The 47,529-nt window shown below is 73.2% G+C and carries 40 protein-coding genes and 2 pseudogenes (1 of these 42 cut by a window edge); 24 read left to right on the top strand and 18 right to left on the bottom strand.

The window, feature by feature from the left end; all coding sequences use genetic code 11:
• Positions 1-79: 79 nt before the first annotated feature.
• A complete protein-coding gene (locus ACFV3E_RS11890; protein ID WP_500534542.1) occupies positions 80-1,180 on the bottom strand; it encodes a PLP-dependent cysteine synthase family protein in 1,101 nt (366 codons plus the stop codon).
• Between the two features lie 519 nt (positions 1,181-1,699).
• Complete coding sequence (locus ACFV3E_RS11885) at positions 1,700-2,047, bottom strand: ArsR/SmtB family transcription factor (RefSeq protein WP_500534541.1); 348 nt, start codon at positions 2,045-2,047, stop codon at positions 1,700-1,702.
• A gap of 59 nt (positions 2,048-2,106) precedes the next feature.
• Here ACFV3E_RS11885 and ACFV3E_RS11880 point away from each other — a divergent pair.
• A pseudogene (locus tag ACFV3E_RS11880) lies at positions 2,107-2,364 on the top strand (cation transporter dimerization domain-containing protein); the annotation flags it as partial.
• A 275-nt stretch (positions 2,365-2,639) separates the two neighbouring features.
• Positions 2,640-3,374: a hypothetical protein gene (locus tag ACFV3E_RS11875; RefSeq protein WP_500534540.1), complete on the top strand. Its 735-nt coding sequence runs from the start codon at positions 2,640-2,642 to the stop codon at positions 3,372-3,374.
• Between the two features lie 19 nt (positions 3,375-3,393).
• On the opposite strand, the gene ACFV3E_RS11870 is transcribed toward ACFV3E_RS11875, so the two are convergent.
• Positions 3,394-4,335: an SDR family oxidoreductase gene (locus ACFV3E_RS11870; protein WP_500534539.1), complete on the bottom strand. Its 942-nt coding sequence runs from the start codon at positions 4,333-4,335 to the stop codon at positions 3,394-3,396.
• A gap of 194 nt (positions 4,336-4,529) precedes the next feature.
• Here ACFV3E_RS11870 and ACFV3E_RS11865 point away from each other — a divergent pair, with 194 nt between their 5' ends.
• Positions 4,530-5,201 (top strand): ribonuclease FAU-1 family protein, encoded by a 672-nt coding sequence (locus tag ACFV3E_RS11865; RefSeq protein WP_500534538.1) that lies wholly within the window; start codon positions 4,530-4,532, stop codon positions 5,199-5,201.
• A 21-nt stretch (positions 5,202-5,222) separates the two neighbouring features.
• On the opposite strand, the gene ACFV3E_RS11860 is transcribed toward ACFV3E_RS11865, so the two are convergent.
• Positions 5,223-6,167: a helix-turn-helix domain-containing protein gene (locus ACFV3E_RS11860; RefSeq protein ID WP_500534537.1), complete on the bottom strand. Its 945-nt coding sequence runs from the start codon at positions 6,165-6,167 to the stop codon at positions 5,223-5,225.
• Positions 6,168-6,399: 232 nt separating this feature from the next.
• On the opposite strand from ACFV3E_RS11860, the gene ACFV3E_RS11855 reads away from it, so the two are divergent.
• Positions 6,400-7,599 carry an MFS transporter gene (locus tag ACFV3E_RS11855; RefSeq protein ID WP_500534536.1) on the top strand — a complete coding sequence of 400 codons (1,200 nt, stop codon included), beginning with the start codon at positions 6,400-6,402 and terminating at the stop codon, positions 7,597-7,599.
• Positions 7,600-7,659: 60 nt separating this feature from the next.
• Here ACFV3E_RS11855 and ACFV3E_RS11850 read toward each other — a convergent pair whose 3' ends face one another.
• The gene (locus ACFV3E_RS11850) at positions 7,660-8,319 is read right to left on the bottom strand and encodes a hemerythrin domain-containing protein (RefSeq protein WP_500534535.1); all 660 of its coding nucleotides are present in this window, start codon (positions 8,317-8,319) and stop codon (positions 7,660-7,662) included.
• 463 nt (positions 8,320-8,782) lie between these two features.
• Here ACFV3E_RS11850 and ACFV3E_RS11845 point away from each other — a divergent pair, with 463 nt between their 5' ends.
• Positions 8,783-11,788 carry a helix-turn-helix transcriptional regulator gene (locus ACFV3E_RS11845; protein ID WP_500534534.1) on the top strand — a complete coding sequence of 1,002 codons (3,006 nt, stop codon included), beginning with the start codon at positions 8,783-8,785 and terminating at the stop codon, positions 11,786-11,788.
• Between the two features lie 107 nt (positions 11,789-11,895).
• Complete coding sequence (locus ACFV3E_RS11840; protein WP_500534533.1) at positions 11,896-12,471, top strand: TetR/AcrR family transcriptional regulator; 576 nt, start codon at positions 11,896-11,898, stop codon at positions 12,469-12,471.
• Between the two features lie 21 nt (positions 12,472-12,492).
• On the opposite strand, the gene ACFV3E_RS11835 is transcribed toward ACFV3E_RS11840, so the two are convergent.
• Together ACFV3E_RS11835 and ACFV3E_RS11830 are read right to left on the bottom strand one after the other, a co-directional pair.
• A complete protein-coding gene (locus ACFV3E_RS11835; protein WP_500534532.1) occupies positions 12,493-13,194 on the bottom strand; it encodes an alpha/beta hydrolase in 702 nt (233 codons plus the stop codon).
• A 49-nt stretch (positions 13,195-13,243) separates the two neighbouring features.
• Entirely contained in the window at positions 13,244-13,789 is a 546-nt protein-coding gene (locus tag ACFV3E_RS11830; RefSeq protein WP_500534531.1) for an MOSC domain-containing protein, read from the bottom strand.
• A gap of 164 nt (positions 13,790-13,953) precedes the next feature.
• Here ACFV3E_RS11830 and ACFV3E_RS11825 point away from each other — a divergent pair, with 164 nt between their 5' ends.
• Both ACFV3E_RS11825 and ACFV3E_RS11820 read left to right on the top strand, forming a co-directional pair.
• Positions 13,954-14,769 carry a class I SAM-dependent methyltransferase gene (locus tag ACFV3E_RS11825; protein WP_500534665.1) on the top strand — a complete coding sequence of 272 codons (816 nt, stop codon included), beginning with the start codon at positions 13,954-13,956 and terminating at the stop codon, positions 14,767-14,769.
• A 329-nt stretch (positions 14,770-15,098) separates the two neighbouring features.
• A complete protein-coding gene (locus tag ACFV3E_RS11820) occupies positions 15,099-16,355 on the top strand; it encodes an MFS transporter (protein WP_500534530.1) in 1,257 nt (418 codons plus the stop codon).
• A 28-nt stretch (positions 16,356-16,383) separates the two neighbouring features.
• Here the strand turns inward: ACFV3E_RS11820 and ACFV3E_RS11815 are convergent, their stop codons facing one another.
• Entirely contained in the window at positions 16,384-17,271 is an 888-nt protein-coding gene (locus ACFV3E_RS11815) for a LysR family transcriptional regulator (protein ID WP_500534529.1), read from the bottom strand.
• A gap of 274 nt (positions 17,272-17,545) precedes the next feature.
• Between ACFV3E_RS11815 and ACFV3E_RS11810 the strand changes: the two genes are divergently transcribed.
• From ACFV3E_RS11810 to ligA, 4 genes are all read left to right on the top strand, one after another.
• Positions 17,546-18,385 (top strand): alpha/beta fold hydrolase, encoded by an 840-nt coding sequence (locus tag ACFV3E_RS11810; protein WP_500534528.1) that lies wholly within the window; start codon positions 17,546-17,548, stop codon positions 18,383-18,385.
• 62 nt (positions 18,386-18,447) lie between these two features.
• Positions 18,448-19,452: an NAD(P)H-dependent flavin oxidoreductase gene (locus ACFV3E_RS11805; protein WP_500534527.1), complete on the top strand. Its 1,005-nt coding sequence runs from the start codon at positions 18,448-18,450 to the stop codon at positions 19,450-19,452.
• Positions 19,453-19,525: 73 nt separating this feature from the next.
• Positions 19,526-19,897, top strand: a complete 372-nt coding sequence (locus ACFV3E_RS11800) for a hypothetical protein (protein ID WP_500534526.1) — start codon at positions 19,526-19,528, stop codon at positions 19,895-19,897.
• Between the two features lie 66 nt (positions 19,898-19,963).
• On the top strand, positions 19,964-21,997 hold the full coding sequence (gene ligA / locus ACFV3E_RS11795; protein WP_500534525.1) for an NAD-dependent DNA ligase LigA: 2,034 nt from the start codon (positions 19,964-19,966) through the stop codon (positions 21,995-21,997).
• A gap of 43 nt (positions 21,998-22,040) precedes the next feature.
• Here the strand turns inward: ligA and ACFV3E_RS11790 are convergent, their stop codons facing one another.
• Positions 22,041-23,447 (bottom strand): D-alanyl-D-alanine carboxypeptidase family protein, encoded by a 1,407-nt coding sequence (locus tag ACFV3E_RS11790; RefSeq protein WP_500534524.1) that lies wholly within the window; start codon positions 23,445-23,447, stop codon positions 22,041-22,043.
• A 242-nt stretch (positions 23,448-23,689) separates the two neighbouring features.
• Here ACFV3E_RS11790 and ACFV3E_RS11785 point away from each other — a divergent pair, with 242 nt between their 5' ends.
• The 6 genes from ACFV3E_RS11785 to ACFV3E_RS11760 all read left to right on the top strand — a co-directional run bounded on the left by ACFV3E_RS11785 (position 23,690) and on the right by ACFV3E_RS11760 (position 28,676).
• Positions 23,690-24,409, top strand: a complete 720-nt coding sequence (locus ACFV3E_RS11785; protein ID WP_500534523.1) for an SDR family oxidoreductase — start codon at positions 23,690-23,692, stop codon at positions 24,407-24,409.
• 21 nt (positions 24,410-24,430) lie between these two features.
• Positions 24,431-25,183: an SDR family oxidoreductase gene (locus ACFV3E_RS11780; protein ID WP_500534522.1), complete on the top strand. Its 753-nt coding sequence runs from the start codon at positions 24,431-24,433 to the stop codon at positions 25,181-25,183.
• A gap of 19 nt (positions 25,184-25,202) precedes the next feature.
• Entirely contained in the window at positions 25,203-26,051 is an 849-nt protein-coding gene (locus ACFV3E_RS11775) for an oxidoreductase (protein ID WP_500534521.1), read from the top strand.
• Positions 26,052-26,126: 75 nt separating this feature from the next.
• Complete coding sequence (locus ACFV3E_RS11770) at positions 26,127-26,450, top strand: PadR family transcriptional regulator (protein ID WP_500534520.1); 324 nt, start codon at positions 26,127-26,129, stop codon at positions 26,448-26,450.
• On the top strand, positions 26,447-27,649 hold the full coding sequence (locus tag ACFV3E_RS11765) for a hypothetical protein (protein WP_500534519.1): 1,203 nt from the start codon (positions 26,447-26,449) through the stop codon (positions 27,647-27,649). Before ACFV3E_RS11770 ends, ACFV3E_RS11765 begins: the two co-directional genes overlap by 4 nt.
• 259 nt (positions 27,650-27,908) lie before the next feature.
• On the top strand, positions 27,909-28,676 hold the full coding sequence (locus ACFV3E_RS11760; RefSeq protein WP_500534518.1) for an alpha/beta fold hydrolase: 768 nt from the start codon (positions 27,909-27,911) through the stop codon (positions 28,674-28,676).
• Between the two features lie 8 nt (positions 28,677-28,684).
• Here the strand turns inward: ACFV3E_RS11760 and ACFV3E_RS11755 are convergent, their stop codons facing one another.
• From ACFV3E_RS11755 to ACFV3E_RS11740, 4 genes are all read right to left on the bottom strand, one after another.
• Positions 28,685-29,467 (bottom strand): phosphatase PAP2 family protein, encoded by a 783-nt coding sequence (locus ACFV3E_RS11755; protein WP_500534517.1) that lies wholly within the window; start codon positions 29,465-29,467, stop codon positions 28,685-28,687.
• Between the two features lie 28 nt (positions 29,468-29,495).
• The gene (locus ACFV3E_RS11750; protein WP_500534516.1) at positions 29,496-30,449 is read right to left on the bottom strand and encodes a YihY/virulence factor BrkB family protein; all 954 of its coding nucleotides are present in this window, start codon (positions 30,447-30,449) and stop codon (positions 29,496-29,498) included.
• A 42-nt stretch (positions 30,450-30,491) separates the two neighbouring features.
• Entirely contained in the window at positions 30,492-32,186 is a 1,695-nt protein-coding gene (locus ACFV3E_RS11745) for a bifunctional phosphatase PAP2/diacylglycerol kinase family protein (protein ID WP_500534515.1), read from the bottom strand.
• Between the two features lie 70 nt (positions 32,187-32,256).
• Entirely contained in the window at positions 32,257-32,832 is a 576-nt protein-coding gene (locus tag ACFV3E_RS11740) for a universal stress protein (RefSeq protein WP_500534514.1), read from the bottom strand.
• A gap of 325 nt (positions 32,833-33,157) precedes the next feature.
• Here ACFV3E_RS11740 and ACFV3E_RS11735 point away from each other — a divergent pair, with 325 nt between their 5' ends.
• Entirely contained in the window at positions 33,158-34,714 is a 1,557-nt protein-coding gene (locus ACFV3E_RS11735; protein WP_500534513.1) for an MFS transporter, read from the top strand.
• 199 nt (positions 34,715-34,913) lie between these two features.
• Complete coding sequence (locus tag ACFV3E_RS11730; protein ID WP_500534512.1) at positions 34,914-35,663, top strand: hypothetical protein; 750 nt, start codon at positions 34,914-34,916, stop codon at positions 35,661-35,663.
• 68 nt (positions 35,664-35,731) lie between these two features.
• Here ACFV3E_RS11730 and ACFV3E_RS11725 read toward each other — a convergent pair whose 3' ends face one another.
• Positions 35,732-36,583 (bottom strand): NmrA/HSCARG family protein, encoded by an 852-nt coding sequence (locus tag ACFV3E_RS11725; protein WP_500534511.1) that lies wholly within the window; start codon positions 36,581-36,583, stop codon positions 35,732-35,734.
• Between the two features lie 181 nt (positions 36,584-36,764).
• Positions 36,765-37,766, bottom strand: a complete 1,002-nt coding sequence (gene sigJ, locus ACFV3E_RS11720) for an RNA polymerase sigma factor SigJ (protein WP_500534510.1) — start codon at positions 37,764-37,766, stop codon at positions 36,765-36,767.
• 253 nt (positions 37,767-38,019) lie between these two features.
• On the opposite strand from sigJ (ACFV3E_RS11720), the gene qcrB reads away from it, so the two are divergent.
• Positions 38,020-39,636 (top strand): cytochrome bc1 complex cytochrome b subunit, encoded by a 1,617-nt coding sequence (gene qcrB / locus ACFV3E_RS11715; protein ID WP_500534509.1) that lies wholly within the window; start codon positions 38,020-38,022, stop codon positions 39,634-39,636.
• A gap of 224 nt (positions 39,637-39,860) precedes the next feature.
• Here the strand turns inward: qcrB and ACFV3E_RS11710 are convergent.
• From ACFV3E_RS11710 to ACFV3E_RS11700, 3 genes and pseudogenes are all read right to left on the bottom strand, one after another.
• Positions 39,861-40,400 (bottom strand): annotated as a pseudogene (locus ACFV3E_RS11710) (DUF6891 domain-containing protein); the annotation flags it as partial.
• Positions 40,401-40,478: 78 nt separating this feature from the next.
• A complete protein-coding gene (gene sigJ, locus ACFV3E_RS11705) occupies positions 40,479-41,408 on the bottom strand; it encodes an RNA polymerase sigma factor SigJ (protein WP_500534508.1) in 930 nt (309 codons plus the stop codon).
• Positions 41,409-41,526: 118 nt separating this feature from the next.
• Positions 41,527-41,793, bottom strand: coding sequence for a WhiB family transcriptional regulator (locus tag ACFV3E_RS11700; RefSeq protein ID WP_500534507.1), 267 nt, complete (start codon positions 41,791-41,793; stop codon positions 41,527-41,529).
• Between the two features lie 471 nt (positions 41,794-42,264).
• Here ACFV3E_RS11700 and ACFV3E_RS11695 point away from each other — a divergent pair, with 471 nt between their 5' ends.
• From ACFV3E_RS11695 to ACFV3E_RS11685, 3 genes are all read left to right on the top strand, one after another.
• Entirely contained in the window at positions 42,265-44,787 is a 2,523-nt protein-coding gene (locus ACFV3E_RS11695; protein ID WP_500534506.1) for an ATP-binding SpoIIE family protein phosphatase, read from the top strand.
• Positions 44,788-45,233: 446 nt separating this feature from the next.
• The gene (locus tag ACFV3E_RS11690) at positions 45,234-46,715 is read left to right on the top strand and encodes an aldehyde dehydrogenase family protein (RefSeq protein WP_500534505.1); all 1,482 of its coding nucleotides are present in this window, start codon (positions 45,234-45,236) and stop codon (positions 46,713-46,715) included.
• Positions 46,716-46,770: 55 nt separating this feature from the next.
• On the top strand, positions 46,771-47,529 hold the beginning of the coding sequence (locus tag ACFV3E_RS11685; RefSeq protein WP_500534504.1) for a GMC family oxidoreductase. It continues 759 nt past the right edge of the window; only the first 759 of its 1,518 coding nucleotides appear in the window; its start codon is at positions 46,771-46,773; its stop codon lies beyond the right edge, outside the window.

Below are 47,529 nucleotides of genomic sequence, written 5' to 3'. Positions count from 1 at the left end.
GCGGCTCGTTTGCGCCTGCGGCGGGCATGCGGGGGCCCGCCCCCCCCCCCCCCCGGCCCGCCCCTGCGGCGGCACCGTCTCACACGGACTCGGGCGCCTCCACGGGGTGCGCCGGCGGGGCGATGAGCGACGCCACCGGGTTCGTCACCGTGCGGCAGCGGGTCCAGCCCGCCGCCTCACCGTCGGTGGGTGAGGCGATCTCCGTGGGCTCCGTGGCGGGGACGGTGCCGAGCAGCCCGCGGTCCCGGCAGTAGTCGTCGTCGTAGATCGTGGAGAGGTAGCGGTGCGGCCCGTCGGGGAAGACGGCCACGATGCGTGCCTCGGCGGAGTAGGTACGGGCCGCCCATCCGGCGACGAGGGCGACGGCACCGACGCTCCAGCCGCCCGACGCGTAGTGGGAGCGGGCCAGGGCACGGCAGGTGTGCACGGCCTCGGCCGCGGCGACCCAGTGCACCTCGGTGAACTGCTCGTACGCCACGTTGCGCGAGTGGATGCTGCTGCCCAGGCCCCGGACGAGACGGGGCCTGACGGGCAGGCCGAAGGTGATCGAGCCGACGGTGTCCACCCCGATCACGTGCAGGTCCGGGTTGACGGCGCGCAGCGTGCGGCTGATGCCCGCCGAGTGGCCGCCGGTACCGACGCTGGTGACCAGGACGTCGACCCGGCCCAGTTGCTCGATCAGTTCCGCCGCCAGGGGCGTGTAGGCGTCGGCGTTGTCGGGGTTGTCGTACGGGTCGGCGCACCAGGCCCCCGGTTCTGCCGCCAGGAGTTCGGTCACGCGCCGGCGGCAGGCCTCCTGCCAGCCCTCGTAGGGGTGGGCGTCGCGGACGATGTCGAGGCGGGCACCGCGTGCGCGCAGCAGGCGCTTCATGTCCGGCTCCAGGTCCGGATCGGTCACGAGCGTGACGGGGTGGCCGAAGACCCGTCCGGCGAGCACCAGTCCGAGGCCGAAGGCGCCGCTGGTGGACGCCACGACGGTCGCGCCGGGAAGGAGATCGCCGCGCTCGCGTGCGCAGCCGACCATGTGGAGGGCGGAGCGGTCCTCGATGGCTCCGGGGTTGGCGCCTTCCAGCTTCGCCCAGAAGCCGCGTCCGGGAGAGGTGAGGGGGTGGGAGATCCACAGCAGGGGCGTGTCTCCGACCGCGGAGGCGAGGTCGCGGCCGGTGGTGGGCTCGTTCATGGTGTCCGCTTTCTGGAATCGGGAAGAGTGCCGTGCACGGCTCACCCACCACCGGTGCGCACACGGGCGGGGGTGAGGGACCGTCAACCGGTCCGGGGGGCGTCTTCTAGATGCGCCAGAGGCAGAGGACGGACGGCTCCGCGGTCGCTATGCGGGCGTCGGGGGCCGGGTCGCTTCCCGGTGTGTTGTGCGATGCGGGGACCTGCCCGGACGCCGCTTCGGTGGCGCCGGTCTGAGCGGGGCCGGTCCCGTGCTCGCGTGGTCCGGTGCGGGACCCCGGGAGCTCGGCGGAGCCCGGGGAGCAGTCCTCACCGGGGTGGTGGGGAGTGACGGGGTGCGGTCGCTCCTCCGCGTTCTTCAGATGAACGTGCGCGTGCGGGCAGCTGTGGGCGTGCGCGGGCGAGCCGGCCACGGTGAAGCAGAATGCGGCCAGCAGCGCAACGAGGAACGTCGGGCACGTTCCGCGGTGGCGGCCTCGCACAGGCCGCACATTACGCCATGAAACATCCCGGAACGCGCTCAGACGTGCGGCGGTTTGCCGCTCGGATGGTGATCCGCGAGGTTGAGCCCCTCGTCGACGAGCCAGCGCAGATGGCCGTCGGAGAGCGTGTAGATCACCCGGCGGCCCTCCTTGCGGGAGGAGACCAGGCCCGCGATCCGGAGTTTGGCCAGGTGCCGGCTGACGGCGGGACGGGCGGCGCCGACCCGCGCGGTCAGCGTGGAGACGTCCGCCTCGCCCGCGGTCAGCGAGTGCAGCAGGGCGAGGCAGGTGCGGTCCGCGAGGAGGCTCAGGATCTCGGCCCCGCGGACGTAGTGCCCGGTGCCCGGTGCTCGCGGGTGCACACCATGCGCAGGCAACAGGTGCATGCGTGCGTTTATATGCACATAATGGGGGGGGGAAGGCTCAGCCCGTGTCCACCCACGACTCCCTGCGCGAGGTGCCGGGGGTCCGGGAGGTGGGCGAGCTGCGCCTGCGCTGGATCGGGCACGGGCTGCGCGCCGAGGTCGCCGTGGTCGTCGACGGGAACCTCACCGTGCGTCAGGCCCACCACACGGCTGTCGCGGCCGAGCACGCGCTGCTGCACGCGGTCCCCCGCCTGACCGCCGCCCTGGTCCACGCGGACCCCGCACCCGTGCCGGGTGCGGCCGACCCGCACGCCGAACCGGCCCATCACACCGCCTGAGAGGCACTGCCCGGCCCGCGGGCACGCCCGGGCGACACGATCGCGCCGCCTCCCGGACGACGCGCACGGACCTACCCGATGCGGCGTCAGCCCGCAGGAACCGAGGTGCCGGACCCGTCCGGAAATGCCGCCTTCGCGCGCATCCGCCGTGACATTGCTGGGCATATCTTCCGATATGCATCAGATTCGACACCTTCGACTGGTTCCTCCACCCCGTGCGCATGAGTGCGGCGGCGGCTGTCACTGGGTGAGGTGGGCGCGTGGGCATAGTGGGGATGACCTTGACCGTCGTGATCCTCGTGCTCGCTGGAGCGGGGCGGCGGCTCCGCCGATACCCCGGCGGCTGGAGATTCGCGCTCTCCGGCCGTCATGAAGCCGACAGGGACGCCCTGGACCGCGCCCGGCGGGCCGTCCGCAAGCTGCGGCGCGGGGCGCGGCGCGAACTGGCAAGGGCGCAAGCGCAGGTGGCACGGGCCGATCGTGCCCATCGGCGTCGCATCGGCGACGCCGAGCGGCACCTCGCGCGGCTGCGCCGGCCCGGCAAGGGCGCCTTCGTCGCGGCGCTCGGGAAAGTGTCCCTGCACGCGCACGTGATGGTCATATCCGGGCGGGAGACGAAGGTCCTGCAGCTGGACGGCCTGCAGGTGCGGTTCGAACACAGCCCGACGGGCCATCACCTCTACCTCAGGCGGCCGGACGAGGTGCATCTGGAGTCCTACCCGCCCGGCGAGCACGGCGAGGACGGCGTGCGCCTCTTCAGCGTCCGCGTCGAGAACGCCGTCGCCAAGGAGAGCAGGTTCCGAGCGGAGCTCGCCACGTCCGTCAAGAAGGCGGAGGACGCCCTCAAGGCGGCGCACGCCGATACCGGCCCCGCTCAGGACGCCCGCAAGTGGCTGGGCATGCTGACCGCCCGCCAGAGCCGCGACCCGGCACTCGCCGATGCCCTCGCGGGCCTCGAGGCCGCCCGGGACCGGTGGCAGGGGCTCACGGGACGACGCCCTCCGCGGTAGGCGGGTGGAACGGATGCCCTCACCGCGGCGGGCGCTCCGGCCGCTGCGGCTCGACGGGCGACGTGAAGGCGTCCCAGTCGGCGCGGCCACCGGCCCCCATGACGGCGGTGGCGGAACCCAGCTCCGCACCTGAACGGGCACGCAGCTCGCGCCGGGCCATCCACGAGACCACCGGCGGGAACAGCGGCCGCAGCGGCTGGCACCAGCGCAGCCACGGTGGCGCGTACACATGGTGTGCGCGCCGGGCGATGCCCGTGGCGAGCCAGTCGGCGACCTGGGCGGGCGAGTGGACGCGGCGGGCGAACGACGGCTGGTTCTTCCGCAGGGCGCGCAGTACGGGGTGGTCGTCCAGATCGACGATCATGTCGGTGCCGGTCCAGTGGAGGTAGGCGATGCCGACGGTGACGCCGTCGGGCTCGACCTCGCCGCGCAGGGCCTGCGCGAAGGACTCGGCACCCGCCTTGGAGGCACAGTAGGCGCTCATCAGCGGGGCGGCGGAGAAGGCGGCGGTCGAGGCGATCTGCAGGAAGTAGCCGCGGGTCCGCGTGAGCTGGGGCAGGAAGGCCCTGGCCGTGTTCGCGGCCCCCACCAGGTTGACGTCGATGACCCGCTGCCAGAGTTCGGCTTCGGTGTGCGCGAACGGTCCGCCGGCGGCGATGCCGGCGTTGGCCACCACCACGCTGGCGGGGCCGAGTTCCTCGTCCACCCGCCGGGCCGCGTCTTCGAGTGCCGGGCGGTCGGTGACGTCCGCCTCGACGAAGATGTTCGGATGGGGCAGGGAAGCCGCCGCCTGACGCAGGGTCGCCTCCTCACGGCCCAGCAGCGCGACCCGCATGCCGGCTGACGACAGGTGCCGGGCGAGCGCCTCACCGACTCCCCGGGCCGCGCCGGTGACGACGGCCACGCGCCCTTCCAGCGGGGCCGTCGCCCTGCGGCTGCGTACGCTGGTACCGGTCGTCATCACGGGCACACCGTTCGATCCTGGTCCGGAAGCGGGGGGCACCACCGAGTGAAGCCGAGCTTCGAGCCCCGGGCCGCGTGCCGCGTCGGACGGCCCCGGGGCGGCCACTCGAACGGAGGCCTGGCCACGTGCGACGTGCGCACACGGCGCCGGGCACACGCTGTCCCCCGGCGGACGAATCGAGGGAGAAGGCGATGAGTACCCACCGGGCCGGCCGGACGGCCGTGCGCCGCGACGTGCACCGCAGCGGCCGTGTCCGGAGCGAGCACGCGCTCCGTGTCCTCGCCGACACCGGCACCGCCTTGGTGACCGCCTGTGCTCCCGGCGCGCAGACCCGCTGGCCCGTCGCCTACGCGCAGGCCCGCGCCACCGGCGACCGCACCGTGCGCACCGACGCGATCGACGGCCTCGCCACGGGACGGTGGGAGCTCACGCCCGGGCGGTGGCAGGAGACCGAGCTGCGGATGTGGCAGCCGCCCACCGCCTGGTTCAGCGTCAACGCCTTCTACACCGAGGCCGGGCTGCGGAACTGGTACGTGAACTTCGAGCGCCCCACGATCCGGACCGCCGACGGGTTCGACACCTTCGACCTCATCGTGGACCTGCTCGTCGCCCCCGACCTGAGCAGCTGGGAGTGGAAGGACGAGGACGAGTACGCCCACGTCCGCAGGCTCGGCGTCGTCACCGACACCGAACACCGGGCCGTCGACGCGGCCCGCGGACAAGCGCTGGCGATGCTCGAGGAACGTTCCGGACCGTTCGGCGAGGCCGCCGCGTGGGCGGCATGGCGGTGGGAACCGGCCTGGCCCACACCGCGCCTGCCGCTCGCCGTACCCCAACGCCGAGGCAAGGAAGGTGATTTGTAAGGAGCGCTCGCGGGGACGGGATCAACCCCGCGCGGCCGCCGACCAGTCCCGGGAGGCGTCGGCGCCCCAGCTCGCCAGCAGACGCAGCGCCTCCTCCGACGCCGAACCCGGCTCGGCGTGGTAGGTCGACAGTGACTGCTCCTCGTCGCCGGGGAGCGCGAGGGTCTCGTAGCGGAGGGTGAGCGCGCCCGCCAGCGGGTGCAGCAGCCGCATCCCGCCGTGCGACTTCCGCTTCACGTCGTGGGCCGCCCACAGCGACCGGAAGTCCGCACTCCTCATGGAGAGCTCCCCGACCAGCGCCGCGAGCATCGGATCGTCCACGTGCCGGCCCGCGTCCATCCGCAGCTGGCCCGCCACGTCGGCGGCCTTTGACTCCCAGTCGGCGAAGAGCCGCCGGGCCGCCGGGTCGAGGAAGGTGATCCTGGCCCAGTTCCGGTCCTCAGCGGCACGCTCCGCCCAGTCGCCGAAGAGCGCGGACGCCGTGCGGTTCCACGCCAGCACGTCGGTGCGGCGGCCCCACACGTACGCGGGAACACCCTCCAGAGCCGACAACAGCTCCTGGAGCTCCGGCCGCACCCGCCGGCGTTCGGACGCGGGCCGCCGCTTCCGCTGCTTCGGCTTCGCCAGGTGCAGCAGGTGGGCGTGCTCCGCCTCGGAGAGCCTGAGCGCCCGCGAGATCGCGCCCAGCACCTCCACGGAGACGTTGCGGCCGTTGCCCTGCTCCAGGCGCGTGTAGTAGGCCACGGACACCCCGGCGAGCTGTGCCAGCTCCTCCCGTCTCAGGCCCGGCACCCGGCGCCGCCCGTACTCGGCGAGCCCCACGTCGGCCGGCTTCAGCCGGGCCCTGCGGGTGCGCAGGAACTCGTTGAGCTCCGAGCGCGCGTCGAGGTGCCGCCCGGCGCCGGGTCCCGGACCGGGCTCCGACCCGTCTCCCGGGCCGGTGCGGAGGTCGGGGTGGGTGGCCATGCGCTCCAGTATCCCGCCGGATTCCGGGCGGAGCCTGTCCCTGCCGGTGGTAGTCACGCGGGACGTAGGCAGAGCGGGGCCCTGGGTGACGCCGTACGGCCGGAGCAGCCTGAACGAGCGCCCGGAGACGACCACCCGGGGTCACGCCATCCGTGCCCGCTTCGGATCGCGTGCCGTTCGACCCGTCCGCCCGTACGGCGCCGGGTCACACACAGCCCATGGACCACGAAGAATGACGGAAACGACCACCACAGGTCCGTCCACCCCAGCGCGCGGACGGGACCGCCTCCCCGGGAAGGCCCTCTTCGGCCTCTTCCTCAGCGGGTTCGTCGGCATCCTCACCGAATGCCTGCCCGCCGGCCTGCTGCCGGAGATCAGCGGCACGCTCCACACGAGCGTCTCGCTCACCGGCCAGACCGTGACCATCTACGCCCTCGCCACCGCGATCGGGGCGATCCCGCTGACCCGGGCGACGGCGAGGTGGCCCCGCAAGAACGTGCTGCAGCTCGCGCTCGGCACCGTTGCCGTCGCCAACGCGCTCACGGCGCTGTCCGACGACTACGCGCCGACCCTCGTGATCCGCTTCGTCGCCGGCCTCGGCACCGGGCTCGTCTGGCCCCTCCTCGGCGGTTACGCCGCCCGGCTCGCCCCCGAGGGACGCCAGGGCCGCGCCATCGCCATCGCCCTGGCCGGAACCCCGGTGTCGCTGGCGCTGGGCGTCCCACTGGGCACCTGGCTGGGCGCCCTCGGCGGGTGGCAGCTCGCCTTCCACGCGTCCGCCGCCCTGACGGCGCTGACCATGGTGTGGATCCTGGCGACGCTGCCGAACCTGCCCGGCCGGTCGGCCGGCGAACGCTTCACGGTCCCGCAGGTCCTGCGCCTGCCGGGGCTGCGCACCATCCTGTTCGCCCTCGCCACGTACATGGTCGCCCACAACATCCTCTACACCTACGTCACCGACCTCCTCGGGCACCTGGGCATGGGCGGCCAGGCGGGCTGGGTGCTGTTCGCCTTCGGCGTCACGTCCATCCTGAGCGTCCTCGTCGTCGGCACCCACATCGACCGGCACCTGCGCAGGCTCGTCGTGGGCAGCACCGCGCTGTTCGCGCTCACCGTGCTCGTGCTCGCCGTGTGCTCCGGCGTGCCCGCGCTGGTCTACGCCGCCGTCGCGGCGTGGGGCTTCGCCTTCGGCAGCTCCCCGAGCCTGTTCATCGGCGCCGCGATCAACGCGACGGGGGCGGCCGCCGACGTCGCGCAGTCGATCACGATCACGGTCTTCTCCTCGTCCATCGCCCTGGGCGGCCTCATCGGTGGCCTCCTGGTCGCGGACCTGGGGACCGCGTCGATCACCTGGGCGTCGCTGGCCCTCCTGGTCGCCGCGGCCGCGGCCGTGACCGGGGGCAGGAGGCACGCCTTCCCCGCGGGCGCCTGAGGCCGGGCGGTCGTCACCCGGCGGGGCGTACCGCGTACGCCCCGCCGGACGGTGACCGGGTCAGGCCCCGACGCGGGGCGGGGTCGGCGTCCCGTGCACGCGCTTGGCGTGCGAGGCGTACAGGCGCGGGGCCAGCACCGGCATGATCAGCCGGGGCACCAGCGGGGCGTGCGAGAGGACCGCCTTGATCACCTCGGGGTCGCCCTCGTACATCACCATGCCGAAGGCCAGCGGCAGGTCCTTCTTCGGGCTGTTGGCCATGCCGTGCTCACCGAGCTCCGCCCACTCCGTCGCGGTGATGTACTCCTCGGCCAGCGGGAGGATCTCCTTCTCCTCCAGGGCCATGGGCTCCAGGAGCCGGCTCAGCAGTTCTTCGAGAGCCGCGGCGAGGGCCTCGCCGTCCTGGGCGGTGGAGCGCCACCCCGCCAGCAGTGCGGCCACCTCGGTGAGGGCGGTGTCGATGCCGTGGTGCTGCTCCTCCATCGTGGGCACGATGGCCGCGGTCCGCTCACCGCCGCGCTCCAGGAGGCGCGGCCACACCACCTTGTCCTCGCCCTCGTGGTGCAGGTGCAGGATCAGGCACACCTTGTCGGCATGGTCCGCCACGATCCCGGCGCGCCGGGTGTCACCGGCCTCCACGTCCCGGACGAGTTGCGGGAGCAGGCGGAACTCCCGGCGCATCATCGTGTGCGCCATGAACATGTCGCGCACATCGGCCATGGTTTCGCTTGTTTCGCTGGCTGTCGGTACTGCTGCCACTGCTGAAGCCTCGATTGGTGGGGGAGATCGCGGAAGGGAGCTTCGGATGCTGTCAGCGGCGGCGGCCCGCGCGCATCGGGAGAATTCCCGATCCCGCGGTGGAGTCCGCGCCGCACGGCCGCCCGGCAGGCGCCGGAGGGCGGTCGGGAGTTCTCCCGATGCGCGGGAGAGCCCGGCTCCGCCAGCATCGGAAGGGCTCCACCCCGGCAGTCCGTCGGAGCCGCGGATTCGCGGGGACCCCCGCCCGCGAACGCGGCGCCCCGTGGTCGAGCCAGTCGGGGGGCTCGCCACGGGGGGTCGCTCCCGCCCCACGGGCCGGGAAGGACCCGCACGTTGCTACCCTTCGGCGAGAATTGCCCGCATGACCACGACGGGGGCACGCCGCCCCCGGTACCCGGTGGTCACCACCCACAGGTCCCCTCGGATGAGCGCCCCCCTCTCGGCACAGACCCGCGTCAGCCCCGTCTTCGTGGGCCGCGAGGGCGAGCTGGCCGAGCTCCTGCGGGCCGCCGGGGCCGCGGACGGCGGCGACCCCCAGGCCGTCCTCGTCCGGGGCGAGGCCGGGGTGGGCAAGACGAGGCTGGTCGGGGAGCTCCTGCGGTCGCTGGAGCCGGGGGCGGCCGTCGCGGCGGTCGGTGGCTGCGTCGAGCTCGGCGGCGACGGCCTGCCCTTCGCCGCGTTCTCCGAGGCCCTGCGCGTGCTGTGGCAGCGGCTGCCCGACGAGGTGCGCGCGGCGAGCGCGGGCCATGAGGACCTCCTCGCGCGGATCCTGCCCGACCCGGGCGGCGTGACGCCCGTCGACCACCGGGACGACGACGTGACGCGGCTGTTCGAGCTCACCACCCGCGTCCTGGAGCGCCTCGCCTCGGACCGCCTGGTCGTACTCGTCATCGAGGACCTGCACTGGGCCGACGCCTCCACCCGCAACCTGCTGGGCTACCTGTTCCGCACCAGGCGCCGCGGCAGGCTGCTGCTCGTGGGGACCTACCGGTCCGACGACGTCGGCCCCCGGCACCCGCTGCGCCCGCTGCTCGCGGAGCTGGGCCGGCTCAGGTCCGTACGCCGTGTGGCGCTCCCCCGGTTCACCCGGGGCGAGGTCGGCGGGCAGCTCACCGGAATCCTCGGGGCGCCACCGGACCCGGCCGTCCTCGACGAGGTCTTCGCCCGCTCGGACGGCAACGCCTTCTTCGTCGAGGAGCTCGCCGGCGCCGGCCGGGAGCACCCGGGCCCGGGGCTCCATGACCTCCACGACGTGCTGCTGACCCGGCTGGAAGCGTTGCCGGAGACCAGCCGGCGCATCCTGCGCACGGCCGCCGAGGGCGGGACGGTGACCGGGTACGCGCTGCTGCGGGAGGTGGCGGGGCTGCCCGAGGACGAGCTGATCGAGGGGCTGCGCGCGGCCGTCCTCGCCCACGTCCTCGTCCCCGAACCGGGCGGCTCGGACTACCGGTTCCGGCACTCGCTGGTGCGCGAGACCGTCAGCGAGACCCTGCTGCCGGGCGAACGCGCGCTGATCAACCGCCGGTACGCGCAGGCGCTGGAGGCCGACCCCGCGCTCGTGCCCGCCGTGGAACTGTCCTGCCGTCTGGCCCGGCACTGGCACGCCGCGCAGGACTCCGTGAAGGCCCTGCGAATGAGCGTCGCGGCGGCCGAGGAGGCACGGCACTGCTACGCCTACGCCGAGCAGCTGTGGCACCTGGAACGGGCGCTCCAGCTGTGGGACCGGGTCCCGGACGAGGCCCGCGCGGCCCTGCCCGCCCCGCGCTGCCCGCAGACGTACCCACGCGGTGGCGCCGGACATGCGGGGCCCGGGCTCGACGGGAACGGGCACGCCCGCCTGGAGCTGCTCGCGACCGCCACCGTCGCCGCGCTGCACAGCGGCAGCCTCGACGCGGCACTGCGTCTGGCCGACACCGCGCTGGAGGGCCTTCCGCCGGAGGACGAGCCGCACCGGCTGATCCAGGGACTGAACCGCGGCGACGGATGGCAGGACCTCGAGACGGCACGGAAACTGGTCGACGGCCTGGCCCCGTCGCCGGTGCACGCCGACGTCCTGGTCCACATCGCCAACTGGAGCGCCGTCCACCGCCCCGGTACGGACCACCGGGCCGCCACCGACGAGGCCGTGCGGTACGCGGCCGCCGTGGGCGCGGAGGCACTGGAACTGCACGCCCGCATGACCAGGTGCCTGCTGGACGCCGGTACCGACCGCGACGGCGCCGGCGTCGCCGAGCTGTACGAGGTCAGACGGCGGGCGGAGGAACTGGGCGAACTCGGCATCGCCGGGCGGGCGAACCAGAACCTGCCGTCGATCCTGGAGGGCATGGGCCGTTCCGAGGAGGCCGTCGCGGCCGCCGACCACGGCATCGCGCTGTGCCGGTCGCTCGGGCTGGCCGACCACGAGGCGTGGGTGCACTCCAACCGGGCGATCAGCCTCTTCTCCCTGGGCCGCTGGGCGGAGTCCGAGGCGGCCCTCGACGAGGCCGCCTCGGTCGCCCGGTCGCACCTGCCGCGCTGGACGTTCGCGGCCCGCCGCGCCTACCACCTGCTCCACCGCGGTGACGCGGACGGCGCCGCCCGGCAGTTGGCGCTCGCCGAGCGACTGCGCGGCACCGAGCGGCTGCGGGCCGAACTCCTCGTGGCCCTCAGCCACTGCACGATGGAGATCGCGGCCGCTCAGGGCCGTCTCGCGGACGCCCGGGCCGAGTTCCTGCGGGCCGAGGCCGCGGGCCTGACCACCGGACCCGTCCGCTGGTCGCTCCCGCTGCTGCGCACCGCGGCGGCGGTCGAGGCCGAGGCCCGCCGGTCCGCCTCCCTCGGCGGGGCCTCGCCCGAGGTCCTCGCCGCGATACGCCGCGCCGCCGGCCGGCTCGACGTCGTCTTCCCCGTCTGGGCGGCGTACGAGCGGCTGCTCCACGCGGAGTTGGGGCGCGCGGACGGGGACGACGACCCGGCCCTGTGGTCGAAGGCCGTGACCTCCTGCACGGCGGTCGACCGTCCCCACGAGACGGCGGCGGCACTCCTCGGCGAGGGACGCGCCCTGCTCACCACCCACCGGCAGCGCGCCGCGGCACTCGACCGGCTCGGCCAGGCACGGCGCATCGCCACCGGCCTCGGGGCGGGCCTTCTCCTGGCGGACGTCGAAGCGGTGACACGCCGGGCCGGCACGGGCCCGGCGGACGAACAGGGCCCGCCCGCGACCGCCGCCATCGCGACGGAACCGTCGCCCTTCGGCCTCACCCCGCGCGAGTCGGAGGTGCTGGGACTGGTCGCGAGGGGGTACAGCAACCGCCGGATCTCCGAAGAGCTCTACATCTCGCAGAAGACGACGAGCACGCACGTCTCCAGCATCCTGGCCAAGCTGGGTGCCTCCAGCCGCACCGAGGCCGCGGCGATGGCGCACCGCAACGGGCTCCTGTCCTCCCCCTGACGGATTCGGGGATTCGGTGATTCGGGAATTCTCCCGATGCCCGGGACGACTCCGGCCTGCCAGCATCGGGCCCGACGTCACAACATGCTTCGGCCAGGAGTCCGTACGTGAGGCACGACCACGAACCGCCGCTCAGGGAGCGGGTGGACGCCGCGCGCAACCGCGCCGCGATACTCGAGGCAGCCGCCCGGCTCTTCGCCGAACACGGCGCGGACGGCGTCTCCATGGACCGGGTCGCCGTCGCGGCGGGCGTCGGCAAGGGCACCGTGTACCGCCGCTTCGGAGACCGGTCCGGACTGGCCTCCGCGCTCCTGGCCGCCCGCGAACGCGAACTGCGGGAAGCCGTCCTCGACGGACCGCCCCCACTCGGCCCCGGAGCCCCGGCCGAGGACCGCCTCGCGGCGTTCGTCACCGCCTACTTCGACCACGTCGCCGGGCACCTGGACCTCCTCCGCGCCTCCCAGACCGCGCACCCCGGCGCGCGCCACCGCACCGCCGCCTACCGCTTCTGGCACGACCACCTGACGACCCTGCTCGCCACCACCCCCGACCCGCCCACGACCGCCCACACCCTCCTCGCCGCCCTGTCCGCGGACCACGTCGGCGCCCTCCTCCCGGAACTCGGCGCCCACAGGATGCGCACGAGCCTGATCCGCCTGGCCGGCTCGGCCCCTCGTCCGTAGCTCCACCGCGCATCGCCACCGTCAACCAGTGGCCGCGTTCCCCTGGACCGGCGGGGCCGGTGCGTCGAAGGTGCCCATGAGTTCCCGGAGGAGTTCGACGACCAGCTCCGGCCGACCCACGAAGGGGGAATGCCCCGTCTGCCATTCACCGACGGAGTCGCAGCGCGCGGCCATGGCGTGTTGGAGTCCGGGGTCGACAGCGCGGTCCTTCGCGCAGACGACGTAGGTGGACGGGGTGTGCTTCCAGCTGTGGCGCTCCGGCACTCCCCGCCCGCAGCCGGCCGCCTGGGCTCGCAGCAGCGCCACGGCCCAGGCGGCCAGGTGCCCGGGGCAGTCCGCGTACAGAGCGTCCACGGCCCGGCTCGGGTCAAGGCGCGTGCAACCATCGGCCTGCGGCTCGATGGCAGCCTGCAATGCGCGGGAGGCACCGCCCAAGCCCGCCGCGCTCTCGCCCACGTCCGGCACGAAGGCCGCCAGGTACACCAGGCGCGCGGCTCCGCGCAGACCGGTGATCACCGAGCCTCCGTAGGAGTGGCCCAGGACCAAGGGGGGCTCCGCCAGGCTGTCCACGGCGGCCTGCGCGGCCGCCGTGTCGGCAGCCAGGGACCCCCTGTGGAGGGCGGGAACGACCACGTCCACACCCACCGCCCGCAGGGCCTCGGCAACCCGGATGAAGTGGCGGGGCTGGTGGTACAGGCCATGGACCAGAACCACGCAGGGCACTTGGGGCGCCTCCCGAGGTCGCAAGTGATCGACGCGATGCCTGCCCTGGCTAGACGCGCTCCAGGGGCCGGTGCGGGGTGGGCGGGAGTTCGACCTCGACGGGGTCCTGGGGGCGGACGATCCCGCCGCGGCGGACCACGCCCATGACGCCGGACTTGAAGGTGAACTCCCCCGACACCGGGTCCAGTGCGAACATCTCGCCGAGCAGGCCCTTGCGGAAGTCGTTGATCTTCGAGCAGGGGTTGCGCAGTCCCGTCACCTCCACCACGGCCTCGTCGCCGAGGTGCAGCAGGGTGCCGGTGGGCAGGCCCAGCAGATCCACGCCGCGGGTGGTGATGTTCTCGCCGAGCCGGCCGGCCGAGACGTCGAAGCCCTTGAGCGCGAGCTCGTCGAAGAGTTCCTCGTGCATCAGGTGGACCTGGCGCAGGTTCGGCAGGTCGGGCTCGTAGGTCATCCGGAACTGGTGGCGGATCGTCTCGCCGGCGTGGACGTCCCCTTCGACGCCGAGCCCGGCGAGCAGCGTTACGGACTCACGATTGGGCTTGCTGAAGGCGTACGTCGCGTGGCGGCTCACCGCCGTGACCCGGCCGGCCATGTCCCATCCCCACCTGTCATCGGTCCGCGTGCCAGGCCGATCCTAGCCTCGAGCTTTCACGAGGTGGGCTGCCCGTAGGCGATCAACCCCCAGCCTTGGCCCTGGACCAAGGTGATTAGGCTGGCGCGGTGACTGATGAGCAGGAGCGGGTCCAGCCGTCGGGAGTGTGGGCCACGGCGGTGGGGGTGGCCAGGGTGCGTGCGCTGGAGACCCAGCGGGAGAACGCGCTGTTCCGCGACCCACTGGCGCAGGCCTTCGCCACCGCCGGCGGCCTGTGGCCCTCCTCGCCGCCGCTGCCCGGTGACGAGGCCGCGCGACGCCGCCGGCTGGCCGTGTCGTTCTCCATCGTCATCAGGACGAAGTTCCTCGACGACCTGTTGCAGCAGGCCTCCGCGTCCGGGGTCCGGCAGGTCGTGCTGCTCGGCGCCGGCATGGACAGCCGGGCCTTCCGGATGGACTGGCCCGAGGGCACCCGCCTGTTCGAGGTCGACACCGCGGCGCCACTGGACTTCAAGGCTTCGGTGCTGCGCCGGGAGCGGGCCGTCGCACGCTGCGAGCGGATCACCGTCGCGGTGGATCTGCGTGAGGACTGGCCAGGCGCGCTGGCCGCCGCAGGGCACGATCCGGCCGTGCCGACCGTGTGGATCGCCGAAGGACTGCTGATCTATCTGCCCGAGGACGCGGTGGAGCTGCTGCTGGCCCGGATCGGCGCGCAGTCGGCGGCAGGCAGTCGGATGGGGCTGACGTTGGGCTCGCGCGGCGTGATCGAGCGCTTCGGCGCGGACGCCGCGCCGGGATCGGCGGCGTCCATGTGGGTCTCGGAAATGCCCGAGGACCCGGTGGACTGGCTGGCCGGGCACGGCTGGGAGGCCGGCAGCCACACCCTGCGCGAGCGCGCTGCCGCCTACGGCCGCCCGATCAGCACCCCGCCGCAGCGCGAGGAGCGGCCCGGCGGACTCATCTCGGCGGTCCGCCGGTAGGGCGCCTTCCGGTTCCCTGATGACCGACGGACCGTCACGACGTCACCGAGGTGGACGGCGGAGGGCGGCTCGCCCTCGCCGTGTATGGGGCAGCGGAATCAGGCGGCTCCCGGCAGTTGTGGCACTAGCACCCGTTTCGTAGCCCCCGGGTCGGCCTGCGCCCGCCGTCATCTCCATTGGAGATGACCGGCATCATGATTCATCTCGCACATGGAGGAAGCATCCGAACCGTGCCGACGCTGGAGCATGCAGCCGTGCAGCCAAAAGCCGCTCGGCCACCGTCCAGCTCACCGGGACCGCCTCGGCGGTTCACGTTACGAAGGGGTTCCGTGACCGCTTCCCCCGCTCCCCAGTCCCCGCAGGGGCCCACGCCCGCCGCGTTCGCCCACAGCGTGCCGGGATGGCTGGTGGGGCTGCTCGCCGTGGCGTCGGGCATGTCGATCGCCAACCTGTACTACGCCCAGCCGCTGCTGTCCTCGCTCAGCCGGGTCTTCCACGTCGACACGGCCACGGCCGGCGCGCTGATCACCGTGACGCAGATCGGTTTCGTGGCCGGCATGCTCTTCCTCGTGCCGCTCGGCGACCGGCTGGAGAAACGCCGGCTGGTCATCGCCCTGCTCATCGTCGCCACCGTCGCCCTCGCGGTGGCCGGTTTGGCGACGAGCTTCGCGATGCTGTTCGCCGCGTCGCTGGTCAGCGGTGCCACGTCGGTGGTCGCCCAGATCCTCGTCCCGTTCGCCGCGAGCCTCGCACCCGACCATTCCCGCGGCCGCATCGTCGGCCGCGTCATGAGCGGCCTGCTCGTCGGCATCCTGCTCTCCCGCACGGTCAGCAGCCTGGTCTCCGACCTCGCGGGCTGGCGCTACGTGTACCTGGGTTCCGCGGTCCTGACGGCCCTCCTCGCCCTGACCCTGCGGGCGGCACTGCCGCAGCAGGCCCCCACCACGTCGCTCGCCTACGGCCAGGTTCTGCGCTCCACGTTCCGGCTGGTGCGCACCCACCCCGCGCTGCTGCGCCGGGGGCTGTACCAGGCGGCGATGTACGCCGCGTTCAGCGCCTTCTGGACCACCGTCTCCTTCCTGCTCACCGGGCCGCGGTTCCACTACTCGCCGATCGGCGTCGGAGTGTTCGCGCTGGTGGGCGTCGCCGGTGCCGCGGTGGCACCGCTGGCCGGCCGCTGGGCGGACCGCGAGCTCGTGCGTCCCGTGACGGGGATCGCCCTCGCCGTGGCGGCGCTGGCCTTCGCCCTGGCAGGATTCGGGCAGCACCAGATCGTCCTGATCGCCCTTGCCGGGATCCTGATCGACATGGCCGTGCAGACCACCCTCGTCCTCGGCCAGCACACGATCTACCAACTCGACGCCGGCGCCCGGTCACGGCTCAACAGCGCCTTCATGGCCGTCTTCTTCGCGGGTGGCGCACTCGGCTCCCAGCTCGGGTCGCTCGCCTACCACGCCGGCGGCTGGACGGCGGTGAGCGTCCTCGGCGCCGCCCTGCCGCTGATCTCCCTCGCCTACTGGGCGACCGAGCGCAGCCCCGGCCGCAAGGACACCGCGGCCACGACCGCGGCGGCCGTGATCCGGTAACGCCTCTGGCCGGCGGGCCCCGCCGTGCTCATCCCGTCGTCTCCGCCGCCGTCCGGGGGGTGATGTGCCGCAGCAGCGCCTCGACCGCGGGCGACATGTCTCCCCGGCGGCGGACCACCATGACCTTCCAGGCGGGGGCGTGCTGCACGAACCGGCGTACGGAGAGGTCCGGGAACCGGGCCGCGATCGACGCCGGCATGATGCACACCCCGAGGTCGTGCCGGACCAGCTCGGACGCCGCCACGATGTCGTTGACCTCGAACACCGTGGACCGCTCCACGGCGGCGGCCCGGAAGGCACGGTCCACCGAGTAGCGAATGGCCCAGCCGGGCAGGAAGTCCACGAAGGGCATGCCGGAGATCTCGTCGAGGCGCACCAGATCGTCCTCGGCGAAGGCGCGCGTCGGCGAGGACACCAGCAGCATCTCCTCTCGCGACAGCAGACGGGTCACCAGCCCCCGTTGCTGCTGCCGGTCGAGCGCCACCACGCCGAGGTCCACCGTGCCCTCGCTCAGCGCCTGCCGGACGTTGGCCACCGGTGCCTGCTGCAGACGTACGCTCACCCCGGGGTGCTCCGCGCGCAGCCCCGCCAGGGCACGGTGCAGGCCGGCCCAGACGCCCTGCATGATGGCGACCGTCACGCGTCCGCGCACCTCACCCCGTACGGCGTCGACCACCGCTCGCGCCTCCTCGGCCGCGCGGAGCGCCGCACGGGCGGCGGGCACGAACGCCTCCCCCGCCGGGGTCAGCGACACGCGGTGCGTGGTCCGGTCGAACAAGGCGCTGCCCAGTTCCTTCTCCAGCGCCCGCACCGTGCCGGACACCGCGGACTGCACCACGTGCAGCCGCTGCGCCGCCGCCGTGAACCCGCCCTCCTCGGCGACCGCGACCACCACTTCCATCTGCCGCAGATCCATGCGTGCCGCCGCCGTCCCTTTCCCGTGGCCCGAACCAGGCGGTCATCTCCACCGGTGATGACCCGCCTCGTCCAGCATCGCATCCGGTGACCGGAGCGCACGGCGGCGTCACGGCTGCCCGGGACGCCGCGAGCACGGCACGCAACGCGAAGCGGCCGATCCACAGGGTGACCGGCCGCGGGGAATCGCCCCACCGGGAACAGCATCGGCTCGCGTGAAGTTGCATAAACCACCACATAGCGGCACCGACGGACCCCCTCCGAGGCGAATGCCCATGCGAGCGGAGCAGCACATCGTGACACCGGACGCGGACATCGCCTTCTGGGACGAAGGGGGCGGCGAGGCGGTGCTGCTCGTCCACGCCTCCTTCGGCGCCGACTGGTTCGCACCGCTCGCCGGGCTACTGCCCGGCTTGCGGGTCGTACGCACCCATCGCGCCGGGTACGGCCGGAGCCGGGACCTGAGCGGTCGGCTGGGCGTCACCGACCACGCCCGGCACCTCGCGGAGGTGCTCCGCGCCCGGGGGATCGGGCCGGCGCACGTGGTCGGGCACTCGACCGGCGGCACCATCACCTTGCAACTGGCCGCCGCGCACCCGGAGCTCGTCTGGTCGATGGTGCTGCTGGAACCGGCGTTCCCGTACGCCCCCGACGAGCCGGAGAGCGACGCCATGCGCCGGGCCGTCGCCGCCGCGGAGGAGGGCGACCTGGCGCGGGCCTACGGCTTCTTCCCCGGGAGCGTGTGCGCCCCCGGCTACCTGGACGTCATGACCCGCGCGCTCGGCACGGAGGGCTTCAGGAAGTCGGTGCTCAGCGGCAGGTACTTCTTCGAGCACGAGCGAGCGGCGTTCGCCGCGTGGGACGCCGACGCCGTCGGCCTCGACGGCCTGCCGCAGCCGGTGCTCCTGGTGGCGGGCGGCGAGGGGGAACGCCTCAACAGCCCCTACCGGGCCCGGAACCGCGCGCTGGCCGGGCGGCTCGCCCGGGCCCGGCAGGTGACGCTGCCGGGCGTCAGCCACGCGATGCCCCTGGAGGACCCCTCCCTCGTCGCATGGACCGTCCTCGACTTCATCCGGCGTCACCCCGTCGAGGCGGCGCATCGGCCGTCGGGGTGACGCTCCCCCCGCGTGACGCGTCGCAGTGGCGACAGCGCGACGGCGGGCGCTTGCATCAGCACATGGCGACCGTACCCATCCCGCTGCGCACCCCGTTCACCGACCTCGTCGGCTGCGACGTGCCGATCCAGCTGGCCGGCATGGGCTGGGTGAGCGGGCTGGACCTCGCCGACGCGGTGTCCGCGGCGGGGGCGCTCGGCATGGTGGGCTACCCGATGGTGCCACCGCCCGTGCTCACCGACCTGCTCGACGCGGTACGGCGGCGCACCTCACGCCCGGTGGGGGTCAACTTCATCCTGCCGCTGCTCGAGGACGAGGCGTGCGTCGACGTCGCCGCGGAGCGGATGCCGGTCGTCGAGTTCTTCTACGCGGACCCCGTCCCCCGCCTGGTCACCCGTGCCAAGCGCGGCGGGGCGCTGGCCGCCTGGCAGGTGGGTTCTGTCGAGGAGGCCCGGGCCGCGGCCGACGCGGGGTGCGACTTCGTCGTCGTCCAGGGCAGGGAGGCGGGCGGTCACGTGCGCGGGGTAAGGCCCCTGCTCCCGCTCCTCGACGAGGTGCTCGACGCGGTCGACGTCCCCGTCGTCGCGGCGGGCGGCATCGGCACCGCGCGGTCCCTCGCCGCGGTGCTGGCCGCCGGGGCGCACGCGGCCCGTGTCGGCACGCGGTTCGTCGCCACGCACGAGTCCGACGCGCACCCGCGGTACAAGGAGGCCCTGATCAGGGCGGGCGCCGGCGACACCGTACTGACGACGCAGTTCTCGACCGGATGGCCGGACGCGCCGCACCGCGTCCTGTCGGAGTGCGTCGAGCGCGCACGCGCCCTGGACACCGACATCGCCGGCGAGGCGGTACTGGGCGGCGTGCCCGTACCCGTCCCGGCGTCCAGCCCGGTCTGCCCGCTCCGGACCACGACCGGGCACCTGGACGCGATGGCCCTCTACGCGGGCGAGGCGGTCGGCACGGTCTCCCGCATCGAGTCGGCCCTCGACGTCGTCCGCGAACTCGCCGACGGGGCCGCCCGGCTGCTGTGCAAGGCGTCCGGCGGCATCGGCAAGGAGTCCGCCTGAGCACCCGTACGATGCGTGCGTGCGCCACTTGGCGGAGTCCTTCGCTGTCGGGGCCTTGAGACGGGGCCATTCGGTGGAACAGTTCCTCGGGCCGATCGGTGCGCCCGAGCGCCCTGGCGTCAGGGTCGTCGAGGTCCGGCCGACGAAAGCGGCGTACGAGGTCCACGTCCGTGACCTCGAGGACGTCGGGCACGAGACCTTCATGGACCTGGTCGAGTTCCCGCCGCTCGACCCGGAAGCGGAGGAGGAGGCGTTCGGCCGCCTCGTCGGCACCGCCGACGATCCGCTGTCCGCGCTGGTGACCGCTGAGGAACGGACGGGAGCGCTGCGGGAGCGCTGGGTCAACCAAGGCATCGTGCAGGACGAGTACCGGGACTTCGTGGAGGCGGGCCGGCCCACGGCCACCCGCCCGGACGGGGAGCCGTGGCCCGTCGGCAGCCCCTGACGGGCCCGGCCCGGCCGGGCCCGCTCCGCCGCCTCATTGTCAGACCCGTGCACCAAGATGCGGCACATGACGACAGTGATCGCTGCCCCGCTGATGTCCCGTGAGGACTACCGCTCCGCCGTCGACACGGCCCTGCAGGCGTGCGCCGCCTACTACGCCGACGGGACGAGCCCGCTGGACGACGCCGCGTACGACCTGCTGGCCGGCCGCATCCGCGACTACGAGCTGGAGCATCCCGAGGACGTCCGGGAGGACTCCCCCACGGGCAAGGTGGGCGGTGGTGCCGCCCCGGCGGGCGATGTCGCCCACACCGTTCCCATGTTGTCCCTCGACAATGTGTTCAGCCCCGAGGAACTGGTGAAGTGGGACGCGTCCGTGGAGCGCCGTCTGGGGGCGCCGGTTCAGGGCGGCTACGTCACCGAGCCCAAGCTGGACGGCGCGGCCATCGCCGCCCGGTACGTGGACGGGCGCCTGACACAGCTCGTCACCCGGGGCGACGGCACCTCCGGCGAGGACGTCTCCCACGCGATCGGGTCGATCGTGGGCCTGCCCCTGGAGCTGAACACGCCGGCCACCTTCGAGGTGCGCGGGGAAGTGCTGCTCACCCGGGAGCAGTTCGCGGCGGCCAACGCCATCCGCACGGCCCACGGGGCGAAGGTCTTCTCCAACCCGCGCAACGGCACGGCCGGGACGCTGCGCGCCAAGGACCGCCCCTACGTGATCGAGACGACCTTCTACGCGTACGGCGTGGTCGGCCTGACCGGTGACACGCACACCGAGATGATGGACGCGGTCGCCGCCGCCGGGGTGCAGACCATGGCCGCGACACCGGCCGGGCCGCGTGTCTGCGGCACGGTGGAGGAGGTGCAGCGCCGCGTCGACGAGATCGCCGGGCTGCGCGCGGAGCTGCCGTTCGGCATCGACGGCGTCGTCGTCAAGGCCGACACGGTCGCCGAGCAGGAGAAGGCCGGGTTCGGCACCCGCCACCCGCACTGGGCGACGGCGTACAAACTCGCCGCCGCCGTCCGGCAGTCGAAGCTCCTCGCGGTGGAGTGGAACGTCGGACGCACCGGCATCATCGCGCCGCGGGCCGTGCTGGAGCCGGTCGAGGTCGACGGCAGCGTCGTCCGGTACGCGACGCTGCACAACCCGAAGTTCATCCGCGACAGCGGCATGATGATCGGGGACACCGTCATGGTGTGGAAGGCCGGCGACATCATCCCCCGCATCGAGGCACCCGTGGTGGAACTGCGCACGGGCGACGAGACGCCCGTGGTGTTCCCCGAGTCGTGCCCGACGTGCGGCGGCGAGATCGACACCTCCGGCGAACGGTGGGAGTGCGCGGGCGGCACCGGCGGCGGATGCGGGCTGCTCGCCGCGCTGCGGTACGCCGTGGGCCGCGACCAGCTCGACATCGACGGTCTCGGGGTCACCTACCTGGAAGCCCTCGTCGACGGCGGCGCGGTCGCCGACGTGGCCGACCTGTTCGGCCTCACGCGCGGGCAACTGGTCGACGCGACCCGCAGCGAGAAGCGCGCCGACACCGTGGTGGCGCAGATCGAGACGGCCAGGGCCAAGCCCCTCAACCGGGTGTTCTGCGCGCTCGGTATCGTCCGCACCGGCCGTACGCTGTCGCGGGAGATCGCCCGTCACTTCGGCACGATGGACGCGATACGCGCCGCCGACGCCGACGCCCTGGCCGCGGTGCACAAGCTCCCCGCGGCCAACGCCCCCAAGATCGCGGCCCACATCGCGGCCATGGGACCCGTCATCGACAAGCTCGTCGCCGCGGGCGTCACCATGACCGAGCCCGTGGCGCCGGTCGCCGCCGCCACACCTGGCGAGGCGAAGCCCCTGGACGGTCAGGTCGTCGTCATCACGGGCGGCATGAACGGGCCCCTCGCCGGCAGGAACCGCAACGAGATGAACGAGCTCGTCAGCAACGCCGGCGGCAGCTCCTCCGGCAGCGTGTCGAAGAAGACCACCATCCTCGTCGCGGGCCAGGGAGCGGGCTCCAAGATGGCCAAGGCGCAGGAACTGGGCACGAGGGTGCTCACCGAGCAGGAGTTCGCCGACCTGGTCGCCGACTACCTCGCCTAGGGATCCGGGGGCCCACCATGGACGAGGGGATCGCAGGCCCGCGTCAGCCGAGGCGGGTGAGCTTCGAGCCGATCGACGGCGAGGACAGGTGGCGGCCGAGGGCGACGGGCACTTCGACGGCGCTGTCCTCGTCCCCGACGGTGAGGGTGCCGATGGGGGCGCCGGCCGGCGCCGCGTGCGGGACGCCGTTCCCGGGGGCGTGCAGGGAGAGCCGGACCTTCAGTCCGCTCCAGCCGATCGCCCGGACGTCCTCGGCCGCCATGACCTCGGTGCGGCCGCCGAGGCCGTCGTCCACGTAACCGACGACCTCACCCTTCCTGACCACCGTGTCCGAGGAGAGGGCGCCCAGCGCGGCCTGGAGCAGGGTATTGCTGCGGCCCAGCACCGTGTCGAGGATGTCGGCCTTGTGCTGCCCCAGCATCGCTCCGATGACGAGCTGCCGCGTACCGCCGAACTCACGGACCGCCGCGAAGAGGAGGTTGCCGCCCGCCTTGGTGCTGCTGCCGGTCTTGATGCCGACGACGCCGCCGGAGCCGACGAGCTGGTTGACGTTCCTCTGGACGTCGCCGTTCAGGTCCGTGTACCGGGTCTTGGCGGCGAGTTCCGCGAAGACCTCGTCCTTCATCGCCGCGTGCGCCAGCTTGACCTGGTCGCTCGCGGTGCTGACGGTGGTCGCCTCCAGGCCGCTCGGGTCGGTGTACGTCGTGTCGTCCATCCCGAGCTCCCTGGCGGTGGCGTTCATCTTCCTCACGAACGCCTCCTCCGTTCCCGCGTCCCAACGGGCCAGCAGGCGGGCGATGTTGTTGGCCGAGGGCAGCATGACGGCCTCCAGCGCCTCGTACTCGCTGAGCTTCTGCCCGGCGGCGACCTTGACGACGGACTCCCCCTCCGTCTGCCCGCTGCCGAACTGGTCCTCTGCCTTGCGGTCGACCTCGACGGTCTTGCCCTCGCCGCCGTTCCCGATCGGGTGGTCGCGCAGGATGACGTAGGCCGTCATCACCTTCGCGACGCTCGCGATCGGCACCGGCCGCTGCACGCCGAACGTGCCGATCCGGCCCAGCCCTTCGGCTTCCAGGACCGCTTGGCCCTCGGCGGGCCACGGCAGCGACGGCGCGTCGCCGCCGAACGTGTACGAGGGCGCCGCGGTCAGCTTCAGCGTGGGCGCCGGCAGCGGGCGCAGCGCCTGGACCACGCAGAAGACCAGCGCCAGCAGCACGACCACCGGAAGCCAGAGCCTCACCGGGCTCACGGGGGTGCGCTCCTCCTCCTCCGCCGCCGGTGGCGGGGGAGGGGGAGGGGGTGGCGGAGGAGGGTTCGTCAGCTCGTCCAGCAGCGTCCGGCGCTCGCCGCTGAGCACGGAGGGATCCGCCGCACCGTTCGCCTCGTCCGGGTCCGCCGTCTGCCCCGACGACTCCTGCTGATCCGCCCCGCCGGGAGACTCGCCCGCCACGCCGACCTCCTCCACGACACTCCGCTGCCGAACCCCAGTTTCCGGACCGTGGCGGCCACGGCATCATGAGCGCCGCCAAAGGAGTGCCCGCCCTTCCGGTGGTGGCGGCAACCCGGGCGATATACGTTCGAAGAGGTGCGTTCGAAGAGGTCGAGGAGACAGGTACGGACGGCCACGGGCTGCCGTGGCGGGCCGTGAGGGCGCGCCCCAGCCCCGCGACCGCACGCCGGGAAGGTGCCTCCATGAAGGTCCAAGGGTCCGTCGCCCTCGTCACCGGAGCCAACCGCGGGCTCGGTGAGCAGTTCGTGCGGGCGCTCTTCGAGGCCGGGGCGGCCAAGGTCTACGCGGGAGCCCGCGACCCCGCGAAGGTCGGCGTCCCCGGCGCCGTCCCGATCGCGGTGGACATCACCGACCAGGAGTCGGTCCGTGCCGCGGCCGAGCAGGCCGGGGACGTGACGTTCCTGATCAACAACGCGGGCTCGACGACCCGCGCGAACGTCCTCACCGCCGACCTCGACGCGTTCCGTACGGAATTCGAGACGCACGTCCTCGGCACCCTCGCCATGAGCAGGGCGTTCGCCCCGGTCCTCGGGCGCAACGGGGGCGGCGCGATCGTCAACGTGCTCTCCGTGCTGTCCTGGGTCTCCATCCCGCGCACCGCCGGGTACGCCGCCGCCAAGTCCGCCGAATGGTCGATCACCAACGCCCTGCGGGTGGCGCTCGCCGAGCAGGGCACGCAGGTCACCGCGCTCCACGTCAGCTACCTCGCGACGGAGATGGCCGCGGCCGTGAGCGGTCCGAAGGCCGATCCCGCCGCGGTGGCCCGCGCCACCCTCGACGGCGTGCAGGCCGGAGCGGACGAGGTGCTCGCCGACGACGTCACCCGGCAGGTCCAGGCGGCCCTGCCCGGCGGCCCCGGCACGCTGTACCCGCAGTTGCGCGGCGGCGAGCCGCTGGTCTGACCACCACCACAGGAGGTGCCCATGGCGGGCAGCGACGCGCACCACGACCCCCCTGACCTCGCCGGGCAGACCGTCGTGGTGATCGGGGCCAGCGCGGGCATCGGCTTCGAGACCGCGCGCCGCGTACGGGCCGGTGGCGGCGAGGTGGTGCTGGTCGGACGCGACCCCGAGCGGCTGCGGCAGGCCGCGGACGAGCTCCGGCCCCTGAGCACGGCGGCCTTCGACGCCACCGACACCGACCGTCTCAAGGAGTTCTTCCAGGGCCTGCCCGGCACCGTCGACCACGTGCTGCTCACGGCCGGCAGCCCCTTCTACATGCCGCTCGCCGACATGGACCTCGGGGAAGCACGCCGCCACTTCAGCGAACGTCTGGCCATGACCTTGGCGGTGGCGCTCTACAGCGCCGACAAGGTCCGCCCCGGCGGCACGCTGCTGTTCATCGGCGGCACCGGCGGCCGGCGTCCCGGCGTCGGCCTGGCCGTGACGTCCGCGCTCACCGCCGCCCTTCCCGCCCTCACCGCGAACCTGGCGCTCGAGCTGGCGCCGATCCGCGTGAACCTCGTCGCCGCCGGCTTCGTGGACACCTCCCTGTCGGCGTCGCTCCTGGGTGACCAACTCGAGGCCCGGCGCGAGGAACTGCGCGCCAAGCTGCCCATCCGGCGGGTCGTCGGCCCGGCGGACGTCGCCGCCCTGGCCACCCACATCATGTGCAACGACGCGCTCACCGGCGGGACGTACGACATCGACGGCGGCCAGAACCTCATCGCGCACTGACTCCAGGAGGCCGGCAGTCATGATCACATGGTTCATCACCGGCGCGGCCCGTGGATTCGGCCTGGAGGTCGCACGTCAGGCGCTGGAACGCGGTGACCGCGTCGTGGCGACGGCCCGCGACCCCCGGGACGTGGAGAAGGCGCTCTCCGCGTACGGCGACCGGGTGCTCGCGGTCGCGCTGGACGTGACCGACGAGCGGCAGGCCCGTGCGGCGGTCGACGCGGCCGTGTACGCCTTCGGCAGGATCGACGTCCTGGTCAACAACGCGGGTCGCGGTGTCCTGGGAGCGGTCGAGGAGACCTCCGACGCGGCGTTCCGGTCGGTGTACGAGACGAACGTCTTCGGTCTGGCCAACGTCACCCGCGCCGTCCTTCCGGTGCTGCGCCGGCAGCGGTCGGGCCGCATCCTCAACCTCAGCTCCATCGGCGGTTTCCGAGGCGCGCCCGGCTTCGGCGTCTACTGCTCCACCAAGTTCGCGGTGGAGGGGCTCTCCGAGGCCCTCCACGACGAACTGGCCCCGCTGGGCATCCACGTCGTCATCGTCGAACCGGGCTATTTCCGCACCGACTTCCTCGACGCGTCCAGCCTGCACACCGAGGGTCGGGTGATCGCCGACTACGCCGCCACCGCGGGTGCGGTGCGCGACGCCGTCCCCGGCCTCAACCACGGCCAGCCGGGTGACCCGGTCAAGGGCGCCCGGGCCATGATCGAGCTCGCCGACTCCGACCACCCCCCGATGCGGGCCCAATTGGGCAGCGACTGCGCCGCCGCGATGGACGGCAAGATCGTCCAGCTCCGCAAGGAGGCGGACACCTGGCGGGCCCTGGCCCTGTCCACCGACCACGACGACACAAAGTCCGCGGTCTGAGCCGCGGGTTGTGCTCCGTCGCCGCTTCGCGACGATCCCTTGTCCAGTCAACTCTAGCTATATAGAGTTATCCGCATGACGCGGTCCCGACGCCCCTCGGCGCAGACCATCGCGGTGGTGCTGGCGCTGGCCGAAACCCCGACCGACTGGCGGTACGGCTACGAACTGTGCCGCATGCTCGACATCCGGGCCGGGTCGATGTACCCGATCCTGATCCGGCTGGCCGACCGCGGACAGCTGGAGACCACATGGGAGTCCGACGCACCGGCCGGACGGCCCCCGCGGCACCTGTACCGCCTCACGGGAGCCGGCTTGGCGCTGGCCGCCCAACTCGCCGAGCAGGAACGCGACACCGTCACCGAACGGTCCGGGCTGCGTCTGGGGTGGGAGGGCGGATGAACCGCACGGGTTGGCTGGGCGCGGCGCTGGTGTGCGCCGCCGTCGACGCGGCCTACGTCCTGCTGCTGAGCCGCAGCAGCCCGCCGGCGCCGGAGGAGGACCTCCTGTCGTACGCCGTGACCTCGGTCGTCCTGGCGGCGCCCGCGGCATCGGCCGGTGCGCTGCTCTGGGCCGCCTGGTGGCGCACGTCCGGTGTCCGGTTGGCCGCCATGGACGCCCCGGCGCGGCTGCTGACGGCGGCGGTCGCGACGCTGCCGGCCGACCGCCGCGACTGGGGTGCGGCGATGACCGCCGAGCTGGCGCAGGTGCCGGACCGCCGGGAGCGCTGGTCGTTCGCGACCGGGTGTGCCCGTACCGCGCTGTTCCCGCCGCGCGGGCACCGCGCGGCGGTGCTCGCGGCGGCGGCGCTGGCCACGGCGCTGGTCGCCGGCACCGGACCGGTGGTCGGTCGCGCACTGCCCGAACTGCGTCTCTTCGCGGTGACGTTCGTCGGCCTGGCCGGCGCCCTGGCCACCGTCGCCGTCTCCCGTGCCCGGCGACTGCGCCGCCCGGCGCCCGGTCTGCCCACCGCGGTCGCGGGCCTGCTGGGCGTGGCCGCGTGCGTCGCCGTCACGGCCTACTCCCTGGGCACGGACACCTCCGTCGTGCTGGCTCCCTCAGCCGCCGTCACCCTGGCGGTGCTGCTGGCCGCGGGCCTGTGGCTCGCGCTCGTTCCGCCGCGGGCACTGACCACCAGCCGCCGTGCCCGTCGCACCGGCCTCGGCGTCGGGGTGGCGGTCGCCGGCGGACTCCTCCTCTCCGCCCACCTCAACGACATCGCCTCCGGCGACAGCCTCGGCCTCTACCTGCTCGCCGTCCCGGTCCTGGCCCTCTTCCTGGCCTCGCTGTTCGTCGCGGCCGCCGACGGCTCGTTCCGGGCCGGACTGCAGGCCGCGGTGTGGGCGGTCGCGGCCACCTGCCTCCCGGCCTTCACCGTCTACGTCACGGAGGCGTTCCGCTACCAGCGGGCCGGGGTGCACCCCATCGACGGCGACCCGGTCTCCGGCCCGATCGGCCTGGGCCTGCACGAGGCCATCGGCTGGGTGCTCCTCTACGTACCGCTGGCGGCCCTCCCCCTCGCGGTCTTCGGGGCAGCCCTCGGCGCCGCCGTCAGCAGCCCTCCCGCCGGCGCCACGCCGCCGCCGAACTGGCGGCGGTGACAGCGGTCACGCCGATCCAGGTGCCCCACGGTCACCCGGCCGGACCGGCCGTGATGCGGGCCGGCCACGGCGTGGTCAGGCTTGCCGGTGGCAGTGAGGGGCGTGCCGTGCGCGCGGCTCGCGTCCGGCGATCGGAGGGATGATGGCCGGCAGCGTCCAGTCCCGTCGGGAGTGGATCGCCGGTGGTGGCCGGCGGCGCCTCCCGGGGTTCGGCCACGTCGTGTTCGTACGGCAGGACGGGCCGCCCGGGGGCCCTCCCGTGACGCTGCTGCACGGGTTCCCCTCCTCCTCGCACGACTGGGCGGCCGTCGTGCCGCACCTCGCGGCGGGGGGTCACCGTGTGACCACGGTGGACTTCCTCGGACTCGGCGAGAGCGACAAGCCCTACCCGCACACCTACTCCCTGCTCGAACAGGCCGACCTCGTCGAGGCGGTCTGGGCGCTGGACGGCCACGCGACCACCGCTCTGGTCGCCCACGACTACGGGGTCTCCGTCGCCCAGGAGCTCCTGGCCCGCGACCCGCACCGGGTCACGTCGATGACCTGGCTCAACGGAGGCATCTTCCCCGACCTCCATCACCCCACCCCCGAACAGCAGGCACTCCACGGCCCGCACGGGCCGGACCTGGCCGAGCACGTGGACGAGGGGAAGTTCACGGCGTCAGTGACGCGTCTGACAGGACGCCCCCTGCCGGACGCGGTGCTGCACGACATGTGGGTCGGGACGCGGTCGCGCGACGGCCTCAGAGTCCTGCCGGGCCTCCTGCGGTACATGGACGAACGGAAGGTGCACGCCGCTCGATGGACGGAGGCGCTGCGCACGTGTGAGGACGAGCAGCAGTTCATCTGGGGCCCGGCGGACCCCATCAGCGGGGCCCATGTGATCCCGCGCATCGCGGCGTTCGTCCCGCGCTCCAAGCTGACCGTTCTCGACGACGCGCCCGCGGTGGGGCACTTCCCCCAGGTCGAGGCGCCCGAACTGGTCGTCCCCCTCCTGGCCGACTGGCTCGGCGGCTCGCCGGGCTGACCAGGGCCTCAGGGCCGCCAGACGTCGCGTGGTGGTTCGGGGGCGGCCTCGGTGAGTTCCGGCTCCAGGCCTTGCGAGGGGGCGGTGCGGGGGCGTCCGGTCTCGGCGCGCCAGGTCTCGAAGACGAGGGTGGTGGCGGTGACCACGACCAGGCCCAGCAGCCAGCCGCCCAGGACGTCGCTGACCCAGTGGACGCCGAGGGCCACCCGGGTGCAGCCGACGCCGAGCACCGTGATCCCGGCGAGGGCCCACGGCAGCGGGCGCCACGCCTTGGGCACCAGGGGGAGCAGGGCGAGCAGCAGGACGGCGCAGGAGGTGGTGGCCGTCATGGCGTGGCCGGACGGGAAGGAGAACCCGGGGGCCTGGGCGACCGGGTCCGGCAGATGGGGGCGGGCGCGTTCGACGGCGTTCTTGGCGAGCAGCCCCGTCGTGGCTCCGGCGACCGCGGTGACCCCGGCCCAGGCCGCCAGGCGCCAGGCCCGGCGGGTCAGCAGCCACACCACCAGTACGGCCACCAGCGCGCGCAGCGTCGCCGGGTCCCAGACGACGTCGGTGAGGAAGCGGAGCACGCGCACCAGGCCCGGATGCTGCAGGGCGGCGCGGTGCAGGTGGTCGGCGGCGCCCTGGTCCAGGCGGCGCAGCGGGGGCCATCCGGATTCCACCAGCAGTACGGCGAGGGCGAAGGGCACCGCCATGACGGCTGTGGCGGCCGCCGCGGCCGCCAGCCGGGCGCCCAGACGTGCGTCGGGTCCTGGATGCGAGGGGTGCGAGGGGTGGTACGGGATGCGCATGGGCGCGGCCTCCTTCGCCGGTCGGGTGTCACACGCCCGGGTCGTCGGCGGCGGGCTGCCGGACCCCGGCGCGTACCGCCTCCAGTTGCGCGGCGAACGCCAGGCCGAGGAAGAGCGCGACCGAGGTGAGATAGGACCACAGCAGGAGCGCGACGAAGGCGCTGAGCGGCCCGTACATGCTGGTGAAGGAGCCGCTCGCCCCGACGTACAGGCTCAGCGCCCAGGTCGACACGCTCCACAGCACCAGGTACACCGTCGCCCCGAAGGCGAGCCAGGTGTAGCCGGGCTGGGCGCGGCGGGGTGAACGGCGGAAGATCGCGCTGGTGGCGAGCACGGCGAGGAGTGTCCCGAGCGGCCAGCGCAGGACGTCCCAGGCTTGCGTGGTGGCGGCGTCCAGGTGGTAAACGTGCGCCAGGGCCCGCGTCAGATGCCCTCCCAGGACGGTGAGGACGAAGCTGAGGCCCAGCGGCATGCCCGCCAGCACGGCCATCACCAGCCCGCGGCTGTACTTCTGCAGGAAGGGGCGGTCGCGCTCCACGCCGTAGATGCGGTTGGCGCCGCGTTCGACCTGGCACAGGCCGGTGGTGACGTTGACGACCGAGAACAGCAGCCCCAGCCACAGGGCCGCCTGCCCGCCGCCGTCGCCCTGCCGGTGGCTCTGCCGCAGGGCGTCGTCGATCACCTCCTGGCTCGGTCCGCCGGCCATCCGGCGGACGGTCAGTTCGGCGACGCGGCCGATGTCGTCGGTGTGCAGGACGCTCGACAGGCCGATCACGGCGATGGCGAAGGGGACGATCGACAGGACCGTCTGCAGGGCCAGCGCGCGGGAGTGGCTGAAGCCGTCGGCGTAGCGGAACCGCACGAAGGAGTCGCGCAGCAGGCTCCAGCCACCGTACCGGCGCAGAGCGGCCCAGGCCTCGTCGCCGGACAGTTCGGCACCTTGGACGTCGCGTCGTTGCGGGACGCGGGTGGCTGTGCCCATCGTTCTCCTGACCGGTACGGCCGCAGGGTGGCGGCGGGGGTCTCAGCCGCCGGAGGTGACGGCGCGGTCGTCGTGCCGTGGGGCACGCGCGGTGGCGGATACGGCGGTGGGGGCGGGCAGGCGGACGGCCAGCGCCCCCGGCTGCACCTCGACGGTGAGCCGGGTGCCGTCGGCGACGACGTCCCCGTCGAGTTCCCGTGCCTGGGGCGTGGCGAAGCCGATGTCGATCCGCCGGGCCTGGAAGTACTCCAGCGCCCCGCGGGCCACGGGCGCGCTGTCGCCGCCGCGGCGCCCCGGGCGGTGCGGCAGCATGCGTACCGCCAGGTGCCCCGCGGTGGCCGCCCATCCCGTCAGGCCGCGGGGGTTGAGGAGCACGAGGTCCAGGCATCCGCTGTCGGGGCGTGCCCGGGGCAGCAGCGGCAGGCCGCCCTGGAGGACGCCGACGTTGCCGATGAGGACCATCCGTGCCCTGCGCGGCAGTTCCGGGCCGCCGTCCAGACGGATCGCCAGGTGCATGCGCGGGTCGGTGAGATGGCCGAACCCCGACAGGACGTAGGCGCTCCAGCCCAGGCGCGCCTTGAGCCGGACGGAGGCGTCACGGACCATGGCGGCGTCGAAGCCGGCGCCCGCCATGACGGTGAAGCAGGTCGCGGGCAGCCCGTCGCCGTGCACCCGCCCCACGTCGATGCGGGTGGTCCGCCCGGTCAGTGCCTGCTCCAGGGCCACGGCCGGGTCCATGGGCAGGTGGAGGTTGCGGGCCAGCAGGTTGCCGGTGCCGCAGGGCACGATGGCCATGGCGGTGTCCGTGCCCAGCAGGGGCCCGGCGCAGGCGCGTACGGTGCCGTCACCACCGCACACCACGACCAGCGCGGTGCCGGGTACCGCGGCCAGTGCCGCGAGTTCACCGCTGGGGTGCTCCGCCGTGGTGAGGGTCCACCGCTGGTCGGTGTAGCCGTGGCGGTCCAGGACGGCACGCACCTCGTCGGCCATTTCACCGGCGCAGGCATGAGGGTTCCGGACGACGACGGCCCGGCGCCCGGCGCCGCCACGGGAGCGGGGGCCGGGCGTCCGTCCCGGCCGTCCGCCAGCCGGCGGCAGGGCGCGGGCCATCACGAACAGGGTGCAGGCGCCGTTGAGGAGACCCCCGATGACGTCACTGGGGTGGTGCATGCCCGCGTACAGCCGCGACACCGCCACCGCGGCCGGGACGCACAGCATCAGGACGACCGCCGGCAGCCGCCACGGACGGCGCTGCCCACGCGCCGCGAGCATGGCCAGACCCCCGTACAGGGCGAGTGCGGCCCCCGCATGCCCGGAGGGGAAACTCGAGGTCGGCGGCGCGAGCTCCAGGTGCGGCACGTCCGGGCGGGGCCGTTCCACGCACACGGTGACGAGGACGAAGACCGCCGACTGGGCCGCCACCGCCCCGGCCAGGAAGTACGCCTCGGCCCGCCGCGCGGTACGCGGCAGTACGAGCAGCGCCACCACGCACAGCAGCGCCACGGCGATCACGCCCTGCGTACCCGCGACCAGTGACAGCCCCTGCGCCGCGGTGACGCCCGCGCCGGTGCGGTGCGCGGCCAGGGACCGGACGACGCCGTCCTCCGCCGACAGCGGCCACCGGTCCGCCAGGGGGCCGGTCACCAGCGCTCCGAACGCCACCAGCAGCCCCCACTGCACGGGCAGCAGCAGCAACCACCGCAGCCGTGGCGGGACTGCGCCGCTATCGATCCTCATGGCTGCCGTCTTACCCGTCCGGCCCAGGTGACGCGTGACCGACGACGTCGACGGCCCGGCTCAGGTCACCTCAGGGCACCTCGGAAGCCGGGCCGCGGGCGTACTGATCACCCATCAGCGCCCGGCGCATCTCCCGTGCCACGTCGTCGCGCCCCGCCTTCCGGAGCCCCGTCCTGCGCGTCATCGCCTCCAGGTCGAGCTGGAGCGGGGACGGCGGCACGGTGAGGACCGGGCACGAGGCGTGGGCGAGGCAGTGGCGGGCGACCGGGGAGTGCCACGGACCCAGCCTCTGCCTCCGTCCCGCGCCGAGGACCAGCAGGTCGCCCTCCCGCTGAGCGATCTTGACGAGGGTCTCGCCCGGGCGGCCCGAGATCGCCAGACCGTCGATGTGGAGATCGTCGGCGGTGGCGGCGAAGACGTCGTTCAGTGTGGCGGTCAGGAGCCGCGCCGCCGCGTTCCGGGCCGAGGTCGACACCGGCCCGGAACTCCAGGGCGGCGCGCCCGCCTCGGTCCGGGTCCACACCAGTACGGCGAGCAGCCTGCGCCCGGTGAGGCGGGCCTCGGCGCCCGCGCGCTGCAGCGCGACCAGGCTGTTGAGGGAGCCGCTGACGCCGACCACGACCCGCTGTTGTGCCGGCCCTTCCATCGAAACTCCGTCCTCCTGGTCGGATCGCACCTGTCCACGGAGACGACGACGTGTCGGCGCGGTGTGTGATGTAGCGCCGCTCACACGCGTCGACCTGTGACAGCCGTCACCTCACGCCCGGCTGAAGTGCCTCGTCATTCCGGTGAGGTACGGCCCCAGGGCGTGTGCCTTTCGTCCGCGCGACTCCTCCCGGGCCCGGGGCTCCCGAGGAGACGCGCGTCCCACTTCGCTTCGACGGAAGGAAAGAGATGCCCGACGCTCTTGACGCGGACCACCGGCCCGCGGACGTCAGGATCGGCATGACCGCGCAGCCGGGAGCCGGCCGATGACGACCCGGCTGCGACAGGCCACGCCCGGCGTACCCGGTGCCGCCCGTCGAAGCGGCCACCCGGGGCTCGCGCTGTTCATCATCGCCGCGTGCCAGCTGATGATCGTGCTCGACAGCACCATCGTGAACGTCGCCCTGCCGAACATCCAGCGCTCGCTCGGCTTCTCCACGACCGACCTCTCCTGGGTGCTGAGCGCCTACACGCTGACCTTCGGCGGACTGCTGCTGCTCGGCGGCAGGGCGGGTGACATCCTCGGGCGCCGGCGCGTGTTCACCACGGGCATCGTGCTCTTCACCCTGGCGTCCCTGCTGGGAGGCCTCGCGCAGGAGCCCTGGCAGCTCCTGGCGGCGCGCGCCCTGCAGGGCGTCGGCGGCGCCATCGCCTCCCCCACGTCGCTCGCGCTCATCACCACGAACTTCGCCGAGGGGCCCGAACGCAACCGGGCCATGGGCGTGTTCGCGGGCGTCTCGGGCGCCGGTGCGGCCGTCGGGCTGCTGGCGGGCGGCATGCTCACCGAGTGGCTCGACTGGCGCTGGGTGCTGTTCGTGAACGTCCCGATCGGGCTCCTCGTCGCGGTGCTCGCTCCCGTCTACATCAACGAGTCCCGGCGGCACCCCGGCCACTTCGACGTCGCCGGCGCCGCGACGTCGACCCTCGGGATGGCGTCGCTCGTCTACGGCTTCATCCGGGCCTCCGGCGACGGATGGAGCGATCCGCTCACCGTCACCGCCTTCGCGGCGGCCGCGGTGCTCCTCGCGGCGTTCGTGCTCGTCGAGTCCCGTGCCGCGCAGCCCATCATCCCGCTGCGCATGTTCGGGGACCGCAACCGCGTCGGCTCGTACGTCGTCATCCTCTGCCTGGCGGGCGCGATGTACGGGATGTTCTTCTTCATCGTGCAGTTCTTCCAGATCGTGCTCGGCTACAGCCCGATCCGCTCCGGTCTGGCGTCGCTGACCTTCACCGCGGCGCTGGTCGTCGCGGTCGGGATCACCCAGCGGCTGCTGCCCGTCCTCGGCCCCAAGCCGTTCGTGGTGATGGGCTCGGCCCTGTCGATCGTCGGGCTGGGCTGGCTGACGTTCATCAGTCCCGGCACCACATACGTGGGAGGCGTGATGGGGCCGCTGTTCCTCTTCGGCGCCGGCATCGGCCTCAACTTCGTGACGCTCACCCTCACCAGCGTCTCGGGCGTCGCGCAGCACGAGGCCGGAGCCGCCTCCGGCGTGCTCAACGCCTCACAGCAGGTCGGAGGTTCGCTGGGGCTGTCCATCATGGTGACCGTCTTCGGAACCGCGAGCCGCGACGAGGCGGAACACCAGCTGCCGTCCTTCCTGGCACAGGCCACCGCCGCGGACCAGGCCCAGGTGGCCCGGACCGGCCAGCTGCCCGGCCGCTGGGGGCACGAGGTGCTGACCGGTGGCATCTCCTCGGCGTTCCTGACCTCCGCGGCCATGGCGGCCGTCGCGCTGCTGGTCGCACTGCTGCTGATCCGGGTCCGCAGGAGCGACCTGGAGAACCTCAGCGGCAAGGCGGCGGCCGCGGGCACGGGGCTGTAACGGAAGGGCGCGATCGCCCGGGACCGGCCGTACGGGCGGCCCCGGGCGGTCGACGCGACCGGGCCTTCGATCGGAAGACGATTCGGACGCACGCCTGCGTATCTCGGACTGGACGGAGCTGGACACATCCAGCCCGTACGGATAAGGAAGGACCCACGTCGCGACAGCGGCGGGAACGAGGGAAGGCGGAGCAGGGGCCGTGACAGGTGGGCACGAGGTTCACGAGGCAACCCGCGGCCCGCAACCGCTGTCGACACGTGCCCTGACCCGCGAGGCCGGGCAGGCACGGCGACTCCTTGCGGCCGGGGAGTGGTGCCCCGCCCCGGCGGACTCCGCAGCGGCCGCGGACGTCCTGGACCGTCTTGCGGCGCCGCTCCCGGCCCGGCGGCAAGCGACCGCCCGGACCGTCGCCACGGACCGGGACCGGCGGCTCCAACGGGTCCTGCGCACCACCCTCCACCACCTCGACGCGGGCGCCGTCAGCCCGCGCGCGGCCGCCCTCCTCGCCGCCGTCGCCCGGGCCTTCGCGCCCTGGTACGCCACCCCGAACCCACCAGTGGCAGCGGCCGCGCCCGGATACGGGCCCCCTGCGGGGACGGCAGGCGGCCGGACCCCGCCGGCGACCGACCCGGGCGAGGCCCTGCTCCCCGAACTGATCGAACTGTTCGCCACTCTGGCCTCGGCGGGCCCGCCCGGGACCGCCCCGCGCACGCCACCGGTCCGGCCCTGGCAGGTCCGGTACGCGGGCCGCTTCCGACGTCACGGCAGACCCGCCGCCGGGGTGTGGACGGCCGAGACCGTCGGCTGCCCGGTGTGCGGAGGCCGGGACGGCCCGTGGACGGTGACCTGCGACTGGCGCCTGATACGGCTGGGCTGCCCGTGCGGGGCGACGACCCACGAGCACGGCCTCGCCTTCTCCGAAGTCTGGCTCCTCCTACCGGACGTGTGACCGGGTGGGGCGTCCCGGCCGGGCCGTGCACCCGGCGCCGCTCGGTTCCCGCCGCCGGTGGGTCCGGGTCAGTGGGCGGGGGCGAAGGCGGCCTGCGCCCAGTCGGCGAAGCCGGTCCAGGCGATCTCCGGATGCGCCGCGTGCAGTGCGGGGACGTCGACGCGGTAGCCGGGGCCGTTGAGGAAGGTCCACATCGCGTGCATGTCCGGGTTCGCGATGGCCTCCAGCGGTACGCGCTCGTACCGGACGTCCCGGCCCAGGGCCGCGCGCAGGGCGTCCGCCATCTGCGCGGGCGTGGGTGCGTCGCTGGCCAGCTCGATACGCCGCCCCAGGTAGGGCCCGGGGTTGAGCAGCACCTCGGCCGCGAATGCGCCGTGGTCGGAACGGGCGAGCTGCTGCAGCGGCCTGTCGGAGGGCAGCGGCAGGTCGAGCACCCCACTGCGGATGCGCTCCGCGCCGCCGAGCGCGTTGTCGTAGAAGTACGTCGGCCCCAGGATCGTGTGGGGCACATCGCCGGAGGCCAGCTCGGCCTCGATGCGGGCCTTGCTGTCGAAGTGGGGCACGCCGCTCCCCTGGTCGGCCCCGGCCACCGAGCTGAACACCAGATGCGGTACCCGCGTCTCGCCGGCGGCGGCCAGGATGGCCCGCCCCTGGGCCACCTCGGCGTCCACGCCGGCCTCGAAGGGCGTCGTGAACGCGAAGACCCCCGCCACCCCGTCCATCGCCGCGGCGAGGGAACCGCCGTCATTCAGTGACCCCGCCACCACGGTGACGCCCCGATCGGCCAGCCGCCGCGCGGCCTCCCGCTCTGGGTCCCGCACCATCGCCCGCACCCTGGCCCCGCGGTCCAGCAACGCGTCGGTCACGGCCCTGCCCTGTCCGCCGGTTGCGGCAAGCACCAGGATCGGCTCATCAACCATCGGGAAACTCCTTTTTCATGGCCGCAGGGCAATGAACGCCAATGCGCAGTATCCGGCCGCGGCACATGCACACGCGCGGCAACACGGACGCATCGGGCCCATCCACGGGGTGAACTTCAGGCCGGGATGTGCACGATCAACGGGCGCCGGGCATGGGCCTTTCCACGGCCGTTCCCCGTGGTCACGAACGTCCTTCGCCCCCATGACCCATCCCTCGGGGAATGTGTGACACCCCCGGATCGCGCTGGACGCCGTCCCTGTTGCGCCACGCGTGCAGCTTGTCCGGGTGCATCATGAGCCAGATCCGGCCGATGCGGCCCTCCTCGGTGAGGTCGATCCCGACGACCGCCGCCGTCACGCCGTCCATGCGCCCGACGAGGCCCGGGCGGCCGCTGACGTCCTCCACGCGGAAGGAGACTCCCGGCTCCTTCCGCAGGACGCCGAGGAAGAGGCGCGCGATCCTGTCGGCTCCGGCCACGGGCCGCAGGGCGGTCCTGACCCTTCCTCCGCCGTCGGCGGTCGCGGTCGCGTTCGCGTCGAGGAGTTCCACGAGCGTGTCGAGATCGCCGGTCTCACAGGCGTGCTTGAACGCCGACACGACGTCCCGGTGCCGTGAGCTGCGGATCGCCGGGGGCTCGGCCGCTCTGAGGCGGCGACGGGCGGACGTGGCGAGCTGACGGCAGGCCGCGGGGGAACGCCCCACCGTCTCCGCGATCTCCGTGAAGGGCACCCCGAAGATGTCGTGCAGGATGAACGCGACGCGTTCCGCCGGGGTGACGGAGTCCAGGACGACCAGCACCCCCATGGTGACGGATTCGTCCAGGCTGATCTGGTCCGCCGGATCGGCACCGGCCGCGGCCGGGCCCACCGCGTCCCCCGCGGATCCGGGCAGCGGTTCGGGCAGCCACTCCCCCACGTACCTCTCGCGTCGCACCCGGGCCGAGGACAGGTGGTCCAGGCAGATCCGGCCGGCCACCCGCACCAACCACGCCATGGGCGACCTGATGGCGCGCTGGTCGTCCTCCGAGAGGGCGTACCAGCGCATGTAGGTCTCCTGGACGACGTCCTCGGCGTCGTACGACGACCCCAGCATGCGGAACGCCAGGTTCAGCAGCACCCGGCGTTCGCCGAAGACGGCGCCCAGCGAGTGGCCGGCGGCTTCGGGCAGGGGTGCGTCAGACATCCCGCCGCCTCTGCCTCCGGGTCCGGCCGTCACGTGCGGGGCGGCTCGCGGCCGCCTCATGGACGGTGTCCTTCGCTGGTCCGATCGGCATGCCTCTACGACGAGACCGCGCCCGCGTATGTGAGGCGCCGGCGCCGCCGCCCGCCCGCGGACCCGTGTCCTACGTCACCTCACATCCGCGGGACCCCGGCCGTCGTGAGGTACGACCCATCCGACGCGTGAAGCGCGCACGCAGTCCCGAGAGAAGCCCAAGGTGACGATCACCCACACCAGAGACCGACAACAGGCGCCCCGGGGGGAGCGGCTGGCCGACTGGGCGGACGGACGGCTCGGCATCCACACCCTCGCCAGGGCCCACATGCGCAAGATCTTCCCCGACCACTGGTCGTTCATGCTGGGCGAGATCTGTCTCCACAGCTTCGTCGTGCTGGTCCTGACGGGCGTCTACCTGACGCTCTTCTTCCACCCCTCGATGAACACGGTGGTCTACGACGGCAGCTACGCCCCCCTGGGCGGCGTCACCATGTCGGAGGCCTACTCCTCCACGCTGGACATCTCGTTCGACGTGCGCGGGGGCCTGCTCGTGCGCCAGATGCACCACTGGGCGGCCATCGTCTTCGTCGCGGCCATGTTCGTCCACATGATGCGCCACTTCTTCACGGGCTCCTACCGCAAGCCCCGGGAGGTGAACTGGCTCTTCGGCTGGGCGCTGCTCGTACTCGGCATGTTCGAGGGCTTCATCGGCTACTCGCTGCCGGACGACCTGCTGTCGGGCACGGGACTGCGCTTCCTCCAGGGCGCCGTCCTGTCGGTCCCGGTCGTGGGAACGTACCTGTCCCTGTTCCTCTTCGGCGGTGAGTTCCCGGGCGGGGAGATCGTCCCGCGCCTCTACTCCGCGCACATCCTGCTGCTGCCCGGGATCTTCATCGCCCTGATCGCGGCCCATCTGATCCTGCTCTTCTACCACAAGCACACCCAATGGCCCGGCCCCGGACGGAAGGAGGGCAACGCCGTGGGCATGCCGCTGCTGCCGGTCTACGTCGCCAAGGCGGGCGGCTTCCTCTTCCTCGTGGCGGGCGTGCTGGCCGCACTCTCCGCCGTCGCGGCCGTCAACCCCGTGTGGAACTACGGGCCCTACCGTCCGGACCAGGTCTCGACCGGCGCCCAGCCGGACTGGTACATGGGGTTCGCCGAGGGCCTCGTCCGCGTCATGCCGGGGTGGGAGGTCCACTTCGCGGGCCACACCCTGGTGCTCGGTGTGCTCATCCCCCTGCTGGTGTTCCCCGCCGTCCTGGTGGCCATCGGCGCGTACCCGTTCGTCGAGGCCTGGGTCACCGGGGACCGGCGCGAGCACCACCTGCTGGACCGCCCCCGCAACCGCCCGGTGCGCACGGGGCTCGGCGTCGCCTGGCTGAGCCTCTACTTCTGCCTGCTGGCCGGCGGCGGCAACGACCTCTTCGCGACCCGCTTCCACCTGTCCATCAACACGGTCACCTGGGCCGTCCGCGTCGCCGTGTTCGTCGTCCCGGTGGCCTCCTTCACCGTCACCAAACGCATCTGCCTGGGCCTCCAGCGGCGCGACAAGGACGAGCTCCTCCACGGCACCGCGACGGGGGTGATCCGCCGGCTGCCCCACGGCGAATACGTCGAGATCCACCGGCCCCCCGACGCCGCGCGGCGTCACCTCCTGGGCTCCCACGAGCAGTACCGGCCCCTGGAGCCGGGCCCCGACGAGGACCCGAACGGGCTCCCGCGCCGGCGGACCCGCCGCGAACGCCTGAGGCTGCGCCTGTCGCACGCCTTCTACGGGCCTTCGTCACAGGTGGCCAAGCCCACCGAGGAGGAGATGCGGCGCAGCATCGAGCTCTGACCGGCGGTGGTGCCACCTGACGGCCCGCCAGAACCCGACGGCCCGCAAAACCTGGGGGTTCGGCGGGCCGCCGTGAGGTCAGACCTCTGACTTCAGCACGGACGGATCAGCACAGGCGGGGATCCCTACCTCCCCGTCCTGGCGCAGATGCCCGGTGTCGACCTTTCGGGCGGCCGTCATCCTCGCCTCGCTCCTCATGTGGGCGTGATCCTTGACGCCGGTCCCTAACCGACCAGGCGGCGGCGCCAGTCCAGGGGGGTGACGGTGATGGCCCGGTCGGGGTCACTGTCCCACTCGGTGTGGAGGCCGACTGCTTCGAGGGCAGCCGCGACCTCGTGGCCGATGACTGCAGTGGTCTCGGACGAGCCGTCGAAGCCGCCGTAGAGGAGCATCAGTCCGTGGCCGGCTGCGGCGGAGTCCGTGCACTGGGTGTGGAAGTAGACGAAGCCGCGGGCGTCCGGTCCGCCTTCGCCGCCGATCTCGGACTGGCCGCAGCCGCGGCAGCAGGTGAAGTTCTCACGGGCGGTGACGCCGGCCTCCTGCAGGGCGGTGAACGCGCGGGTGAGCCGCTCAGGGTCGGTCTCGCCCTGCCATGCGGTCTGCTCCGCGACCCGCTCCCGCCACAACCGGTCGGCAAGCGCCTCCGCCTGCTCGCGTGCGACGGGCCGACGGTCCTTGGTGACCAGGTACTCCTGGGCAAGCTCGGACAGTTCGGCGCGGGAGGCACAGCCGCCGACCAGCACCTCGCGGACGCGCTTCTCCAACCCCTCTGACTGCGGACCTCCCGGGAGCCGACCAGCCCTGATCCCGGTTGGTCGTTGGCCGAGGTTCGACGACAGTCCCTAGTGCCAGACGGCCAGCTTGTCCGGGTTCAGCGTGATCCACACGTCGGTGATCCGCGAACCTGCGACGTGCAGGGTGACGACGGCGACCACCGCTCCGTCCACCCGGCAGACCAGCGCGGGGCGGTGACCGGCGTTCTCCAGGGTCATGAGGGCCGTGGACAGACGGCCCTCCTTGCGGGACGCGCCGATGAGGTAGCGGGCGGTCCTGTCCGCTCCGTGGATGGGCTTGAGCGCGGCACGGACGTGTCCGCCGCCGTCCGCCCGAGCGGTGACCTGCGGGTCCAGCAGGGCGATCAGGCGGTCGAGTTCGCCGGTCTGGCACGCCCGCTTGAACTCGCGGACCAGCCGCCGGTACTCCTGCTGATCCGCCTCGTGCCTGCGCGCGGAGGTGATACCGCGGCGGGCCGCCACGGCCAGTGCGCGGCAACTCTCGGCGCTGCGGCCGACGATGGCGGCGATCTCGACGAAGGACACCTTGAAGACGTCGTGCAGCACGAAGCTTACGCGTTGCGCCGGCGTGAGGGACTCAAGGAGGACGAGCATCCCCATGGTGACGGAATCGTCCAGGGCGACCCGGTCCGCGGGATCGTCCATGCGCCCGGACGTCCGTACGCTGCTCCACGCCGAGCTGTCCGGCAGCGGTTCTGGCAGCCACTCGCCCGTGTACCTCTCCCTGCGCACCCGGGCGGAGCCGAGGTGGTCAAGGCAGATCCGGCCGGCCACGCGGACCAGCCAGGCCGTGGGGGACCTGATGCCGGCGCGCGCCGAGGGGGACATCGCGTACCAGCGGGCGTAGGTCTCCTGGACGGCGTCCTCGGCGTCGTGCGTCGATCCGAGCATCCTGAAGGCCAGCGCCATCAGCATGGGCCGGTCCTTCAGCGCCGGGTTCGGGCGGGTGCCCGGTCGCCCCGCGTCCTTGCCCCGCATGAGCATGAGTTCCTCTGGACGAGGAGACACCTGCGCGGCGGCGCAGGGCCTCCATGAGTGTCGTGCTTCCATCGTGCAGACGGTGCCGGAAACCGGCGAGCCGTCGTGTGGGTCGGCCTCAGGCGGCGGTTCCGCTCGCCCCTCTGAGTCGCTCACGGGTGGCGCGGTGCCGCATCGCACGCCGTTCGCTCTCCGTGGTGCCGCCCCAGACGCCTTCCATGGGGCCGGTCTCCACCGCCCACTCCAGGCACCGGGCGGTGACGGGGCACCGCCGGCACACGGCCTTGGCCTCGTCGATCTGCGCCATGCCCAGGCCGCTGCCGCTGATCGGGAAGAAGAGTTCCGGATCCTCCCCGCTGCAGGCGGCGGCGTCGCGCCAATTCATGGAAGCCTCCTCATAGGTGGTCATGCCGGCTCACCGTTCGCGGCCGTCCCGCGGCCCAGGACCCGGCCCCGACCGGACGGTAAGTGCCATGTCTGGATGCTATGGACGAGCGCGCCGTGACGTCCAAGACGGATATCGGAAGGCGTCGATAGACACAGCCTATGGTCGCGATCCGCACATCCCGTGAAGGCGTGCGCCTCCACATAGGTACGACGACGCAGGCCGCCGGAATGTGACGTACGGGCCCCGACCGGGCTCGTCGACGGGGAATTACAGGGCGCATTGGAGGTCGGGGCCACGACACGGCCGCAGAATTGTCCTAGGGATATGTCATGAAATTGGACCACACTCCTGCGCGTCCGCCTGCGTAGCCTTGCGGGCATGGACGTGTACGGACCCCCACCCACGAATCACGAACGCCCCACGGCGGGCTGACGCACCGCACCTCGGGGGGCAGAGAAGGAATGATCGATGGCCAGCACCTCTGACACGGCGATATCCGAAGCGCACGGGGCCTCCGCGCCGGGCGGCGCCGCGACGGCCCTCCTCGACGCTGAGGGAACCGTGGCCGGTTGGTCGCAGGCCGCCCAGCGGCTCGTCGGCTACTCGGCCGCGGAAGTGGTCGGCCGGCCCGCCCTCGCGTTGCTGGCCGACGGCGACGCCCGCACGCAAGCCCTCGCGACGGAGCAGATCCGCCACCGGGGCCGCTGGTCCGGCGTCGCGCGGGTCCGTCACCGCGACGGCCACGGCATCGACGTGCGCCTGACGGCACAGTCGCTGGCCGGCCAGGACGGCCGCACCCACTGGCTCGTCTCGGCTGCCGAGAAGTCCTCGTCCCCGTCGTGGACGGCGGACGGCCCGGCGCCGGCGGAGCCGCCTCCGGCCGGAGTCGCCGTACCCGGCCGTCTGCCGATCGGCATCGCGATACGCGACACCCAGGTCCGTTGCATCTGGGTGAACGACACCCAGGGCTTCGAGAACGGCGTCCCGCCCCCGCAACTGCCGGGGAGCCCGCCGCAAGCCGTCCCCGGCGCGCAGGCGGAATCGCTCGAGGCGGTCATGCACCGGATGCTGGAGAGCGGCGACCTGGTGATCAACGGGGGCTACCAGGCTTCCGTGCCGACGCAGGCGCAGACCCAGGCGCAGACCCAGCGGGAGTCCCCCGCGACCACCTCCCTCTTCCGCCTCGACGACGCGCAGGGCCGCGCGCTGGGCGTGTGCACCGTGAATGCCGACGCCACCGACAGCCGCCGCGCACAGGAGCGTCTGAGGATCCTGGACGAGGCGGGCAAGCGCATCGGCACCACCCTGGACGTCATGCGGACGGGGCAGGAACTGGCCGACCTCGCCGTGCCGACCCTCGCGGACTACGCCACCGTCGACCTCGCGGAGTCCGTCCTGCTGGGCGACGAGCCGCCCGTCCGCCCCGGCTCCGAGGACGCCGGACGGACCCCCGCCGTCCGCCGCGCCGGCCTGGCCTCGGTCCAACCGGGGGCGCCCGAGTCGCTGTTCGCCCGGGGGGAGCCGGTCTCCGCACCGCCGGCATCGCCGTTCGCGGGCGTCCTGCGCTCCGGCAAACCCCACCTGGAGCCGGTGCTGAACGCCTCGCCCGGTACATGGCTGGACCACAACGACGCGGCACGCGCCGCCAAGGTCCGCGAGCACCGCATGCACTCGCTGATGCTCGTCCCCATCCGCGCGCGGGGCGCCGTGCTCGGTGTGGCGACGTTCATGCGGACCAGGGACCCCCGGCCGTTCGAGGACGAGGACCTGTTCCTGGCCGAGGAACTCGTCCGCAGGGCCGCCATCTCCCTGGACCAGGCCCGCCAGTACGCCCGCGAGCACTCCGCCGCCCTCGCCCTGCAGCGCCATCTGCTCCCCCGCCACGCCACGGGCGGGTCCGCCGCGGACGTGGCCTGGCGCTACCTGCCCGCCGACAGCCACCACGGCGTCGGGGGCGACTGGTTCGACGTCATCCCGCTGTCCGGCGCCCGCGTGGCGCTGGTCGTCGGCGACGTCGTCGGACACGGCATCAACGCGGCGGCGACCATGGGTCAACTGCGCACCGCCGTGCACACCCTCGCCGACCTGGACGTGCCGGCGGACGAGCTGCTGGCCGCCCTCGACAAGCAGGTCGCCCATCTCACCGAGGCGGAGGCCGGCCCGGGCGGGCCCCCGGCCGGCACGACCATGACGGCCACGTGCCTGTACGCCGTCTACGACCCGGTCACCCGGCTCTGCACGCTGGCGCGGGCCGGACATCCCCCGCCCGCGATCGTCGACCCGCACGGGGGTGTCACCTTCCTCGACCTGCCCGTGGGAGCCCCGCTCGGCCTGGGTCTGGTCCCCTTCGAGTCCGTCACCCTGGAGCTGCCCGAGGGCAGCGTGCTCGCCCTCTACACCGACGGCCTGGTCGAGGACCGTGAGCACGACATCGACGTCGGCATGGACCGCCTGGCCGCGACCCTCGCGCGACCCGGCCTCCCGCTCGAGGACCTGTGCTCGTCCGCGGTGGGCTCGCTCCCCGACGGCACACCGAACGACGACGTCACCCTGCTCCTCGCGCGGACCCGTTCCCTCAGCCCGGGCCACGTCGCGTCATGGCGCTTCCCCGGCGACGCGGCCGTCGTCAGCCGTGCCCGGTCGCTCGTCACCCGCCAGCTGGCCCGCTGGGGGCTGGACGACCTGGCCGAGTCCACGGAGCTGATCGTCAGCGAACTGGTCACCAACGCCGTCATCCACGGCGGCGGAGGCTGCGACGACGACCGGACGATCGGGCTGCGCCTGATCCGGCACGCGGTCCTGACCTGCGAGGTCTCGGACACCAGCCACAGTCACCCGCTGCTGCACCGCCCCACCGCCACCGACGAACACGGCCGCGGGCTCTTCCTCGTCGCGCAGTTGTCGCGCGCCTGGGGAGCCCGCCACGTCCCGGAGGGCAAACTCGTCTGGGTCGACCAGCAACTGCCGCCCGGGGCCGGTCCCTCACCGTGATCAAGGGTGCGACGTCACTGGCGTCCGATTTATACAAAAATGTTAGCACCTATTGCACCTTGCGGCTTATCAGCGCTACGCTGCACGGACATCCTTCAATAGCACCGGCCGGGGGCTTCCGGACGCCGCGGAGGCCACCGCCTCCGACGCCCACCGACACGTGAGGTGTCCCCAGAGCCCCCGCGCATGCGCCGAGGCCGGTGGCGAGCGGTCGCCAACTCCCGCTCCGCGAGCCGGAGCAGGACGGACGCCCCGCGCCACCACGGAACCTCGGCGGCACCGCCGACGTGCACGACGCCACCCCGTGCGTCGCTGACCGGGCCCCGCATCCAGCAGGCCCGTCCGATCGGCATCACCCTTCGCTCTGGCACCACCAGTCCCAGCGCCACCTCCACGCGCCGTGCTGCGCACGAAGCACCGCGCCCCGCACAGCAGGAGAACCACCCGTGACCCTCACCGGCGAGAACACCGTGCAGCAACTGCTGATCGACGGCATCTGGCAACAGGCCTCCGGCACGCACACCTTCACCGCACGCGACCCGTTCACCGGCGACATCGCCTCCCAGGCCGCAGCCGCCCTCTCGGCGGACGTCCTGCGGGCGGCCGATGCAGCCGACCGTGCCTTCCCCGCCTGGGCGGCGCTGCCGCCCAACGAGCGCCGCCGCATCCTGTGGGCGGCCGCCGACGCACTCGAAGCGCGAGCCGAGGAGATCTCCGAGGCGATCACCGTCGAGATGGGCGGCCCCGCCGCATGGGGCCGCTACAACACCTCGGCCCTCGCGGAGAAGTTCCGCTACGCCGCGAGCGCGGTCCACGACGGCCTCACCGGCGAGCTCATCCCCTCCGAGGCACCCGGCCGCACCTCCATCGCGATCCGCAAACCGGTCGGCGTGGTCGCCTGCATCGTCCCGTGGAACGCCCCGGCGCTGCTCGTCGGCAACTCGGTCCCGTACGCGCTGGCCGTGGGCAACACCGTCGTGATGAAGGCGTCGGAGCAGACCCCGCGCACCCACGGCCTGGTCGCCGAGTGCCTCACCGAGGCCGGGCTGCCCCACGGGGTGTACAACCTCGTCACCAACGCGCCCGAGGACGGCCCCGAAGTGGTCGACGCACTGATCGCCCATCCGGCCGTACGGCGGGTGCACTTCACCGGTTCGAGCCGGGTGGGCCGGATCATCGCGCAGCGGGCCGCCGCGCACATGAAGCAGGCGATCCTCGAACTCGGCGGCAAGGCGCCCGCCCTGGTCCTCGCCGACGCCGACCTCGACCGCGCGGTCAGCGCCACGGCCTTCGGCGCCTTCGCCAACTCCGGCCAGGCGTGCCTGTCCACGGAACGCATCCTGGTCGACCGCAGCATCGCCGAGGAGTTCACCCGGCGCCTGGCCGCCGTCGCCGCCACCGTCACCTGCGGTGACCCGCGCGACCCGCACACCGCGCTCGGCCCGGTCGTCGGACCGGACAGCATCGAGCGGCTGTCCGGGCTGGTCCTGGACGCGGTCACGGCCGGCGCGCGGCTCCTGGCCGGCGGGACGTCGGACGGTCCGTGCTTCGCGCCCACCGTGCTGGCCGACGTCACCCCGGACATGCGCGTCTACCGCGAGGAGTCCTTCGGCCCCCTCGTCGGCGTCATCGCCGTCGACGGACCCGAGGAGGCCCTGCGCGTGGCCAACGACAACGACTACGGGCTCACCTCGGCCGTCTTCACCCGGGACATCCCCCTCGCCCTCGACCTCGCCAAGCGCATCAACGCCGGCATGTGCCACATCAACGGCAGCACGCTCGACGACGAGGCGCAGATGCCCTTCGGCGGCGTCAAGAACAGCGGCTACGGCAAGTCCGGTGGGCGCGCCGGCCTGGAGGAGTTCACCGAACTCCAGTGGATCACCATCGAAGGCTCCCGGCCGCCGCGCTACCCCATCGCCGAATGACATGCACCTCTGGGCACGACACACGACCGACTCACCAGGAACGGACAGGAAATCGATGACCGACAGCTACGACTACGTCGTCGTCGGAGGCGGGACGGCCGGCTGCGTGATCGCGGCACGGCTGTCCGAGCCCGAAGGCTCACGCGTCCTGCTGCTGGAAGCGGGCACGGCGCAGACCTCGGCCGACATGACCTCGCCCCCGGCCTGGCCGGCCCTGCTGCAGACGTCGGCGAACTGGGGGGACACCACCGTCCGGCAGCGGGCGAGCGGCACCACCGTCCTCCTCGCCCGCGGGCGCACGCTCGGCGGCGGATCCGCCGTCAACGCGATGAACTTCCTCCGCGGCCACCGCTCCAGCTACGACGCCTGGGCGGAAGCCGGCCTGGAGGGCTGGGGGTTCGACGGGCTGCTGCCCTACTTCAAGCGCAGCGAGAACCTCTCAGGACGGGATCCGGCCCTGCGCGGGGTCGGCGGCCCCCTGACCGTCGGACTCCCCGAGCCCCCGAACCCGGTCGTGGCGGCCATGCTCGACGCGGCGGCCGAGACCGGTCACCGGCGCGCGACCGACATCGGCGGCGGAGCGGAGGAGGGATTCGGCTGGTCCGACCTGAACATCGTCGACGGCAGGCGGCAGAGCGCCGCCGACGCCTACCTGGCCCCCGTCCTGCACCGTCCGAACCTGACCGTGGTGACCGGTACCCAGGTGCTCCGGCTGCACATCAGCGGCGGGCGGTGCAGCGGGGTGGAGTACGGCGCCAGGGACGGCACCGTATCGCTCGTCCGGTGCTCGGGCGAGGTGGTCCTCACCGCAGGC

Origin of the sequence: Streptomyces sp. NPDC059718, from assembly GCF_042733315.1 — a bacterium.
Classification (GTDB): Bacteria; Actinomycetota; Actinomycetes; order Streptomycetales; family Streptomycetaceae; genus Actinacidiphila.
Note: the sequence above shows the minus strand (reverse complement) of the source record. Positions and strands in the feature narration are given on the sequence as shown.

What these genes read in the sequence shown, in the direction of transcription:
- ACFV3E_RS11890 (WP_500534542.1), bottom strand. Translation starts at nt 1,180, where the DNA reads ATGAACGAGCCCACCACCGGCCGCGACCTCGCCTCCGCGGTCGGAGAC.
- ACFV3E_RS11885 (WP_500534541.1), bottom strand. Translation starts at nt 2,047, where the DNA reads ATGCACCTGTTGCCTGCGCATGGTGTGCACCCGCGAGCACCGGGCACC.
- ACFV3E_RS11875 (WP_500534540.1), top strand. Translation starts at nt 2,640, where the DNA reads ATGACCTTGACCGTCGTGATCCTCGTGCTCGCTGGAGCGGGGCGGCGG.
- ACFV3E_RS11870 (WP_500534539.1), bottom strand. Translation starts at nt 4,335, where the DNA reads ATGACGACCGGTACCAGCGTACGCAGCCGCAGGGCGACGGCCCCGCTG.
- ACFV3E_RS11865 (WP_500534538.1), top strand. Translation starts at nt 4,530, where the DNA reads ATGAGTACCCACCGGGCCGGCCGGACGGCCGTGCGCCGCGACGTGCAC.
- ACFV3E_RS11860 (WP_500534537.1), bottom strand. Translation starts at nt 6,167, where the DNA reads ATGGCCACCCACCCCGACCTCCGCACCGGCCCGGGAGACGGGTCGGAG.
- ACFV3E_RS11855 (WP_500534536.1), top strand. Translation starts at nt 6,400, where the DNA reads ATGACGGAAACGACCACCACAGGTCCGTCCACCCCAGCGCGCGGACGG.
- ACFV3E_RS11850 (WP_500534535.1), bottom strand. Translation starts at nt 8,319, where the DNA reads ATGGCCGATGTGCGCGACATGTTCATGGCGCACACGATGATGCGCCGG.
- ACFV3E_RS11845 (WP_500534534.1), top strand. Translation starts at nt 8,783, where the DNA reads ATGAGCGCCCCCCTCTCGGCACAGACCCGCGTCAGCCCCGTCTTCGTG.
- ACFV3E_RS11830 (WP_500534531.1), bottom strand. Translation starts at nt 13,789, where the DNA reads ATGGCCGGCCGGGTCACGGCGGTGAGCCGCCACGCGACGTACGCCTTC.
- ACFV3E_RS11815 (WP_500534529.1), bottom strand. Translation starts at nt 17,271, where the DNA reads ATGGATCTGCGGCAGATGGAAGTGGTGGTCGCGGTCGCCGAGGAGGGC.
- ACFV3E_RS11810 (WP_500534528.1), top strand. Translation starts at nt 17,546, where the DNA reads ATGCGAGCGGAGCAGCACATCGTGACACCGGACGCGGACATCGCCTTC.
- ACFV3E_RS11805 (WP_500534527.1), top strand. Translation starts at nt 18,448, where the DNA reads ATGGCGACCGTACCCATCCCGCTGCGCACCCCGTTCACCGACCTCGTC.
- ligA (WP_500534525.1), top strand. Translation starts at nt 19,964, where the DNA reads ATGACGACAGTGATCGCTGCCCCGCTGATGTCCCGTGAGGACTACCGC.
- ACFV3E_RS11785 (WP_500534523.1), top strand. Translation starts at nt 23,690, where the DNA reads ATGAAGGTCCAAGGGTCCGTCGCCCTCGTCACCGGAGCCAACCGCGGG.
- ACFV3E_RS11780 (WP_500534522.1), top strand. Translation starts at nt 24,431, where the DNA reads ATGGCGGGCAGCGACGCGCACCACGACCCCCCTGACCTCGCCGGGCAG.
- ACFV3E_RS11775 (WP_500534521.1), top strand. Translation starts at nt 25,203, where the DNA reads ATGATCACATGGTTCATCACCGGCGCGGCCCGTGGATTCGGCCTGGAG.
- ACFV3E_RS11770 (WP_500534520.1), top strand. Translation starts at nt 26,127, where the DNA reads ATGACGCGGTCCCGACGCCCCTCGGCGCAGACCATCGCGGTGGTGCTG.
- ACFV3E_RS11765 (WP_500534519.1), top strand. Translation starts at nt 26,447, where the DNA reads ATGAACCGCACGGGTTGGCTGGGCGCGGCGCTGGTGTGCGCCGCCGTC.
- ACFV3E_RS11755 (WP_500534517.1), bottom strand. Translation starts at nt 29,467, where the DNA reads ATGCGCATCCCGTACCACCCCTCGCACCCCTCGCATCCAGGACCCGAC.
- ACFV3E_RS11750 (WP_500534516.1), bottom strand. Translation starts at nt 30,449, where the DNA reads ATGGGCACAGCCACCCGCGTCCCGCAACGACGCGACGTCCAAGGTGCC.
- ACFV3E_RS11745 (WP_500534515.1), bottom strand. Translation starts at nt 32,186, where the DNA reads ATGAGGATCGATAGCGGCGCAGTCCCGCCACGGCTGCGGTGGTTGCTG.
- ACFV3E_RS11740 (WP_500534514.1), bottom strand. Translation starts at nt 32,832, where the DNA reads ATGGAAGGGCCGGCACAACAGCGGGTCGTGGTCGGCGTCAGCGGCTCC.
- ACFV3E_RS11735 (WP_500534513.1), top strand. Translation starts at nt 33,158, where the DNA reads ATGACGACCCGGCTGCGACAGGCCACGCCCGGCGTACCCGGTGCCGCC.
- ACFV3E_RS11725 (WP_500534511.1), bottom strand. Translation starts at nt 36,583, where the DNA reads ATGGTTGATGAGCCGATCCTGGTGCTTGCCGCAACCGGCGGACAGGGC.
- sigJ (WP_500534510.1), bottom strand. Translation starts at nt 37,766, where the DNA reads ATGTCTGACGCACCCCTGCCCGAAGCCGCCGGCCACTCGCTGGGCGCC.
- sigJ (WP_500534508.1), bottom strand. Translation starts at nt 41,408, where the DNA reads ATGCGGGGCAAGGACGCGGGGCGACCGGGCACCCGCCCGAACCCGGCG.
- ACFV3E_RS11700 (WP_500534507.1), bottom strand. Translation starts at nt 41,793, where the DNA reads ATGAATTGGCGCGACGCCGCCGCCTGCAGCGGGGAGGATCCGGAACTC.
- ACFV3E_RS11695 (WP_500534506.1), top strand. Translation starts at nt 42,265, where the DNA reads ATGGCCAGCACCTCTGACACGGCGATATCCGAAGCGCACGGGGCCTCC.